General features: G+C 60.6%; 57 protein-coding genes and 3 pseudogenes (2 of these 60 running past the window's edge). 27 read left to right on the top strand and 33 right to left on the bottom strand.

Going from position 1 to position 55,652, the window contains the following annotated elements:
* Positions 1–460: the 3' portion of an ABC transporter permease gene (locus tag QF043_RS17600; RefSeq protein WP_307419547.1), read on the top strand. The gene continues 209 nt to the left of window position 1, outside the view; 460 of the gene's 669 nt are visible here — the last part of the coding sequence; the start codon falls outside the window, past its left edge; its stop codon occupies positions 458–460.
* A gap of 33 nt (positions 461–493) precedes the next feature.
* Positions 494–1,387 carry a glycine betaine ABC transporter substrate-binding protein gene (locus tag QF043_RS17595; protein WP_307419546.1) on the top strand — a complete coding sequence of 298 codons (894 nt, stop codon included), beginning with the start codon at positions 494–496 and terminating at the stop codon, positions 1,385–1,387.
* Here the strand turns inward: QF043_RS17595 and QF043_RS17590 are convergent, their stop codons facing one another.
* The 11 genes and pseudogenes from QF043_RS17590 to QF043_RS30810 form a co-directional block, all read right to left on the bottom strand.
* Positions 1,388–1,693: a hypothetical protein gene (locus QF043_RS17590; RefSeq protein ID WP_307419545.1), complete on the bottom strand. Its 306-nt coding sequence runs from the start codon at positions 1,691–1,693 to the stop codon at positions 1,388–1,390. It abuts the gene before it with no gap.
* A gap of 220 nt (positions 1,694–1,913) precedes the next feature.
* The gene (locus tag QF043_RS17585; protein WP_307419544.1) at positions 1,914–2,975 is read right to left on the bottom strand and encodes an ATP-binding protein; all 1,062 of its coding nucleotides are present in this window, start codon (positions 2,973–2,975) and stop codon (positions 1,914–1,916) included.
* Positions 2,972–3,721, bottom strand: a complete 750-nt coding sequence (locus tag QF043_RS17580; RefSeq protein ID WP_307419543.1) for a response regulator — start codon at positions 3,719–3,721, stop codon at positions 2,972–2,974. The genes QF043_RS17585 and QF043_RS17580 overlap by 4 nt, the downstream gene beginning before the upstream one ends.
* 239 nt (positions 3,722–3,960) lie before the next feature.
* A complete protein-coding gene (locus QF043_RS17575; protein ID WP_307419542.1) occupies positions 3,961–5,196 on the bottom strand; it encodes a TIGR02270 family protein in 1,236 nt (411 codons plus the stop codon).
* Positions 5,197–5,238: 42 nt separating this feature from the next.
* Positions 5,239–5,946, bottom strand: coding sequence for a hypothetical protein (locus tag QF043_RS17570; protein WP_235593098.1), 708 nt, complete (start codon positions 5,944–5,946; stop codon positions 5,239–5,241).
* 242 nt (positions 5,947–6,188) lie between these two features.
* Positions 6,189–7,379 (bottom strand): PAAR-like domain-containing protein, encoded by a 1,191-nt coding sequence (locus QF043_RS17565; protein WP_307419541.1) that lies wholly within the window; start codon positions 7,377–7,379, stop codon positions 6,189–6,191.
* On the bottom strand, positions 7,379–8,416 hold the full coding sequence (locus QF043_RS17560; protein ID WP_307419540.1) for a hypothetical protein: 1,038 nt from the start codon (positions 8,414–8,416) through the stop codon (positions 7,379–7,381). The genes QF043_RS17565 and QF043_RS17560 overlap by 1 nt, the downstream gene beginning before the upstream one ends.
* Positions 8,413–9,528, bottom strand: coding sequence for a DUF2169 domain-containing protein (locus QF043_RS17555; protein WP_307419539.1), 1,116 nt, complete (start codon positions 9,526–9,528; stop codon positions 8,413–8,415). Before QF043_RS17555 ends, QF043_RS17560 begins: the two co-directional genes overlap by 4 nt.
* A gap of 16 nt (positions 9,529–9,544) precedes the next feature.
* On the bottom strand, positions 9,545–9,991 hold the full coding sequence (locus tag QF043_RS17550) for a DUF6484 domain-containing protein (protein ID WP_307419538.1): 447 nt from the start codon (positions 9,989–9,991) through the stop codon (positions 9,545–9,547).
* Between the two features lie 18 nt (positions 9,992–10,009).
* A complete protein-coding gene (locus tag QF043_RS17545; RefSeq protein WP_307419537.1) occupies positions 10,010–12,187 on the bottom strand; it encodes a type VI secretion system Vgr family protein in 2,178 nt (725 codons plus the stop codon).
* Between the two features lie 321 nt (positions 12,188–12,508).
* Positions 12,509–12,787, bottom strand: a pseudogene (locus tag QF043_RS30810) (serine hydrolase); the annotation flags it as partial.
* Positions 12,788–13,096: 309 nt separating this feature from the next.
* Here QF043_RS30810 and QF043_RS17535 point away from each other — a divergent pair.
* Positions 13,097–13,885, top strand: a complete 789-nt coding sequence (locus tag QF043_RS17535; RefSeq protein WP_307419534.1) for an ABC transporter substrate-binding protein — start codon at positions 13,097–13,099, stop codon at positions 13,883–13,885.
* 170 nt (positions 13,886–14,055) lie between these two features.
* Here QF043_RS17535 and QF043_RS17530 read toward each other — a convergent pair whose 3' ends face one another.
* From QF043_RS17530 to QF043_RS17515, 4 genes are all read right to left on the bottom strand, one after another.
* Positions 14,056–14,682, bottom strand: coding sequence for a transcriptional regulator (locus QF043_RS17530; RefSeq protein WP_305459252.1), 627 nt, complete (start codon positions 14,680–14,682; stop codon positions 14,056–14,058).
* Entirely contained in the window at positions 14,682–15,815 is a 1,134-nt protein-coding gene (locus QF043_RS17525; RefSeq protein WP_307419533.1) for an FAD-binding oxidoreductase, read from the bottom strand. The genes QF043_RS17530 and QF043_RS17525 overlap by 1 nt, the downstream gene beginning before the upstream one ends.
* 21 nt (positions 15,816–15,836) lie before the next feature.
* A complete protein-coding gene (locus tag QF043_RS17520) occupies positions 15,837–16,784 on the bottom strand; it encodes an ornithine cyclodeaminase family protein (RefSeq protein ID WP_307419532.1) in 948 nt (315 codons plus the stop codon).
* A gap of 227 nt (positions 16,785–17,011) precedes the next feature.
* The gene (locus QF043_RS17515) at positions 17,012–17,314 is read right to left on the bottom strand and encodes a DUF6124 family protein (RefSeq protein WP_307419531.1); all 303 of its coding nucleotides are present in this window, start codon (positions 17,312–17,314) and stop codon (positions 17,012–17,014) included.
* A gap of 468 nt (positions 17,315–17,782) precedes the next feature.
* Here QF043_RS17515 and QF043_RS17510 point away from each other — a divergent pair, with 468 nt between their 5' ends.
* Together QF043_RS17510 and QF043_RS17505 are read left to right on the top strand one after the other, a co-directional pair.
* Positions 17,783–18,772, top strand: coding sequence for a hypothetical protein (locus tag QF043_RS17510; protein WP_307419530.1), 990 nt, complete (start codon positions 17,783–17,785; stop codon positions 18,770–18,772).
* A 2-nt stretch (positions 18,773–18,774) separates the two neighbouring features.
* Positions 18,775–19,137 (top strand): hypothetical protein, encoded by a 363-nt coding sequence (locus QF043_RS17505; protein ID WP_307419529.1) that lies wholly within the window; start codon positions 18,775–18,777, stop codon positions 19,135–19,137.
* Between the two features lie 230 nt (positions 19,138–19,367).
* Here the strand turns inward: QF043_RS17505 and QF043_RS17500 are convergent, their stop codons facing one another.
* From QF043_RS17500 to QF043_RS17490, 3 genes are read right to left on the bottom strand one after another with little or no spacing between them, the layout of a single operon-like run.
* On the bottom strand, positions 19,368–20,705 hold the full coding sequence (locus QF043_RS17500) for a cytochrome c (protein ID WP_307419528.1): 1,338 nt from the start codon (positions 20,703–20,705) through the stop codon (positions 19,368–19,370).
* Between the two features lie 16 nt (positions 20,706–20,721).
* Positions 20,722–22,959 (bottom strand): molybdopterin cofactor-binding domain-containing protein, encoded by a 2,238-nt coding sequence (locus tag QF043_RS17495; protein WP_056857939.1) that lies wholly within the window; start codon positions 22,957–22,959, stop codon positions 20,722–20,724.
* The gene (locus QF043_RS17490; RefSeq protein ID WP_305459262.1) at positions 22,959–23,417 is read right to left on the bottom strand and encodes a (2Fe-2S)-binding protein; all 459 of its coding nucleotides are present in this window, start codon (positions 23,415–23,417) and stop codon (positions 22,959–22,961) included. Before QF043_RS17490 ends, QF043_RS17495 begins: the two co-directional genes overlap by 1 nt.
* Positions 23,418–23,708: 291 nt before the next feature.
* Here QF043_RS17490 and QF043_RS17485 point away from each other — a divergent pair, with 291 nt between their 5' ends.
* Positions 23,709–24,449, top strand: a complete 741-nt coding sequence (locus QF043_RS17485) for a hypothetical protein (RefSeq protein ID WP_307419527.1) — start codon at positions 23,709–23,711, stop codon at positions 24,447–24,449.
* Here QF043_RS17485 and QF043_RS17480 read toward each other — a convergent pair whose 3' ends face one another.
* On the bottom strand, positions 24,450–25,364 hold the full coding sequence (locus tag QF043_RS17480) for a LysR family transcriptional regulator (protein WP_307419526.1): 915 nt from the start codon (positions 25,362–25,364) through the stop codon (positions 24,450–24,452).
* Between the two features lie 235 nt (positions 25,365–25,599).
* Here QF043_RS17480 and QF043_RS17475 point away from each other — a divergent pair, with 235 nt between their 5' ends.
* The 3 genes from QF043_RS17475 to QF043_RS17465 all read left to right on the top strand — a co-directional run bounded on the left by QF043_RS17475 (position 25,600) and on the right by QF043_RS17465 (position 27,666).
* Positions 25,600–25,971, top strand: a complete 372-nt coding sequence (locus QF043_RS17475) for an OmpA family protein (RefSeq protein ID WP_307419525.1) — start codon at positions 25,600–25,602, stop codon at positions 25,969–25,971.
* A 56-nt stretch (positions 25,972–26,027) separates the two neighbouring features.
* Complete coding sequence (locus tag QF043_RS17470) at positions 26,028–27,236, top strand: serine hydrolase (protein ID WP_307419524.1); 1,209 nt, start codon at positions 26,028–26,030, stop codon at positions 27,234–27,236.
* Between the two features lie 130 nt (positions 27,237–27,366).
* Positions 27,367–27,666: a hypothetical protein gene (locus tag QF043_RS17465; RefSeq protein ID WP_305459266.1), complete on the top strand. Its 300-nt coding sequence runs from the start codon at positions 27,367–27,369 to the stop codon at positions 27,664–27,666.
* A gap of 240 nt (positions 27,667–27,906) precedes the next feature.
* Here the strand turns inward: QF043_RS17465 and QF043_RS17460 are convergent, their stop codons facing one another.
* Genes QF043_RS17460 through QF043_RS17450 form a run of 3 tightly spaced genes read right to left on the bottom strand, consistent with a single transcriptional unit; the run spans position 27,907 to position 29,258 of the window.
* Positions 27,907–28,416 carry a hypothetical protein gene (locus QF043_RS17460; protein WP_307421427.1) on the bottom strand — a complete coding sequence of 170 codons (510 nt, stop codon included), beginning with the start codon at positions 28,414–28,416 and terminating at the stop codon, positions 27,907–27,909.
* A 51-nt stretch (positions 28,417–28,467) separates the two neighbouring features.
* On the bottom strand, positions 28,468–29,094 hold the full coding sequence (locus QF043_RS17455) for a helix-turn-helix domain-containing protein (protein ID WP_307419523.1): 627 nt from the start codon (positions 29,092–29,094) through the stop codon (positions 28,468–28,470).
* Positions 29,095–29,099: 5 nt separating this feature from the next.
* Positions 29,100–29,258 (bottom strand): hypothetical protein, encoded by a 159-nt coding sequence (locus tag QF043_RS17450; protein ID WP_307419522.1) that lies wholly within the window; start codon positions 29,256–29,258, stop codon positions 29,100–29,102.
* Positions 29,259–29,499: 241 nt separating this feature from the next.
* On the opposite strand from QF043_RS17450, the gene QF043_RS17445 reads away from it, so the two are divergent.
* The 3 genes from QF043_RS17445 to QF043_RS17435 all read left to right on the top strand — a co-directional run bounded on the left by QF043_RS17445 (position 29,500) and on the right by QF043_RS17435 (position 33,357).
* On the top strand, positions 29,500–31,614 hold the full coding sequence (locus QF043_RS17445) for a TonB-dependent receptor domain-containing protein (protein WP_307419521.1): 2,115 nt from the start codon (positions 29,500–29,502) through the stop codon (positions 31,612–31,614).
* 271 nt (positions 31,615–31,885) lie between these two features.
* Positions 31,886–32,428: a sigma-70 family RNA polymerase sigma factor gene (locus QF043_RS17440; RefSeq protein ID WP_307419520.1), complete on the top strand. Its 543-nt coding sequence runs from the start codon at positions 31,886–31,888 to the stop codon at positions 32,426–32,428.
* Entirely contained in the window at positions 32,425–33,357 is a 933-nt protein-coding gene (locus QF043_RS17435) for a FecR family protein (RefSeq protein ID WP_307419519.1), read from the top strand. Before QF043_RS17440 ends, QF043_RS17435 begins: the two co-directional genes overlap by 4 nt.
* A gap of 1 nt (position 33,358) precedes the next feature.
* Here the strand turns inward: QF043_RS17435 and QF043_RS17430 are convergent, their stop codons facing one another.
* Complete coding sequence (locus QF043_RS17430) at positions 33,359–35,176, bottom strand: sigma-54-dependent Fis family transcriptional regulator (RefSeq protein ID WP_307419517.1); 1,818 nt, start codon at positions 35,174–35,176, stop codon at positions 33,359–33,361.
* A 351-nt stretch (positions 35,177–35,527) separates the two neighbouring features.
* On the opposite strand from QF043_RS17430, the gene QF043_RS17425 reads away from it, so the two are divergent.
* From QF043_RS17425 to QF043_RS17400, 6 genes and pseudogenes are all read left to right on the top strand, one after another.
* Positions 35,528–36,622, top strand: coding sequence for an ABC transporter ATP-binding protein (locus QF043_RS17425; protein ID WP_138815601.1), 1,095 nt, complete (start codon positions 35,528–35,530; stop codon positions 36,620–36,622).
* On the top strand, positions 36,622–37,719 hold the full coding sequence (locus QF043_RS17420) for an ABC transporter ATP-binding protein (protein WP_099488668.1): 1,098 nt from the start codon (positions 36,622–36,624) through the stop codon (positions 37,717–37,719). Before QF043_RS17425 ends, QF043_RS17420 begins: the two co-directional genes overlap by 1 nt.
* Positions 37,716–38,586 (top strand): annotated as a pseudogene (locus QF043_RS17415) (carbohydrate ABC transporter permease). Before QF043_RS17420 ends, QF043_RS17415 begins: the two are co-directional and overlap by 4 nt.
* A 10-nt stretch (positions 38,587–38,596) precedes the next feature.
* Entirely contained in the window at positions 38,597–39,397 is an 801-nt protein-coding gene (locus QF043_RS17410; protein WP_003174634.1) for a carbohydrate ABC transporter permease, read from the top strand.
* Positions 39,398–39,408: 11 nt separating this feature from the next.
* On the top strand, positions 39,409–39,681 hold the full coding sequence (locus QF043_RS17405; protein WP_305460043.1) for a DUF2160 domain-containing protein: 273 nt from the start codon (positions 39,409–39,411) through the stop codon (positions 39,679–39,681).
* Between the two features lie 48 nt (positions 39,682–39,729).
* Positions 39,730–41,472: an ABC transporter substrate-binding protein gene (locus QF043_RS17400; RefSeq protein WP_065930235.1), complete on the top strand. Its 1,743-nt coding sequence runs from the start codon at positions 39,730–39,732 to the stop codon at positions 41,470–41,472.
* Between the two features lie 196 nt (positions 41,473–41,668).
* Here the strand turns inward: QF043_RS17400 and QF043_RS17395 are convergent, their stop codons facing one another.
* Complete coding sequence (locus tag QF043_RS17395) at positions 41,669–42,556, bottom strand: AraC family transcriptional regulator (protein WP_307421425.1); 888 nt, start codon at positions 42,554–42,556, stop codon at positions 41,669–41,671.
* 138 nt (positions 42,557–42,694) lie between these two features.
* On the opposite strand from QF043_RS17395, the gene QF043_RS17390 reads away from it, so the two are divergent.
* The 3 genes from QF043_RS17390 to QF043_RS17380 are packed head-to-tail and all read left to right on the top strand — an operon-like array spanning position 42,695 to position 44,812.
* Positions 42,695–43,438, top strand: coding sequence for an SDR family NAD(P)-dependent oxidoreductase (locus QF043_RS17390; RefSeq protein WP_307419515.1), 744 nt, complete (start codon positions 42,695–42,697; stop codon positions 43,436–43,438).
* A gap of 16 nt (positions 43,439–43,454) precedes the next feature.
* Positions 43,455–43,856, top strand: a complete 402-nt coding sequence (locus tag QF043_RS17385) for a VOC family protein (RefSeq protein WP_307419514.1) — start codon at positions 43,455–43,457, stop codon at positions 43,854–43,856.
* Positions 43,853–44,812: a trans-acting enoyl reductase family protein gene (locus QF043_RS17380; RefSeq protein ID WP_307419513.1), complete on the top strand. Its 960-nt coding sequence runs from the start codon at positions 43,853–43,855 to the stop codon at positions 44,810–44,812. The genes QF043_RS17385 and QF043_RS17380 overlap by 4 nt, the downstream gene beginning before the upstream one ends.
* 40 nt (positions 44,813–44,852) lie before the next feature.
* Here QF043_RS17380 and QF043_RS17375 read toward each other — a convergent pair whose 3' ends face one another.
* Complete coding sequence (locus tag QF043_RS17375; RefSeq protein WP_373460707.1) at positions 44,853–44,957, bottom strand: AraC family transcriptional regulator N-terminal domain-containing protein; 105 nt, start codon at positions 44,955–44,957, stop codon at positions 44,853–44,855.
* Between the two features lie 56 nt (positions 44,958–45,013).
* A complete protein-coding gene (locus QF043_RS17370; RefSeq protein WP_307419512.1) occupies positions 45,014–45,442 on the bottom strand; it encodes a hypothetical protein in 429 nt (142 codons plus the stop codon).
* A gap of 165 nt (positions 45,443–45,607) precedes the next feature.
* Between QF043_RS17370 and QF043_RS17365 the strand changes: the two genes are divergently transcribed.
* Complete coding sequence (locus QF043_RS17365) at positions 45,608–46,621, top strand: ABC transporter substrate-binding protein (RefSeq protein ID WP_307419511.1); 1,014 nt, start codon at positions 45,608–45,610, stop codon at positions 46,619–46,621.
* Between the two features lie 145 nt (positions 46,622–46,766).
* Here QF043_RS17365 and QF043_RS17360 read toward each other — a convergent pair whose 3' ends face one another.
* Positions 46,767–47,555 carry a helix-turn-helix domain-containing protein gene (locus QF043_RS17360; protein ID WP_236374489.1) on the bottom strand — a complete coding sequence of 263 codons (789 nt, stop codon included), beginning with the start codon at positions 47,553–47,555 and terminating at the stop codon, positions 46,767–46,769.
* Between the two features lie 85 nt (positions 47,556–47,640).
* Here QF043_RS17360 and QF043_RS17355 point away from each other — a divergent pair, with 85 nt between their 5' ends.
* The 5 genes and pseudogenes from QF043_RS17355 to QF043_RS17335 all read left to right on the top strand — a co-directional run.
* Complete coding sequence (locus tag QF043_RS17355) at positions 47,641–48,639, top strand: bile acid:sodium symporter family protein (protein WP_307419509.1); 999 nt, start codon at positions 47,641–47,643, stop codon at positions 48,637–48,639.
* Positions 48,640–48,725: 86 nt separating this feature from the next.
* Positions 48,726–49,088 carry a type 1 fimbrial protein gene (locus tag QF043_RS17350; RefSeq protein WP_307419508.1) on the top strand — a complete coding sequence of 121 codons (363 nt, stop codon included), beginning with the start codon at positions 48,726–48,728 and terminating at the stop codon, positions 49,086–49,088.
* A gap of 111 nt (positions 49,089–49,199) precedes the next feature.
* Positions 49,200–50,384 carry a sugar transporter gene (locus tag QF043_RS17345; RefSeq protein ID WP_307419507.1) on the top strand — a complete coding sequence of 395 codons (1,185 nt, stop codon included), beginning with the start codon at positions 49,200–49,202 and terminating at the stop codon, positions 50,382–50,384.
* Positions 50,385–50,397: 13 nt separating this feature from the next.
* Positions 50,398–50,754, top strand: coding sequence for a lysozyme inhibitor LprI family protein (locus QF043_RS17340; RefSeq protein WP_307419506.1), 357 nt, complete (start codon positions 50,398–50,400; stop codon positions 50,752–50,754).
* A gap of 167 nt (positions 50,755–50,921) precedes the next feature.
* A pseudogene (locus QF043_RS17335) lies at positions 50,922–51,050 on the top strand (sugar transporter); the annotation flags it as partial.
* 144 nt (positions 51,051–51,194) lie between these two features.
* On the opposite strand, the gene QF043_RS17330 reads toward QF043_RS17335, so the two are convergent.
* The 6 genes from QF043_RS17330 to QF043_RS17305 all read right to left on the bottom strand — a co-directional run.
* Entirely contained in the window at positions 51,195–51,413 is a 219-nt protein-coding gene (locus QF043_RS17330; protein WP_307419505.1) for a hypothetical protein, read from the bottom strand.
* A 350-nt stretch (positions 51,414–51,763) separates the two neighbouring features.
* On the bottom strand, positions 51,764–51,982 hold the full coding sequence (locus QF043_RS17325) for a hypothetical protein (protein WP_307419504.1): 219 nt from the start codon (positions 51,980–51,982) through the stop codon (positions 51,764–51,766).
* A gap of 381 nt (positions 51,983–52,363) precedes the next feature.
* Complete coding sequence (tal, locus tag QF043_RS17320; RefSeq protein WP_307419503.1) at positions 52,364–53,287, bottom strand: transaldolase; 924 nt, start codon at positions 53,285–53,287, stop codon at positions 52,364–52,366.
* Between the two features lie 23 nt (positions 53,288–53,310).
* Positions 53,311–54,264 (bottom strand): sugar-binding transcriptional regulator, encoded by a 954-nt coding sequence (locus QF043_RS17315; protein WP_307419502.1) that lies wholly within the window; start codon positions 54,262–54,264, stop codon positions 53,311–53,313.
* 45 nt (positions 54,265–54,309) lie between these two features.
* On the bottom strand, positions 54,310–55,110 hold the full coding sequence (locus QF043_RS17310) for an SDR family oxidoreductase (protein WP_056857917.1): 801 nt from the start codon (positions 55,108–55,110) through the stop codon (positions 54,310–54,312).
* 20 nt (positions 55,111–55,130) lie between these two features.
* On the bottom strand, positions 55,131–55,652 hold the 3' portion of the coding sequence (locus QF043_RS17305; protein WP_307419501.1) for an SDR family oxidoreductase. Its footprint extends 243 nt past the window's final position; the window shows 522 of its 765 coding nt (coding positions 244–765); its start codon lies beyond the right edge, outside the window — the gene reads right to left on this strand; it ends in the stop codon at positions 55,131–55,133.

Raw genomic sequence — 55,652 nt, 5'->3', positions numbered from 1 at the left:
ACCCAAGCTCGCCTTGCTGGCGTTGGCCATGAGTGTGTTCGGGGTCGGCGGTGGGGCGGCAATCTTTGGCTTGTGGGTCGCCACCTTGTTGCCGGTGGTGGTCAACACCTACGAGGGCTTGCGGGCGGTACCGGAGCATCTGCTCGAGGCGGCCGAGGCGATGGGCATGACGCCTGCGCAGCGGTTATGGAAAGTTGAAGTTCCCAACGCGCTGAACGTTATTTTCGCCGGCATACGCACGGCGCTCGCCATCAACGTCGGCACCGCGCCGCTGGCGTTCCTCGTCGGTGGCGGCGGCTTGGGTGAGCTTATTTTTACCGGTATCGACCTTAATGATTTTTCCATGATGTTGGCCGGTGCGGCGGCGACGGCTTTTCTAGCCATTGCGGTTGACCTGGGGTGCGGCGTGATCCAGTACGTCGCGGTGTCTCGGGGCTTGAGGCTGGCAGCACGTGAATGAATGTGAAGGCCAACGACCTACAGGAGGTGCAGGATGATTCATCGAATACTTATCTGTCTGATCGGCGTGCTGGGCCTCGTGCTCGGCAGTATTGGCAGTGTCTCTGCCAACGGCACGGTCGTTGTGGGCGGCAAAAAGTTCACCGAACAGCAACTGGTGGCGGAAATGACGGCGCAACTTTTGCGCGCTAACGGGTACAACGTGGATAAACGCCCGGACCTGGGTTCATCCATATTGCGCGCTGCGCTGGAAAACGGTCAGGTCGACGTGTACTGGGAATACACCGGCACTTCCCTGGTGCTGTACAACAAGGTCACCGACACCCTGAATGCCGACGAGACCTACAACCGGGTCAGTGCCCTTGACGCGCAGAAGGGCATCACCTGGTTAAACCGGTCAAACGCCAACACGACCTACGCATTGGCCATGCGCAATGACGCGGCGCAAAAGCACGGTATCGTCACGCTCAGCGACCTGGCGAAGCACATCGGCGCGGGCGGTACCTACCAGTTCGCCAGCAATGCCGAGTTTTACGCGCGCTCCGATGGCTTGCGACCGCTGCAAGACCTGTACAAGTTCGAATTCGGGCGTAAAAACGTCATCCGCATGGACGGTGGGCTGACCTACCAGGCGCTGCGGGACGGTCAGGTGGATGTGGCGTTGGTGATGTCGACTGATGGGCGGGTCCCGGCCTACGATTTTGTGGTACTCAAAGACGACAAGGGTTTTTTCCCCAGCTACGCGTTGACCCCGGTGATTCGTACCGAGGTCTTCAAGCAACACCCTCGGCTGGGGGAATTGCTTAACGCACTGTCGTCCAGGCTGGACGACGAAACCATTGCCGGTCTCAACGCCCGGGTCGATGTCGGGCGGGAATCCATCGAGAGTGTGGCCAAGGGGTTCTTGCAGCAAAGTAGCTTGCTCTAGTCAGCACAGGTAGCGGTTGCGTGCCTCCCTGAGCAGGTCGCGCACGCGATCGACGCGCAATAACAGCGTCATTTGCCGCTCATCGACGATAATTTCCGCCACGATCAATGCGCAGATCATCGGGGCGGTTACCAGCCAGTGCTCGTAACACTGGCTGGCCAGCGACAGGAAGACGCCGCCAATCCACAGTGCCAGCACCCACTTGGGGGCACGACGTTGCAGGGGCACCCAGAAGCGCTGCAACCTTTTCAAACGGGCCGTGTGCAGCCTTAACGAAGCTTCGAGTCGGGACAGCTCATTGCTCATGATTAAACTCGCTCAACGGTACGGGCGCAGCCTGGGAGCGTGGTTCCCAGCCAGGACAGGTTGACCCGTTCAACTTCTACCCAATGCTCGCCGGCAGGTTTTGTGCGGCAGCTTTTAAACGCAATACACACCTGCCCCACGTCCAATAAAGCAAAGTGCCGGTAATGGGGTGGGCGCTTGAATACCGAAAACAACATACGCATCGCCGCGCCTCGCTCAATCAAACGTGCCAACTGAGTTCAAACAGCGTGCCGCCGTTTTCCATGCGGCGGCAGGTCACGGCGCCGCCATGGGCGAGGGCGATGGCGCGCACCACGGCCAGGCCCAGGCCGCTGCCGCCCTGGGCGCGTGAGCGGGAGTTTTCACCGCGTTGGAAGGCGTCAAACAGGCGCGCGGCAAAACCTTCGTCGATGCCGGGGCCGTCATCGCGCACGCGCAGGTAGTTGAAGCCGTCACGGGTGCTCAGGTGGACGATGACATTGCCCGCTGTCGCGTGCCGCCGAATGTTATCCAGCAGGGCCAGCAAGGCCTGGCGGATGCGCGCCGGGTCGCAGCGCAGGGTGCGGCGTTGCAGGTCCAGTTGCAGCACGAAGCCTGCGGCCACCAGGCTCGGTTCGAACAACCGCACGTCGTCTTCGATGCCTGTCGCCAGGTCGGCTTCTTGCAGGTTGAGTTCCAGGTAGCCACTGTCGGCCAGGCCCACTACGCGCATATCCTCGATCAAGCGCGTCAAGCCTTCGACCTGGCCCAGCAGGCTGTAGAACTGCGCGGTGTCGGGTTCGAATACACCCTCGGCCAACCCTTGCAGGCGCCCGCGCAGAATAGTCAGTGGCGTGCGCAGTTCATGCGCAATGGCGGCATTCCAGAACGCTTGCTCCTGCGCCATGCGCTGCAAGCGCTTGGCCATGCTGTTGAAGTCATTGACCAGGATCGCCGCTTCACCGATCGACTGGTCACCGGCAACGGCCTGCACGTCCAGGTCGCCGTCGGCCAGTTTGCGCAGGTTCTCGGCCACGGAATTGAGCGGCATCAGGATTCGCCGCGACAGTTTCAGCGCCACAATCGAGCCCACCGCCAGGCTCACGCACGTGGTCAGGCCCATCCACACCCATTCAGCCTTGGCCGGCAGCCATGCATCCACTTCGGCGTCGGTGAGCGGCCAGTAGGTCCATAGCAATGCATAAAAAATATACGAGCCGATCACCGCCAAGGCGATCACGCACAGCACCACGGCGCACATCGACAGGATAATCTGGCGGCTCAGGCCATTGAGCCCTTTCACACCACGCTCCCGAACCGGTAGCCGACGCCACGGATACAGGTGGGCACACCCTGCACGCCGAGGTCTTCGAGCTTGCGCCGCAGTTTGCTGATATGGCTGTCGACCGTGCGCTCCAGGCTGTCGCTTTCTGGTGAGCACTGGGCCAACAGCTCGGCACGGCTGAACACCCGTTTCGGTGCCTTGGCCAATTGCGCCAGCAGCCTGAATTCGGTGACGGTCAAGGCCAGCGGCACTCGTCGCCCGGCCAGCGTCACTGTGGCTTCGTAGCTTTCAAGGTCGATTTCAAACGCGTCCACCCGCAGCACCGTGGGGCAGGCGTGGCCGCGATAAGCGATGGAGCGGCGCAGTACCGCCTGGGTACGCGCCACCACTTCGGCCGGGTTGAACGGCTTGACGATATAGTCGTCGGCGCCGATGCGCAGGCCCATCAGCTTGTCCATGTCCTGGTCTTGCGCGGTCAGCATGATCACCGGCGTATGGCCGCGCTGGCGCACTTGCGCGAGCACCTGCCAGCCATCCACGTTGGGCATCAGCACATCCAGCAACATCAGCTCCGGCTTGAGCGCCAGGTGCATGTCCAGCGCCTGTTGGCCGTCACGTGCGTGGGCGGTGCGAAAGCCGCTGCGTTTGAGGTAAGCCACCAGAATGTCGGCGATTTGCGGCTCATCTTCGGCAATCAGTACGAGGGCCTGGGGTTCTCTGACGCAGTCCGGGCGGGGCATTGATGCAACGGGAAAATCAGTCATGGTCTGCTCGGTGAAGAGGTCGCGCGCCGTCGCATCCCTGTGCTCGCGGTTATCTGCCGTGTCGTGGCTGCCGTCCGTGGCCACGTGTTCAAGCGTTGATCATAGCCTCTGGGTGATGCCATTCGACCGTGGTCGGTGCATTGTGCGCAACAAACGTGCGCTTTTATGGGAGGTTTTGTGGAGAGACGATGGAGACAGCCAATAATTGTTGCAATTAAGGTTTTATCGGCGGGTTAGCCTCACAACAGTCTCTTTTGCCGCCATGCCGGTGCGCTGGTGGGGAACAGCACGTCGGTCGGCCGAAAGCGGGCGAGGCCACAGGCGGCGGCAATACGCTGGCGTTGTTGGCCTCGGGCAAGTGCTTGGTGAAAGCTGATTTCGCTGTGCGCCAGCCCCAGTATATGGCCGACACCCGGCGCAAAATTACGGCCATGGGCCTGCCACCAGGCAGTGATTGCCTGCGGATCGGGCCAGGGCAGGTTCTCATCGGGGTCCATGCGCACATTGGCGTCCTCGGGGTCGTCGTTCGGGCCGGCATCGAAATCCGGCGGGTCTTGCAGTTCCAGGTCGAGCAGCGCCAAGTCAGCGCCGGTGATCAGGCTGAAGGCTTCACCGGCGACGCGGGCATACGGCAGCTCGCTCATCTGCTCGATCAGCCATGGCACGCTGACCGGATCGCCCAGCAGCCCCAAGGCCTGGATGCCGATGCGGCGCTGCTCGGGGTGCTGCACCCAATGGCGGACCCCTGCGAAGCTGAACTCGCGCTTTTGCCAGGCCAGCAGCACACACAGCGCACGGTACTGAAACTCACCCGGCTGCTCGGCGAACTGTCGCAGGGGCTCCAGGGCGTGCTCATCGCCCAGCTGTGCGCTGGCCCAATTGGCCCAGAAGCGCGTGGCTGGATCCTGATGCAGGCAGTGGGCACGAAGGCTCGGCAGCAGGTCGTGCCGGCGCAGTTCGCCGGCAGTCCGGGCAGCCCGTGCCAGCACGCCGGGGTCGGCATGCGCCAGCGCGTTCAGCAAGGCGGGGCCGGGGTCGTGGCGATGCATGCCGCAGGCGGCCAAGCCGAGGCGGCGGAACAGCGGCTCAGGGGTGGCGAGCATACGGTCGATCCAGGGCGCTATGTGCGCCCAGTCGAGCCACCCCAGGGCCATCAGAAAACCTCGCTGCGTTTCCACAGCGCTTCTCACGTGCGCGCCGAGCTGCGATAGCACGGTCGCATTGGCCGCTTCGAACGCCAGCACCGTACTGGCGAACAGCTCGCCAATCGCCTTTGGGTCGAGCTGGGCCACTAATGTGTACAAGCCGGTGGGTCCGGCGATACGCAAGCCGTCCAGGTGTGCGTCGATGCGGTCGTCGAGTTTGCGCAGGTCGTCCAGGTCGTAATGCGGCGCGTGTAAAGCGTAGCCACGCAGGACCGCGAGAAAACTCGCTTCTTCGACGTGAAGGTCAAGCACCACGGGCAGTGTGTTCATCTGTCGCCGGTCCTTGTGCAGGGGCAGGCCGCTGGCGTCGGGTTAGTCAATGCGCAGGCACCGCGTCCAGCTTGAACCGTCGAACTGCATCACATCCTTGGGCCCGATGGACCACATGATCCCGTCGGCGGCGCTCAGGTGATAGCAGGTCTGTGGAATGTCATCGCCGAAATCCACCGGCGTGAGCTTGCCGTCCTCAAGCCGGTAGACGAAATGGGTGGAAGACACGTACACCTGCCCATCGAAAACTTCCATGCCCCAGAGGTCTTCGCGGGTGCTTTCATGTTCGATTATTTCCCACTGATCGTCGCGGCCCCGAAGCAAGGTGCCGAGCTGGCCGCAGGCGTAGACAAAACCGTCCGGCGCGCAGCGAACTTTGTAAAGTGCCAGGTTGGTCGGGCTGTTGCGCTGGGTGAAGAGGGCGCCGTCGTACTGCCAGATTTCGCCTTCCCAGCCGACGGTATAGATTTCCTGTTCGCTGAAGCCATCGATGGATTCAAAGCTGGTGTCGGTGATCGGCGTGTCACCGACCTGGGCGCTCTGGTCAATGCAACGCCACTGATCTTCGCCTTCGCGAAGGTAGGCTTGCCGGCAGGTGCCTACGGCGTAGGCTCGGCCTTTGGCGATGCCACGGATTTCGCGCAGAGGGCCGCGTTTTTTTGGGTCTACGCCGCAGGTGGCGATGGGGGCCTCTTCCTGTACGGTGCCGCCGCCACTGGATCGTACCGATCCACCAGTGCCCAGCAGCATGTAACGTTCGGCCGGTACATGACAGACCGTTCCCGAGCAAGCAAGCCATGGCACTGTGCTGGTATACCAACTTCCACGATCCAGGCTGAACAGTATCGAGCCCGTGTAACCTTCGCTGATAGAGAGATCATTTGTGGTAATCAAATAGCTGAGGTCTGAGTAGCGAACGACTCCAGTACCAATGCTGAGTCCGCTGAATATTGGGTCTCGAGGGTCCATGGTGGTTTCCTGATATGAGTAAATTAACGGTTAAGATCACCAGGGCGCATCTCATTCCAAGCCTTGTCGCGCTCATGCTGATCACTGGTCATAGACGCGCAGGCGTTGATCGGCCGCTCCTTGCCCGGGTCCTTCGCTTTGTCGTGATACGTGTTCAACTGAGCTTCCAAACACTCCTGTGAACAATCAGAGTCCGGAAAGGTTTTCTTGGCAGCCAGCGCCCCTGTCTCCGTTGCCTTGGCTCTTGGCCATTCACCGTTGGCATCCGCCTCCTGCAACGCCACCACCCCGCGCCGGGTATGCAACTGGCCATGGGTGGCCGTGGTTTGGTTAGGCCCCTCTGCACACATCACCGGGGCTTTGTCGGTCTTGTAATTGCTCCACCCGGCTTTTGTCGGGTGCTTGTTTCTGGGTTGGCCCGCAGAGGCCGGCCCGTCTGTAAAGGACGCCGCGTCGATAAGGTGGTCACCGGTTTGTCCCGGGCAACATTTACGGGGCTTGTAGGGGGCGAGAAAACAGCGCATTGCCCGCTGGCAAGGGTCATCGTTGATGGCTTTTGCCAAGGACCCATACTCGCTTTGGACGGCGGCGTGTTTGCGTTGGTAGTCAGGGTCGCCTTTAAACCCGTCGCCTGCTGCACGCTTGGCGGCTTGCCTGGCTTTGCTCGCCGTGCGCAGCGGGCCGATATCCGGGCAGAACTTGTCCTGTGGGGTGTCCTTGCAAGCCGTTTGCGCCTGCTTTTTCTCGCTTTCGCATTGGGCTGTCTCGTTGGCGAGTGCCATCCGGTCCATATAGGGCCAGGGCGCGGTATTACCCGGTTGGGAGGCGTGGTTATGGGTGGTCAGGTCCATGTGGCGCACGACGTTCTTGCCTTCGTACTTCACATCCATCGACCACGAGGTGAAATACACTTTGCCCTTGATCTTGCTGGTGACGATGCCTTTTTTGGGCGTATTGGCGGCTTCATCCCCATAGCTGGTCTTGAAATAGCTCTGGTCCTTGAGCATCACTTCCTTACCACTGATCTTTACCGTCCGGCTGCCCTTGGTCGTGTCCTTGGCCAGGCCGGTGTTGGGGTAGGGGATGGGCACGCCCAGCGGCGTGGGCGGGGCCAAGGGTGGGGTAAAGCACACATCCGGAAAGCACGCGATCGACTTGCCGTCGGCCGCCTTGCAGGACACTTCCATATTGTTGGCAAAGACTTGGTTAGCCATCAGGCAGCCCCCACGGTGCGGTAGCTGAGCAGCGCGGCGGCGCGTTGGCCGGCGTCGTTGCCCAGGTGGCAGAAGATGTTCGGCCCTTCGCCGTAGCCCTTGCGGCTGGCGGCCAGTGCCACAGCAAGCATCGCCGGGCCGATGGCGGCGCCGACTTCGCCGATGCAGTCGGCCGGGTGCCAGAGGTGGAAGAATTCCTTGCGTACCCGCAGGCTCCGGCTCAGGGCCAGGGAGGCTTCCTTGAAGTAATACTGTTCGCCGGAAATATCCGTCAGCCGATAATCCATCTGCTCCAACCCGCAGCCGGCTTCGCGCAGGGCGGCGCGGACCGCCTGGGTCAGGCCGTCGGCGCGTAGCGGAATGTCGTCGGCCTCAACTGTGGCGTGCTCCAGGCCGAAACCCAGGCCGATGCAGACCAATTGCGGTGTTTCGCTGGCAACGGGGGCGGCCAGCACCACGGCGGCGGCACCTTCGCCGGGGATAAAACCGTTGGAGTTTTTACCGGTGAGCAGGCGTTCGCGTGCTTCGAAGGCGGTCAGGGTGGCACCGTTCAGGAAAGAATCGACGCCGGCAATCAGCACATGGCGATGGCGGCCCTGGTAGATCAGCGCACGCGCGTTCAGCAGGGCCACGGCGGCGCTGACCCGACCCTGGGCGATGATCTCGGAGGCAGGATGAAAGCGCAGGCCCAGCTCGGCTTCGATGGCCTGCAGCAGCCCCTGGTCCAGCCCGGGCAGGCGACCGGGGCGCTCGGCCTCCGCTACCCCCAGCAGCAGCGGAGTTGCTTGCGGATCGACGTCGGGGCGGCTCTGCAGTGCTTCGGCGATGGCGCGGGCGGCCATCTTGATCAACTTGGTGCGGCCCCGCCAGGGTTGTTCCAACGGTACGCTGGCTGCAATCAGCCATTCGCCGCCACGGGCAATGAAGCGGGTTTCCTGAAAATTGTCGATGGCGCAGCGGATCGCCGCGCAGCTCGCCGGTGCACTGAGGCCAACTGCGCTGACCATGCCGGAGCCGATAATGCACAGCGCGCTCATCCGTGGGCCCCCTCGGGGGAACGTTTGGCTTTTACCAACGCGCCAAGCGAGGGGTAATAGTCCTTGCCCAGTGCTCGGGCGCGCCACCAACCGGTGGGCATGGTGCCGACCAGCACCTGGGCAATCTCGAACACGTTACGCCGTAGCACACGGGACACCCGCCAGGTCAATTGCACCTGGCCGGCGTCCGTGTCGATCAGCAACGTGTCGATCACCGCCGACACCGTCTGATGGCCGCCTTTTTTCAGGAAGAAGGTCACCGGCACCTCCATTTCAGGGATACGAAAGCCTGCGTGCTCTTGGGCAGTGAGGTTTAGCAGCAGCACATCTTCGCCGCCGCGCAGGTGATCAATCTGCTGGTCCTCAGGGGCCGCCTGAAAGTAGCGCGGGTCGAAATCCCCGGGTAGAAACGGAAAGCAGTCGGCCAGCCAGGCATCGTCGTAAGTACCGGCGAAGCGGGCGCGTTGCGGCCAGCTACGGCCGATGGGCCCCAAGGCCATAGGGCGGAAGGTGCCGCTGTGACTGTCGATCGGCTTGCCCACTTCCTCGGTGTTGGGCATTGGCCTACCGACGATATGCGCGCTGTCCATGCCACGCGGGTACCAGCCGCAACCGCTGGGGTTGTCCAGGTAGCAATCACGCAGGTGGGGGGCATTCACCGTTGGATGGGAACCACCGTAGGCCTGGTCGTAGGTGATGCGCTGTTCGGTAAAAGGCTGCGGTGAGCTTGGCGAAACACCCAATAAACTCGGTTGCCAGTGCCTCGGGCCCAGGACCGAAAAGGCCTTGCTCATTCGCCCCACCCGAATGCCCGCCGTCAACTGTGTCACTGGCCGCCCGCCGGGTGCATAGGCCTTGCCACACACCAGCACATCGCAGAAGCGCTTGGCCGGGGCGAAGTCCATTTCCTGGCGCGGCGCGCTGAGCCCGGGTTCGCCGAGGAAGGTGTCGGCCATCAGTAGCGGTTGCTGGGTGTCCGCCAGGGTCGCGGCGCGGCCGTCCATGGGCAGGTTGAACGTGCCCTTGGCCACCACGACCAGGGATTCGCGGCCGTCGCGCTCCATCCCCAGGGTATAGGCCGCAATCAGTTGGCTGGCGTTGAGCAGTTCCATAGGGCCGAATACCTGTCTAGTTGATCTGCACCGAGCCGCCCTTGATGCGGTTGACCCCGCTGGAACGGCTGGAAAGGTAGGCGCCTTGGATAATCACTTTGCCCGCGCGTGTCAGGGTGATGCTGGCTTTGCCGCAACGCAGCACGATCTCGCGTTCGGCGCTTAATGCAAGGCACTGGTCATCCAGCCGTACGCTGGCGACGGGCGCCGGTGAGGCCTGCGCGCTGAGCAGATGACCGATCACCAGCGGGTAAGCCGGGTCGCCGCCTTCGAACATCAGCGCCACTTGGCTGCCGATATCCGCCGGGCTCAGCCGTGCGGTGCAACGCGCAACGATGCCGCTGCGGCTCGGGCAACCCGGATAGGTGACCAAGGGCGCACCGGCGTGCGGAAGATCGAGCAGGGTGCCGATCACCACAGCGTCGATACGGGCCTGGGTGGGTAGCGGGTGCTGAACGGTCATATACATACCTCCACTGTCCTAGTTCTGCAGGATCTTCTGCCCTTTGATCACCACGTTCTTGATGGCCTTGAGGCTGATGGCACCGGAACCGTTAAGGGTGATGTTCTTGCCGCGAATCATGATGGTCCCGTCCTTCTTCAGGGTGATGCTGGCCGCGCCCGTGGTCAGGCTGATGGAATCGCCGGCGGTGAGTACGAAGTGCTTGCCAACGTTCAGGCTGTCGTTCTGCTTGATGCCAGTGGTGCGGTTCTGGGCGACGTCGCGGAATTCGTTCTGGCCGATCAGGGTGCCTTGGTTGCCGTTGATGCCGATACCCTCGTTGCCGATGACCGTTTCGCCACGGTTGCCCGTGACGTGCAGGATCTCGTTGCCGCCCACGTCTTCGGTGCGGTTGCCGACGATGCTGATTTTTTCGTTGGCGCCGACCGTTTCCGTGCGGTCCGCGCCGATGGTGATGGTCTCGTTGCTACCCACCTGCTCGGTGCGATTGACGCCAATGGTGATGGTCTCGTTGCTGCCCACTTCTTCGGTACGGTTCACCCCGATGGTAATGGTTTCGTTGTTGCCCACGGTTTCAGTACGGTCGTGTTTGACGTGCACGGTCTCGTCGTTGTCGACGGTCTTGCTGCGGTCATGGCCGACCCAGTGGGTTTCGTCGTTCTCGACCTCGATGTCCTGATTCTTCTCGGCGTGAATGAACAGTTGCTCCGCGCCTTTCTTGTCTTCCATGCGGATTTCATTGAAGTTGGCCGGTGAGCCATCCTTGCTTGAACGGCTTTTCACCCCGCTTTGGGTGGCATTGGCCGGCAGCGCGTAGGGCACTGTCTGTTCGGCGTTGTAGACACGCCCGGTAATGATCGGGCGATCCGGATCACCTTCGAGAAAGCTGACGATCACTTCCTGTCCGATACGCGGGATGTGCATGGCCCCCCAGTTTTTGCCGGCCCACGCCTGGGACACGCGAATCCAGCAGGAGCTGTTTTCGTTGGAATGGTCGTGGCGATCCCAGTGGAAATGCACTTTGACCCGGCCGTATTGGTCGGTCCAGATCTCCTCGCCACCGGGGCCGACCACCACGGCGGTCTGCGGCCCGCGCACGATGGGTTTGGGGGTGAGCGGGAGAGGGCGAAAGACTTGGCTGGCGTCCATGCAGTCCAGCTCACTGATGAACTGTTCGGCCAAGGTTGTCTGCCCGCTTTCATAGGGGTCCTGGCGGATTTGATAACGTGCGAGCACCGCCAGGTATTCGCGGTTCTGGTCTGTACGGTCGTAGCCGGTCAGGTTGAACAGATGGCCGCAGCCCAGGCCGCGGGCACAGCCGCGTAACTGCACACGCTCGAACTGGCTGTGTATGGCTTCAATACGCGTTCGTGCATATTGCTCACCGTCGTTGCACTGGACGTATTCGCCCGGGTAGTCGTAGAGCGCATGATCGGCGTTGCTGTGGCTGCGCGGCACAATGGAGCGCACTTCCAGGCTGGCGCGCGGGCGTTGAAAGTCATAGTCGTTCAGCGCCAGCGAACCGGGTTGTACTTCTTGCGCCATTTGCCAATCGTAGAAGTGATCGCGCTCGCGCATTTGCTGGTCGGCAGGGTAGAAGGGCACCGAGGCGTAGTCCGGCGCCGTGGAGTGGGCACCATAAGCGTCGGCTAACACCAGTACATGGCGGGTCTTTTCATGGCGAAAGTAATAATAGATGCCTTCCTGCTCCATCAGCCGGCTGACGAAGTCGAAGCTGGTTTCGCGGTACTGCACGCAATACTCCCACTCGCGGTAGGTGCCGCTCAGGCCGTCTTCAAAATCGGAGAACCCTAGGTCGCGAAAGACCTCCTTGATGATGTCCGGCACCGTTTTGTTCTGGAAAATCCGGCAGTCCGAGGTGCGCGTGAGTAGCCAGAACCAAGGCCGCAGGCTGACGCGGTAACCCGCAAACTGGCCGTGACCGGTTTTTTGCCGGCAACTGCTGGCAATGCCGTGGAAGTAGCGTTGGGCGCCGCCGTACAGTTCCAGGGTCAGGCCGATGGGCTTGCCCAGTATCTGATCGAACTGGATAGCTCGGTCTTCGCAGGTCAGTTCCAACTCATAGTGGAATAGGCGCCCCAGCTCTTCGCTGCCTGTCATGCTCTGCAGCAGCAGGACATCGTTGCCCAGAGGGCTGTCGACCTGTGCCAGCCGGGTGTTTTGCGTGATTGCCATGAACGCCTTCCTTTGGCTCGTGTTCGGGCTTTAAAAATTGCAGCGCCTTGTCCCGCTGGCGGGAATGCATGCCGGGCAGCGACTCACCTTGGGCATGCAGAAGATCCTGTTCATCCAGTAAAGGTGGAGTATTAGAAACAGCCGATTCATGTTTGTCATGTCCGACGCTGCCGACGCGTTGCGTAGGACTTTAGCTGAAAAAAACGGTGTTGCTGGGGGTTCTTTCTCTGTGCCGTCCATGGCCACATTTCAAGGGGCGATCAAAGCTTCTGCGTGAGGGCGCCCAGCATCTGGTTGGCCGTGGAAATCACTTTTGAGTTCGTTGACCGCCAGGTCCAGGGGTTGCCCGGTGGTCTGCAAGCTGCCAGCACTGAAGTTTTGCTGGGTGCCGACGATGTGCATCACCGCCGTTGCGGTGAAGGACTTACCCACCGAGCCGGACTGCAGCACGCTGTCTGCGCTCATCGGCACATTGAGCTCGACGTTCGCCAGGCCATAGCCCTTGGCGAGCACGACGCGGCCGTTTCGATAAATCCCCAAGGCCAGCCCCGGCAAGCCCTGCCGGGTCATTTCGGCGGCGACATAGCGGTCAACGGCCATGCTTTGTTCGCGGCTGAGGGCTGCTGCATCCACCGCCGCAGCCAATGAAGAGGACATCATCAGGATGCTCGCCGTTAGGGTTCGAAACATACAAACCTCAAGCCTTTATCGCCGTCTCTGGACGCTCAGTGTACCCAATGGGTATGGAGCTTCATGGGAGATTTCATGGAGCCGGCGTGGATGAAACAGGCGGATTGACGATCAATACACAAAAGTCCAATATGGAATTATAAGTACAGAAAATGTTCTGCCGGCCACCTTCGTTCTTCACTTCTTGCCAAACCAACAACAACTTGCGAGACAACGATCATGAAGAAACGCACGCTTATCACCGCATTGCCCCTGACACTGGCCCTGAGCCTGATTGCGTCCAGCCACGTGCTGGCGGCCGACAACCCCCTGCGCATCGGCATCGAGGCGGCGTACCCGCCGTTCGCGTCCAAGACGCAAGAGGGTAAGATCACGGGGTTCGACTACGATATCGGTAACGCCTTGTGCGCGCAGATGAAGGTCAAGTGCGTGTGGGTGGAAGGTGAGTTCGACGGCCTGATTCCTTCGCTTAAAGTGAAGAAAATCGACATGGCCCTGTCGTCCATGACCATCAACGAAGACCGCAAGAAGTCGGTGGATTTCACCCACAAGTATTACTTCACCTCTTCGCGCCTGGTGATGAAGGACGGCGCGGTGGTGGATGACCAGTACGCCAGCCTCAAGGGCAAAACCATTGGCGTGCAGCGTGCCACCACCACCGACCGCTATGCCACCGAGGTGTTCGAGCCCAAGGGCATCAACGTCAAGCGCTACAGCAATAACGAAGAGATCTACATGGATTTGGCGTCGGGGCGCCTGGATGCGATTTTTGCCGACACCATCCCGTTGCGTGACTTCCTGTCGATGCCGCGCGGCAAGGGCTACGCCTTCGTCGGCCCGGAACTCAAAGACCCTAAATACGTGGGCGAGGGCGCCGGGATCGCGGTGCGCAAGGGCAATACCGAGCTGGTCAGCGCGTTGAATACGGCCATCGACGGCATCCGCGCAAATGGCGAGTATCAGAAGATTTCACAGCAGTATTTCAAGTCCGATATCTACGGCGACTGAGCGTGAAACAGCAACAGTAGAGCCATACTCGGTCAACTGTGGGAGCTGGCTTGCCTGCGATAGCATCACCTCGGTGCGATAGATGGACCGAGTTGTCTGCATCGCAGGCAAGCCAGCTCCCACACAAACCAGCTTCCACAGTTGATCAGCGGTGTTCCAAGACGGCTCGCTCAGCCCTTCAATTCCTTGAGGTGCTTGTACACCGTCGCCCGCCCCATCCCCAGCACATTCGCCACATAGTTCGACGCGCTCTTGCCCTTGAACGCGCCCTCGGCATGCAACGCCAGCACCAGTTCACGCTTATGGTCGCGGGTCAGCAGGTTCAGGCTCAGCTGACGCTCACGCATCCAGGCATGCAAAAAGGTATTAATGCGCTCCTGCCAGTCATCACGAAACAGTGAATCCGGCTGCGGGATCAGCTTGCTCGGTGACAGGAACAGGTCCAGCGCCGCCTTGGCGTTTTCGAACAGCGAGATATTCAGGTTGATGCACAGCACCGCCAGCCGACGACCTGTGTGGTCATGCAACACCGTGCTCAGGCTGCGGATTTTCTGGCCGTCCCAGTTGAGCTTTTCGTACGGGCCGATATTCACTTCGCGGATATCATCGCTGAGCATGTCCTCCAGCGACGAGTCGTCACCAATGGCCCGTTTCGACAGGTTGTTGGCGATGTAATCGACCTTTTGCGTGCGCAAGTCATGCAGCACCACTTCGGCGTGGGGAAAGAACAGCGTGGCGATCGCATCGGCGATCGCCCGGAAGTTCTGCACAACGTTTTCTTGTTCAGCAATGCTCATCAATGCGGCTCCAGGCGGACGGGCGAGAGCATACCAGCGTCCAGGCCAAACCGTGTCAGTGGCTCCGGCAAAGGCGCGCCACGCACCAGCGCCGCGCTGGCCTGGCCCATGGCCGGTGAGGTCTGGATGCCATAACCGCCTTGCGCCGCCACCCAGAACAGCCCCGGCACCTGCGGGTCAAAGCCCGCGAGCAAATCACCATCAGGCACAAAACTGCGCAGCCCGGCCCAGGTGCGGGTCGGGCGGCGGATGGTCAACGTGGTGGCTTCTTCGATCTGGTAGATGCCCATGGCAATGTCCAGCTCTTCGGGCTGTACATCCTGGGGTTCAACCGGGTCGGCGTTGGCGGGCGAGCCGAGGAACATGCCTGCATCGGGCTTCATGTAGAAGGCTTCGTCGAGCGCCACCAGCATCGGCCACGCATGCGTGTCGACGCCCTCTGGCCCGGCGAAGATAAACGCCGAACGCCGCTTGGGCTGCAGGCCGATGGACGCCGCGCCGGCGAGCCCGCCGATATGATCGGCCCAGGCGCCGGCGGCGTTGATAATGATCGGCGCGGTGTAGGTCGCGTCCTGGGTGCGCACCTGCCACAGGCCGTCGGCGTCACGGCTCAGGCCCAGCACATGGCTGTCGGTACGCACTTCGCCGTGATGGCGGCGGATACCGCGCAAATAGCCCTGGTGCAGGGCATCGGTGTCGATGTCGCTGGCCGTCGGGTCGAAGATGGCGCCGTGGACTTTTTCACGACGCAAAATCGGCAGCCGTGCACAGGCCTCATCGACACTCAGCCGTTCCACCTGCGCCACAGTGGCCTTGGCGCTTTGGTATTGGCGCTCCAGTTCCGCCGGGTCGCCACTGAAGTCCACGGTGATCTCCCCGCGTGGCGTCAGCAAAGGGTGTTCACAGAAGCCTGCCGGCGGGTTATCAAAAAATGCACGGCTGGCCAGGGTCAACGCGCGCACCTGCGGCGTGCCATAGGCCGCGGTGTAGAGCGCCGCCGAGCGCCCGGTGGAGTGATAGGCCGGGTGGTTTTCGCGCTCCAGCACCAACACTTTGCCATGCTGCGACAACCAGAACCCAGTGGATGCACCGGCAATGCCGCCGCCGATGATGATGAAGTCTGCATGGCTCATAAACATCTCCTTAAACAATGATTAGCGCTGGGTTAGGTACAGGGCATTGGCCAGTGCGACATCTTCCAGGCCCAGGCCGATCGAGCGGAAAAACACGTGGCGGTCATACTCCGGGCGCTGTGCCATGTCACAGAGCAACTCCGGCAGGTCTCCGACCATGGCGCGCTTGTCCCAACCGTGTTGCTCGGCGGCGATCAGCATTTCCCCGGCCGCGCCCGGCGTGGTCTGGCGATAGTCGCAGAACACGTGCATACCGTGCAGGCTGGCGGGTGGCACTTCATGGGCGCGTGGCGCATTGGTGCTGATGGAGGTGATCAGCGCGGGTTTGCGCAAACGCGCCGGGTCGAGCACCGGGCCGGCCGATGAGGTACACAGCAGGATCACATCGGCATCTTCCACGGCGCTGTCACAGCTGTCGGCCAGGGTCAGGCGTGGGTCCAGGCCTTTGAGGAGGGTGAGGGTGTCGGCGTTGGCACGGCCCAGGCTCGGTGAATACAGGCGGATGTGCTGCCAGTCGCGCAGATTACGCACGTAGTGCAGGTGCGCCTGGGCCACCTTGCCACTGCCGATAATCGCCAGGCGCCGCGCGGCAGCAGGCGCCAGCACGTCCACCGCCAATGCGGTGGTGGCAGCGGTGCGCGCGGTGGTCAGCTCGGCCGCATCGCACAGCAACAGCGGCTGGCCGGTGTGCATCGACATCAACAGGGTCCAGGCCGTCACCAGCGGGCCTTGCTCGCGCACGATATAGGGCGACGTCTTGACCCCATACACGCCCTCGTCGGCCAGCACGCCCAGGTAGTTGATAAAGTCGCCGGCCCCGTGCGGGAACTCCACCAGCTGCTGCGCCGGCTGCACGGCCAGCCCGGCTGCCAGGACGCGGAACAGCTTGTGCAGGATGTGGGGCACATCGACCTGGGCAAGCAATTCACGGGCCTGGGCCTGATTTATGACAAGAGGCGTGCTGGACATGGCAATCTCCGCAGATAAACTAATTTGTCCATTATGGACTTTTAGTTCTGTATAGCAATATCCAAGCACAGATTTAGGATGCACCGGCAAGCGCAGATGTCCAACTGACAGAACCGAGCAAATGTGGGAGCGGGCTTGCTCGCGAATGCGGTGGTTCAGTCAGCATCTATGTGTCTGACCCACCGCATTCGCGAGCAAGCCCGCTCCCACAGTTTGACCGTGTTGATTCAGGCTGGAGCTTTTGTGGGCTTAAGGCACTCGATCGAGCGATCCACCGTGGTCTTGGCCATCTCCAGCAAATGCCACACCGCCAGAATCTTCGCGCGCTGGGGGCTGGCCAGCAAATCACCGCAATTGAGCGCGGTCGCTGAAGCACTGTCGAGCAAGCTGGCGGTGTAGAGCAGGGCGTCTTCGAAGCTCAGGTCTTCGATTTGAACACCGTTGGAGGGCAGGTAATGGTCGATGGCGCGGTTGAAGGCGGCGCGGTCTTTGGTGGCGTTGCGGGGTGGGTCGGGGACGACTTTTTTCATTTAGCTACCTTTTGGATTCAGGGAGCCGAACCGTTCGCGACTAAACGTAGGGTGGCGGCTGTACGCAGGTTAGTCGACCGGACCAAAAGGTAAAAACCGGCGCACCCGAGGGCGCCCTGCGCACAGCCACCATAAAACCTCATGGAGGGCCATGCACCTTTTGGAATACCGAGCGACTAAACCCGATCACTGATAAGCAGTGACGGATCGCAGACTAGCCATCGATTCCAACAGGCACAAGGCGGCAAGGATTGTCTAGGAAACGTCCTGCAATTTAAAGAGACGCGCCCTGCTGGCCCTTTAAAAACCATGAGCAAATGCCACTAGTCTCGCCATTTTTGTAGGTGTCTATTCCTGGCGATGTAGGCAACTTCCCAAATATCACTCAGCCATCCCGACCTTGTGTCCGAGCCCTGTTCGCTTGCTTATATTCCGACGCCATCTTCATTGCATTCAGGGATACGAAGCATGGCGCAGGGCTATATCAACGACCGCCTCACGGACTACCTCAGTTTAAAAACCCAGTTGATGGGTCATGCCCCGGGCCGGCAGCGTGCCGATCATTTCGATGTGCTCAATCGGCACCTGCGTCATGGGCTGGTGAAGCCGGGGCAGTTGGTGATTATTCCCGATCCCTACAGCGTGACCTGCTCGCTGGAAGAGGCCTGGCTTGTGCGCCATGCCGAGGCAATCAGCCGGGAGCTGGACGCGCGCGTTGCAACCCAAGTGGTCAATAATTATGACTTGCTGCAAAGTCTTCTGGGGTACGGCTCGTTGGGAGTGGGCAGCGCAACATCGGCGTGGGCGCGGCATCTGGACGAAGTGGCGCAGACGCTGGAAGAGATTGAGCGGCTGCACCAGCGCCTGAAAACCGCAGGCTTGGAGCGTGAGGCTTTTTTGCGCCAGCGCCAGGCGTTGTTTGGGCTGCTGGACACCCAGTTGCAAGGCGCGGCGCGATTTGGCACGGGGTTGCGCGGTAATCAGGCGCTGAAAAAGATATTGGGGATTTCAACCAAAAGCTATCTGCATAAGGGTGAGATTGCCGGGTATGCGCAGCGGATGCGGAGCATTGCGCAGACCTCGAAGTGGTTGGGGAAGGGCACCTATATGGGCTTGGCACTGGACGTGGGCGTGGCAGGGTTGGAGATTAAGGAGGCATGTGTGGACGGGCGCGAGGCGCAGTGTCGGCGGGCGAAGTATGTGGAGACGGGGAAGTTGGTGGGTGGCGTAGGGGGCGCCTATGGCGGGGGGAGGGCGGGCGCGAAAATAGCCCGTCTCGGCTGCAAAGTTTTTTTGGGCGTCGTGGCTAAAGGAAACGGTGACCTGGCTTGCGCAGTGATCGGCGGTGCTGCGGGTGGGTATGCAGTGGGCAATGTAGTTGGCGATTTCGGTGCGTTTCTGGGCGGACAAATCGAAGAGATTGACGGTGATTTGATCTTTCAACCAGAGGGCGCATAAGCATGGATTTTCAATTCATCCTTGCAATGATTCTATTTATATCGACGTTCGTTTTTTCGGGACTTACTTTATACGCCGAGTGTACAAAGCTCGAAGCCTTGGAAAGCTACTTCAGCGAAAACGAGGTGGTCTGCGCCAACAAACGGTTTTGGGGCAGAAACAAGCACATCGACAGGTTTCATCGCATGCTCGTGATCAGTGACCTGTTGGGCATGCCTAAATTTCACATCAAAAGAGGCGAGGTGACCGAGGCAGAAGTGGCGGCCGTCCCCCTGTCTCTCAAGCGTTGGGCGGTGTGGCCGTATCATTTTGGGATGGTATGGTTTGCTGGCTGTATCCTCTGGTCCATCTTGTATGGCTGGTAGCCTGCGGTTATCAGATCGTTCCCACGCGGGTGGGAACGATCTAACTGACAGAGCCGACCAAATGTGGGAGCGGGCTTGCTCGCGAAGGCGGTGGGTCAGTCAGCATCTATGTGTCTGGCCCTCCGCATTCGCGAGCAAGCCCGCTCCCACAGTTTTTATTGTGTTCAGGCAGGCGGGGTTGCGGATTTAAGGCATTCAATCAGATCGTTCCCATGCGGGTGAACGATCTGTCAGCGCATGTGCAGGATAATCGGGCTGCTGCTCGCCGGGTCCGTATGCCCGCGCAGCTTATTCACCGCCGCAGCGTCCACCGCGCCGCCATTGTTGCCCCATGTACCGCGCACGTAGCTCAACACCTGGGCGATTTCCTGGTCGGACAGTTGCTCGCGGAACGCTGGCATGCGGTACGCATCCGGCACACCGGCGGTCACGATGCGTTGCGAGCCATTGAGGGTGATGTTGATCGCCGAGGCGCTTTCCTTGGCCAGGGCTGAGGTGGCACCGGCCAAAGGCGGCATCCACTCCGGCTGGCCTTTGCCGTCCAGGCCGTGGCAGGAGGCGCAGCGGGTCGCGTAGGTGTGGGCGCCTGGGGCGCTGGCGTCGGCGGCAACCGCTTGGTATTGCCACGGCGAACCGTCACGCTGCGGGTCGCCCGGCAGCGACTTGAGGTAACGCGCAATGGCGGCCAGGTCGTCGTCCTGCATGAACTGCGTGGAGTTGTTGAATGCCTCGGTCATCGAGCCATACACCACCGCGTGTTTATTACGGCCGGTCTTGAGGAACTGCACAATCTCCGGCTCGCTCCAACGGCCCAGGCCAGTGTTGTGGTCCTGGCGCAGGCTCGGTGCATACCAGCCGTCGAGCAGGGCACCGGCGAGGAACGGCGCGCCAGACTCGTCCAATGCCTTCTCGTTAAACGCCAGCCCACGCGGCGTGTGGCAACTGCCGCAGTGGCCAGGGCCTTGGACAATATAGGCGCCACGGTTCCACAACGCGTCCTGCTCGGGTTTGGCGGCATAGGTTTTAGTCGGCGCGAATACGCCGTTCCACAGTGCGATAGGCCAGCGCATATTCAGCGGCCACGGAATGCTGCTGGGGATGTTCGGCTCGCTGGCCGGTTGCACGCCTTGCATGAAAAACGCATACAGCGCACGCACATCGTCGTCGCTGAGTTTTACGTAGGACGGGTAGGGCATGGCCGGGTAGAGCCGTCGCCCACCCGGCGCCACGCCGTGGCGCACGGCGCGGTCGAAGTCAGCCAGGCTGTAGGTGCCGATGCCCACGTTCTTGTCTGGCGTGATGTTGGTGGCATGAATGGCGCCCAGCGGCGTGGCCATTTCCAGGCCGCCGGCAAAGGGGGCTTTCCCAGGCAGGCTGTGGCAGGCCACGCAATCACTGACGCGGGCGACGTATTCGCCACGGCTGACCAGTGTCGGGTCGGCGGTGGCATTGGCCTGTTCAAACGGCGAAGCCGGTTGACGGGTGACGTACCAGGCCAGCAGGCCGGCGGCGACTGCGCCGGCCAGCACCAGCCAGCCAGCGGTTCTAGCCAATCGTTGGTTGTTCATAGGCGTTCCTTGTCGGTCAGGCGAAGGTGTAGCGGCTCAAGGGCAGGCTGCGGATGCGCTGGCCGGTCAAGTGCGCCACCGCATTGGCCACGGCAGGCGCCACTGCGGGCAGCGGCGGCTCGCCGATACCGCCCATCTTTTCGCCGCTCTCGACGATCTTTACGTGCACCTTGGCCATCCGCGAGGGTGGCAGGATCGGGTAAAGGTCGTAGTTGCGCGCCCGTGGTTTACCGTCCACGTACACCGCTTCTTCCACCAACGTTTGTGACAAGCCCAACGCTACGGCGCCATTGACCTGGGCCTCGATGATCGCCGGGTTGACGATGCTGCCAGGGTCAATCGCTTCCCAGATGTGATGCACCTTGACCTGGCCATTTTCGATCGACACTTCGGCAACCACCGCCGCGTGCGAGCCAAAGGGCGAGGCCATGGCCACGCCACGGGCGCGGCGGCTGCCGTCTTCGGCGGTATACGGGCCACGCTTCCAGCCACCGGACAATTCGCCCACCGCTTGCAGCAAGGTGGTCAGGCGTTTGTTGTCGCGCAGCAGGTGCAGGCGCAACTCGTACGGGTCATGGCCACCTTTGTCGGCCAGCTCATCGAGGAAGGCTTCGTAGAAAAAGTCATTCAGCGAGTTGCCCACCGAACGCCAGTAGCCAAGCATGGTCGGGCCTTTGACGTAGATCTGGGCGATGCGTTTGTTGGGAATCGCGTAGGACTTGCCCGACAACCCTTCAAGGGCTGTCGGGTCGATTTTGTCGCCCTGTTTGCCGGCGATGGCCTCGGATGGGCCTTCGGTGGCGCTCACGGCTTCGATGGCCACCGGCAAGCCTTTGTCATCCAGCGCCGCGCGGAACTTGACCACCGCGACCGGGCGCAATACATCGCGCAGGAACTCTTCTTCACGGCTCCAGATCAGCTTGACCGGGCGGCCAACGGCCTTGGCCAGCGCGACGGCCTGCGGGTACGGGTTGGCCGAGTCGTACAGGAAATGCCGACCGAAAAAGCCGCCCAGCAACGGCGAATGCAAGGTGATCTTCGACACGTCCAGCCCGGTGCGCTTGGCGATGTCGGCGCGGAACATGTCGGGTGCCTGGTTGGGCAGCCAGACTTCCAGCGTGCCGTCCGGGTTATAGCGCGCCAGGGCCGATGGTGGCTCCAGTTGGGCATGGTTGACGTACTGGTTGTGGTAGGTGGCTTCGACCTTGGTCTTGGCGTTTGCCAGTGTGGCGTTGACGTCGCCTTCGTTTTCTTCGTCGCGGGCCGGGCCTTGCTGGGCGGCGAGGAAGTCACGGTATTTGTCGCTGGAAAAGTCTGCCGGCATGGCGCGCACAGTAGAGTCGGCGGCGGCTTCCAGCCATTCGACCTGAATAGCTTCTACTGCACGCTTGGCGTGCCACCAGCGCTCGGCCACCACGGCTACGGCGCCAGGCAATTGATGCACCGAGTGCACGCCTTTCATGGCTTCGACTTGGGACTGATTGCGCAGGCTGCCCACGGTCATGCCCAGGCGCGGCGCATGTTGCACGGCGGCGTGGAGCATGCCGTCGACCTTGAGGTCGATGCTGTATTGCGCCTTGCCGGTGGATTTGTCGTAGGCATCCAGGCGTTTGACCGGCTTGCCGATCCAGCGGAACTGGCTTGGGTCGCGCAGGGTGATAGTGGACGGGTCAGGCACCGGCATGTCGAGGGCGCGGCTGGCCAGTTCGCCGTAGCCCAGCGAACGGCCCGAGGCGGCGTGTACCACGCGGCCGGGGGTGGTGGTCAGTTGCGCGACCGGCACGCCCAGTTGCTCGGCGCCGGCCTGCAACAGCATGGCGCGGGCGAGGGCGCCCAGGCGGCGCATGGTCGGGTAACTCATGCGCACCGACATGCTGCCGCCGGTGATGCGCATGCCGTTTTCCATCACCACATAGGCATCGCCCGGTGGCGCGGCTTCGACGACAAAGGTGGCAGGGTCGGCGTCCAATTCTTCACCGACAATTTGCGCCATGGCGGTGTGGGTGCCTTGGCCGCCTTCCATAAAGGGGCTGAGCAGGCGCACCGTGCCGTCCGGGCGAATCTCGAGAAACGCCGGCACCTGCGTGCCGCGTTCCGTAGGGTTGGCGGTGGCCGCGAAGGCGCGGCCGCCACCCAGCGGCAGGCCGAAACCAATCACCAGTGCGCCCACGGCGGTGCTGGCCAGAAAACGTCGGCGCGACAGGTTGACCGGGTCGCCCAGGGCCACATCAAGCAGTTCGTTGCGCGTATTCATCAGGCGCGCTCCTTCTGCTTGGCCAAGTCATACATGGCGGTGTGGATGGCGTTATAGGTGCCGCAGCGGCACAGGTTGACCATCGCGGCATCAATTTGCGCGACCGTCGGCGCGGCGGTGTGCTTGAGCAGCGCCGTGGCCGCCATCACTTGCCCGGACTGGCAATAACCGCATTGCGCCACCTGATGTTCGACCCAGGCGGCGACCACCTGCTTGCCCACCGCATCGTCCTCAATGGCCTCGATGGTCGTGACCTCGCGGCCGACCACACCCGCCACCGGGGTAACGCAGGAGCGCACCACATTGCCGTCCACCAGTACCGAACACGCACCGCACTGGGCCAGGCCACAGCCGTACTTGGTGCCGGTCATGCCGAGGTCGTCGCGGATCACCCACAGCAGCGGCGTGTCGGCGTCGGCATCGACCTGGTAGGTCTTTTGGTTGATACGTAATTCCATGGCGGGTTTACCTGCTGATCATCGGTTGGTGGTGCTGAGCTCTTTTGAGCTCTTATAAGAAGAGTGGGACGTGTGGCCCATCGTTGCACTCTAGACCAAGGCGCAAAGGCTATCTATCCACCAGTCGATAAGTCGGAGGATCAGGCAAGTATTTCGCAGGAATGCGCTATCTGGCGCGTAGGCAACCTCTGATCCGACCCGGCTCGCCGCACTTTTTTTGATTCTCCTGATCTACCCCTGTCATGACCCCACTCATTCAGAGTGTGGGCAGCACAATCAGACCCGGTGCCGATGGATCGAACGTCACATACTTGTATCTCCCGCTGGCCGTTGTTTTTGGCGGTTCTTTTGGCACTGTTTGCCAGCGGTTGCAGCCAGCAGCAGGGCCGCGATATCGCCAGCCAGTTCAGCAATGGCAGGCCCGATGAGTTCTTTCAGACCAGCGTCGACCGCATGGCAACCTTGAGCATGCGCGACAACCTGCAAAGCCTGTATCTGCTGATGAGCAAGCTTTACCTGCGCAACCCCAGCCAGTGGCGCCAATCCGGTTACCCGGATGCGGTGAGCGCCGCGCGCGAAATCCGCCAAGCCATCGAGCAGCAGCAACCGCTGCCGGCCCTGGGCGAGCGGCGCGATCTCGCGGCCTTGAGTTACTCGTTAAGCCCGGATTTCAAGGGCGACCGGGTCGGCGCGTTTATCTACGCGATCGGCAGCATGCTGGTGACCGCCCATGGCGGCCGCACCCAGTTTTATATGACCGACTCGATCAACCCGCAGTTTGTCAGCAACGCCGCACGTAATATCGAGAAAGCCACCTGGCTGCTCAGCCAGCGCCAGGACGCCAACGGGGTGTTGCTGCTGTTTTCCAACGAGATATCGGAGGAAGGCAGCAACCTCAGCTTTGCCGTCGAGTTCGGCAAAGTGGTTGCGCGCCTGGACCTGCTCGCCCAGATGCTCGATGAACGCTACCGACGTGTGGCGCTCAACTATGCGCAGAGTTTGCTGCTGATGAATTTCTTGCCGGTGCAGTGATTACGGGTTCAAGTAAAAGCAGTGTTGACTGGCCTCCACGATCAGGTCTTTCACCACCTTGAGCGCGTTGTCATGCTTTGAGCCCACCCGCGTGCCTATCGCCAGTTCATAGGAGGGCATCGGCACCGGGCAGGCGAATGTCTTGAGCGGGCTGATTTTTTCCATCGCCCGGGCCGCGTGCGTCGGCACGGTGGTCAGCAGGTCAGAGCCGCAGAGCAAAAAGGGCACGGCGGCGAAGTGCGAGGTGGAGACTTTGAACGTTCGAGTCAGGCCCACGGCTGCCAGGCCTTCATCGACAATCCCCACAAAGCCGCCGGATGACACCAACAGGTGCGGGCTGCGGGCGTAAGCTTCAGGGGTAGCGGGCGGGGTGTTGGCCTGGGCGGTGATGCACAGGTAATTGCCTTCACCCAGGCGTTGCCGGGTGATCAGCGGCGAAGACAGGCCGCCCGCGGAAATGGCGATATCCACTTGCTGGCCCATCAGCATGTCCTGGACTAACCCACTGTGAGTCTGCCGAAACACCAGGCGCAAGCCGGGCAGGCGCTCGTTGGCCATCGACAACAGGGATTGCCCCAGGGCGATCTCCACGTCATCGGACACGCCGATGGCGATAGTCCGGCCTTCGATATGCGGGCTGCCAATGGACAACGAAAGCGCCTGTCGACAACGGCTCAACGCATCATTCACCAACGGCGTCAGTTCGCGGGCCTTCACCGTTGGTCGCAGCCCGCGACCGGTGCGTTCAAACAGCGCATCAGCGTAAACATGCCGCAAACGGGCGAGTGCCGAGCTGACGGCCGGCTGTGTCACGCCCAGCCGGATGGCCGCCCGGCTGGCGCCGCCTTCTTCGATCAGGGCTTCAAAGACTTTTAACAGGTTCAGGTCAATTTCATTGATATCAATTGAGTTCATATCAGATAGCTCATAAGGCGCGTTGATCTATATCTTACAGGTGTTCACTATTTCCTCTCAATTGAACGGTTCAGTCTCTTGTGGCTGTGTTTAGTGTTGGGAGGCAGGTGTGTTTAAGTGGATGTATGCGGCCGTAGCGGCTGGCATGTTGTGTGGTTGTGCTGATTCAACACACGAGGCGCAACGTGCGCAGTTGCTCTCAATCAGTGAGGCTAATGACGTTGCGGACAGTAAGTTGCAGCAATATTCCGATGAGGAGGAAGCGTCGAAAACCTATGTTGTTTATTTTGACTCGGGCAGTAGCACGGTAAGCGAAGAGACCGCAGTCGACCTCAAGTACATCGCTCAGGTGTTGATTGATAACCCGTCGGTCGAGTTGATTGTCGAAGGCCATACCGACAGCCAGGGCGGTTTCCAGGACAACATTGTGCTGGGGCAGGCCAGGGCCACGGCGATTCGCAATTGCCTGGTTGAACAAGGTGTATTGCTGGGGCAGGTGCAAGTGGTGTCTTACGCGGATCTTTACCCTGCGCAGTTGGGGGAAGACGAGATAGCGGATAAACGGAACCGGCGTGCTGTTATCGAGTTTCAAGGGTTGCGCGGCTGAAGTATTCAAGTCGCCAGGCTTGAGTTGAAGGATGGAAGAACAGGTTGTCGGAGTTTATGAAGATCGTTAAGTGTGTTCGCAAGTTCAAAGGCGTCGTGAGTACGTTGTTCCTGTTGTTTTATTCATTAGTGGCCCACTCGCAAATCCAAGTTGCCGCGCCGCAGGTTGCCGCCACCTCCTGGTTATTGATGGACTACGAAAGTGGCAACGTGCTCGCGGCATCCAATTCCGATGAGCGCATGGACCCGGCCAGCCTGGTCAAGATCATGACCAGTTATGTGGTCGGCCAGGCCCTGCACTCGCAGTCAATCACTGCACAGGATCCAGTCACTATCAATCCTGACGCCTGGGCAGCCGGTAACCCGCAACTGCGCGGTTCCTCGTTGATGTTTCTAGAGCCGGGCAGCCAGGTACGGGTCGATGATCTGAATAAAGGCATGGTGGTGCAATCGGGCAACGACGCGTGCATTGCCCTTGCAGACTTTATTGCCGGCGGGCAGGCGGGGTTTGTGCAGATGATGAACGACTATGCCAGCAAGCTCGGGCTTGCGGATACTCAATTCAAGACCGTGCATGGTCTGGAGGCGCCAGGGCAGTTCAGTACCGCCAGGGACTTGGCCAGCTTGAGCCGGGCGTTGATTCATGATGTGCCCGATGAATATGCTCTCTACAAACAGCGTGAATTTACCTACAAAGGTATCCGCCAATACAACCGCAATCGGTTGTTATGGAATACAGGGCTTGAGGTGGATGGCCTTAAGACGGGCAACGCAAAAGCGTCGGGTTTTGGTCTGGTGTCTTCGGCAGTGGTGGAGGGCAGGCGCCTGATCGCGGTGGTATTGGGCGCCACCAATGACCGTACACGCTTTCAGGCCTCCGAAAAGCTGCTGAAATGGGGGGCGCGCACGTTTGAACGGCGCGTCGTGATTACGCCCGATCAGGTGTTTGCGCGCAAACGCGTGTGGTCGGGTAACGTTGCTACGGTCAGTTTGAATGCCGGCGATCAAGGCGCCGTGGTGGTCCCGTCCGGACTGGGTGACGCACTGCAAGCCACAGCCATTTTGAACCAGCCGGTGCTGAGGGCGCCGCTGGCGAAGGGGCAGGTGGTGGGTGTGATCGACTTTCAACGGGGCGGTGAGTCCATTGCTCAAGCCCCGCTGGTCGTTATGGAGTCGGTAGAAGAGGGTGGCTTGTTGCGCCGGGCATGGGACTTTTTAGTGTTGAAACTTTTACAACTGTGCGGTCTTTGCGTGTCCTGCGCGTGACCCTGAAGCGTTCCGTAAGTACGGCTTTTCCCTAAGCTATGTAGGAAATGGCCTATCTTGAGTCCCCACGCTTGAAACACCCTTCGGTGGGCAATAGCCTCGGGCTTTTCTCAACGGATGAGTGCCTACCTTGGGTAAGCGAAAAACGGTTTGGCCTACGGATCGCGAAGTTCGCCTGCGATTTATTCTCTTTGCGGTAATCGATGTGGCAAGCGCCCAAGGCGTTCCTGCCGAGGTGTTATTGACCGCACATAAACTGCTGCGTGACTCGCCGGCGGAGTCTCAGTTACGCAAAGCCTTGGCCGAGATCCTGGCATGCGATGAAATGGCGGGGTTCAGTTTCCCCAGGGGGTCTGAGGCGGATGATTTCATGCGCACGATCGAACCGCTGACGGACGAGACCGATTACCGGGTTTTGCCCTCGGGTTAGATCGTTTATTTCCTTAAGTGAGGTCGAAAGGCTTTAATCGCATATCCATGCTGACGTTTATGCGGTGTCAGTAGCAGCTTTAAACGTCTTTGCAGCGATTCGTCTGTTATCACGTAAAGCGTCGCTGTCTTGGTCACCCAAGCAAGCTCCCGAACAGCCGTTTGTGCTGCTCTGCCGTCGTCTTGCGCCGTCGCTCGGCGTCTCTAGAATCGGCGCCAGAACTTAGCCATTTCCTGTCGATTACGGAGTTTCGAACATGATGAATGCAATGCAGATGCCGATGAACACGTCCATGCCAATGATGCCGATGATGGGCATGCCGATGATGATGGCGACCATGAAGTGCGAAATGGCCGGCGATGCCATGATGTGCACCATGAAGCCGGCGGCCGGTATGGACATGGCGCAGTTCAAGACCAGCGCCGAGATGATGGCGATGATGATGAACTGCGGCATGCCGATGATGATGCAGTGCGCAAACATGTCGATGCTGTGCATGTCGGCCGATGCCATGAAGATGATGGCTGACATGAACATGCCGATGATGACCATGGGCATGTCAATGCCGATGATCAAGTGCATGATGGAATGCACCCTGATGGGCGACAGCATGATGTGCAAAATGATGCCGATGCCAGGCATGAGCATGGCCATGATGGAAAACTGCTGCATGCTCATGAACACGCTGATGAACGACTGCGCCATGCCAATGATGATGAGCTGCAACGGCATGCCGATGATGTGCTGCACCTGCTGACCGCTCGCCAATAAAAAGCCCCGACTTGTCGGGGCTTTTTGCATTCAGTCCAGGCGTTCCGGGTAGGTGATCACCAAAAATGCCACCGCCTCGCTGTCCGCCGGGTTGCGGTAGCGGTGGGGCTGGTCGGCGTAGAACAGGATCGAGTCGCCGGTGGAGAGCAAGTAGCGCTCATCGTTGACGCTGACTTCCAGTACGCCCTGGGCCACCACCAGGTTTTCCTGAATGCCGGGGCCGTGACCGGCTGAAACTTCCTCGCCGAGCGCACGCAGGCGGATTTCGTAAAATTCCGATTGGCGTGCGGTATCAAAGGGAAACAACGCACGGCTGACGAATGCCCCGTCGGCACTCACCAGGCGTTTGCTCTGTTGCGCCGGCAACACCTCGACGCCTTCAAACGCACGGTCTTCCAGAAAGGCCGCGACCGACACCTTCAAGCCTTTGGCGATTTTGCACAGCACCTTGATCGACGGCACGCTGCGCCCGGACTCGATCTGCGCCAGCATCGCACGGCTCACGCCGCACGCGCGTGCCAGCCCGTCCAGCGAGAGGTGGCGTTTACTGCGTAAACGTTGCAGGTTCTGCGCCACGCACAGGCTGGTGTCGTCATCCTCAATCGCAGGTTTTGGCAGTGTTTCGGCTGATTCGGGCAGTACCTGTAAAAAATTCATCGGCGTTACGCCCGGCGCGTATCACTGGTCGCAGCGGTGTGAGCGGTGAACACCGCAAGCCCCGCGCGTGCCGCGTACATGGCCCACATCAGCTCGGCCGCGGCACGTGCCTGGCGGCGTTTGCGGTGGAGGGTGAAGTCAATAACGCTGGCGGATGTGTGCATGGCGGGATCTCGTGAGCGACTCAATGACCCCACAGTAATGCGTGCTGGTTATTTCTTTAAATACTGAGTTTGCATGTGTTAATGCAATTTTGGACTTAGAAAATAATCCCGGTCCGAGGCTGTTGTGGGAGGGGTCTGGTCCGTTAATTAAGCGTGACCTGGTGAGCCTGCCTGGCTTCCCATCACTGTTCGCGTGATGGCCCAGGCTTTGTCACGCCCCCGAATGCCAAGGATTTAACCCATGTTGTTGCGCCAACCCCCACTGCTGTTTGCCGCCCTGACCCTCAGTTCACTGGCGCACGCCGACACCCTGCAACTGGCCCCGGTCGAGGTCTCCAGCAGCGAAGCCAGCGCCGCCGAAGTGGCCCAGGCGCAGCTCAAGAGCGTGCCCGGCGGCACCAACTTCATCGATATGAGCAGCGTGCAGCAGGGGCGCGTCAGCACCAACGAAGACGTGTTCAAGTACCAGGCCGGCGTCTACGCCAAGGCGGCGAATAATGAAGGGGTGAAGCTGTCGATCCGCGGTTCGGGCCTGAACCGCAGCCCCGGCTCCCACGCCTCGGGCCTGTATGAAATGCTCGACGGTTTGCCGCTCACCGGCCCCGGCGGCACGCCCTATGAACTCAAGGACCCGCTGTGGCAAAGCCGCGTCGAGGTGCTGCGCGGCGCCAACGGTTTTGACCAGGGCGCCCTGGCCCTGGGTGGCTCGGTCAACTATGTCACGCACACCGGCTATGACGCGCCGAAGTTGCAGGTACGCTACGAAGTGGGCAGTCGCGGTTATGCCCAGCGCGAAATCAGCTCCGGCCAGGTGCTGGGCGACGCCGACTACTACATCAGCCTCACCGACTCTGAATCCGACGGCTACCAGCACCAGAGCGCCGGCACCGGCAAGGGCATCGCGGCCAACTTTGGCTACCGCTTCAACCCGGACCTGGAGACACGCTTCTATTTTCGCTACCGCGAGACCACCAACGACAGCCCCGGCAAGTTGACGCGCTACCAGATCAGCCACGACCCAACCGCCGCCAACCGCCTCAACGCCGCCCGTGACTCGAAACGTCTGCAGCCGGGCTCGACCTGGATCGCCAACAAGACCACCTTGCAGCTCGATGACACTTCCCGTGTCGAAGTGGGGCTGGCCTACCACGACTACCCGATGGATTTGCGCGAGGGGCTCAACCGCCTGAAAGTCGCCTACACGGATGTCAGCGGCACCCTGAACTACATCCGCCAGGACAGTTGGTTCGGCCACGCAAGTAAAACCACCGTTGGCCTGCGCACCACCCAGGCGATGCCCAACAACGGCGCCTCGGAGTATGTGCGCGTGCCTTCCGGCAACCCCGCCACCTATTACGCCCCGGGCACCAAAACCCGCGACTACAGCTACCTGGGGTCCGACACGGTGCTGCATATCGGCAACGAACTGGAACTGGCGCAAGACCTGTGGCTGACCACCGGCCTGGCGGCGATCTACACCCGCCGCGAAACCCAGGTCAGCTACCCCGAAGGGCAGGCACCGCTCAGTCAGCATGATTGGGACTACGCGCCGCGCATTGGCCTGCGCTATGACATCACCCCGCAGTTGCAGGTGTACGGCAACCTCAGCCGTTCGGTCGAGCCGCCGCACGCGTGGTCGATGATCTGGGGTTCCAACAAGTACTTTTCGGGCGGCCCCGCTAACGGACTGGCCCGCGAAGGCGTGAGCTTGCGCAATCAGACCGCCACCACCCTGGAGATAGGCGGGCGCGGTGAGCAATGGTTCGGCCAGTGGGACCTGGCGCTGTACCGCTCCGAAGTGCGTCACGAACTGCTCACGGTGGAAACCCAGGCGCAGACACAGACCAGCAGCGCCGTTGTCGCCGAAGCCAACGCCAGCCCCACCGTGCACCAAGGCGTGGAACTGAGCCTGCTCAGCCCGTTGTGGGACGGCGGTCGCAATGGCCAGGTGGCCTTGCGCCAGGCCTACACCTACAGCGATTTCCACTACCGCGACGACGACCGCTTCGGCGCCAACACCTTGCCGGGCATCCCCAAGCATTACTACCAGGCGCAAGTGCGCTACAGCCACCCGACCGGTTTCTACACCAGCCTCAACACCGAGCACGCTTCACGGGTGGCGGTGGATTACGCCAACTCTTACTACGCCGCGGCGTACACAACGCTGGGCGCCACTTTCGGCTATGACGCGCCGAAACAGGACTGGCAAGCCTGGGTTGATCTGCGCAACCTCACCAATCGGCGTTATGCCAATACCGTCACACCGGGGTATGACGACAAGGGGGTGGATGTGGCGCGGTCTACGCCGGCCGATGGGCGCGGAATCTATACCGGCGTGTCCTGGAGCTGGCGTTAAGCTGATTTAACTGTCACCGAGGTCGAACTGTGGGAGCTGGCTTGTGTGGGAGCTGGCTTGCCTGCGATGGCATCACCTCAGTTCACTGAATGACCGAGGCGCCTGCATCGCAGGCAAGCCAGCTCCCACACAAGCCAGCATCCATACAGACCAGCTCCCACACAAGCCCGCCCACGGCATCCGGGCCACCCGAGTGGCCCTTGCCCCGTCGCCGTTTTACTGGCATTGTTTGCGCAATTGGTAATATTTCCCATTTGAGAAGTTTTTGCGCATGCATGACATTCCGGCCGCGCCGGGCGATTGCGCCCGTCAGCAGACCCTTACGGCGATGTACCGCGAGCACCATGCCTGGTTGCACGGCTGGCTGCGCAAAAAACTCGGCTGTTCCCACTACGCCGCCGACCTGGCCCACGATGCGTTTATCCGCGTGTTGATGCTGGCCGATCCGCAGGCCATCAAGGAACCTCGCGCCTTTCTCGCCACCACTGCCGGGCGCCTGTTGATCGATGGCGCGCGCCGCCGCCGGATCGAAAAGGCCTACCTGCAAGCCTTGGTGGTGCAGTGTGAAGACGCCGGCATGCCCGACCCGGCCGCCATCCACGTGGCGCTGCAAGCCCTGGAGCGCATCGCCGAGATGCTCGCCGGCCTGCCGGCGAAAACCCGTGAAGCCTTCCTGTTAAGCCGCCTGGACGGGCTCACCTACAGTGAGATCGCCACGCGCCTTGAGGTGTCATCCAGCACGGTCAAAAACTACCTGTCCACCGCGCTGGTGCATTGCTACCACAGCCTGTACGGGGCGGAGCCGTTGCCGTGAACTCCGAACACATCATTCAACAAGCGGCGAATTGGCTGACGCGGCTGCACGACGAAGACGTCAGCGATGCCGAGCGCCACGCCTTCAATACCTGGTGCCAGGCCGACCCGCGCCATGCCGTGGCCATCGAGCGTATGCGCTCGCTCTGGGGTGACTTCGATACGTTGCCCGCGCAACCGGCACGCATCGCTCTGAATCGCGCCTTTGCGCCCCAACGTTCGCGCAGGGTGCAGGCCTTGGGTGTGCTCGGCGTAGTGCTGTGCGGCTGGTTCGGTGTGCAGCACATGCCGGTGTGGATGGCCGACCAGCGCACCGGCATCGGCGAGCGCCGCCAGGTCGCCCTTGAAGACGGCAGCCAGTTGCAGCTCAACAGCAACTCGGCGGTGGACGTGAAATTCGACGGCCACCAGCGCGTGATCGAACTGCTGCAAGGCGAGCTGTGGGTTGACGTGGCCAAGGACGCGCAACGGCCGTTCGTGGTACGCACCGATCAAGGCACGGCCACGGCCTTGGGCACGCGTTATCTGGTCAAGCGTGCGGCGGACGGCAGCACCGTGGTCACGGTGATCGAGTCCACTGTGGCGGTCCAAGGCGACACGGGCGAGGGCGTCAAAGTCACGGCCGGGCAGCGCGCGATTGTTGATCATGGCCACGCGGGGCCTGCACAGGCGAGCGCCAGCGCCGACCCGGATGCCTGGACCCGTGGCCTGCTCAAGGTCAACGACCAACCGCTGAGTGAGGTGCTGCAAACCCTGGCCAGCTACCGCCACGGCTTGGTGCGCTTCGATGCCCAGGCGTTGAAAAACCTGCGGGTGTCCGGGGTGTTCAAACTCGACGACACGGCGGCGGCGCTCTCGGCGCTGGCCGACAATCTGCCGATCCGGGTGGAGTACTTCACCGACCTGATGGTGGTGGTCAAACCGCTCTAGATCAACCGTCGTGCTGGCGCAGGCGCTTGTACAGGGTGTTGCGGCTTACGCCCAGTTCCCGCGCCAGATGGGAGATGTTGCCGCCCGCCGCTTTCAGGCGCTGGTTCAGGTCGCTGCTGTCCTCCAGGCTTTGGCGGGTGGGCAAGGGCGCCGCCACATTCAAATCGACGAAGAAATCATCCGGCAAATGCTCTGGTCGCACCGGCTGCTCCTCGGCCATTGCCAGCGCCACCTGCAACACGCTGCTGACCTGGCGCAGGTTGCCCGGCCACGGGTGCTGCTCGAACAAGGCCAGCACCTCGGCACTCAGCCCGGCCCATTGGGTCGGCTCACGGTGCTGCTGCCACAACTGCTGGAACAGCGCCTGTTTGTCGGTACGCTCGCGCAAGGGCGGCAGTTCCAGGGTCAGGCCGCCGATGCGGTAGTACAAATCTTCACGAAAACGCCCGGCCTGCACCCAGTCGCGCAGGGCACGGTTGGTGGCCGAGATAATGCGCAAGTCCACCGGGAACAGCTCGCTGCTGCCCACCGGCTGCACGCAGCGTTCCTGCAGCACCCGCAACAAGCGGGCCTGGGTCGGCAGGGGCATATCGCCAATTTCATCCAGAAACAGCGTGCCCTTGTCCGCCTTGCGGATCAGGCCGATGCTGCCTTTCTGGTTGGCACCGGTGAAGGCGCCTTTTTCATAGCCAAACAGCTCGGACTCAACCAGTTCGGCGGGGATCGCTGCACAATTAACTGCAATGAACGCCTGTTTGCTGCGCGAGCTGGCCTGGTGCAGGGCTTTGACGAATACCTCTTTGCCGACGCCCGTCTCGCCGTGAATCAACAACGGAATGTCCTTTTCCAACAGTCGCTCGGCCTGGCGCACGGCCTTTTCCACGCGCACATCGCCAAAATGCAGGGTCTGGATGCTCGTCGGCGCAGGTTTGCTGGGTTTGGGCTCAGCAAAGACCCGCGCCTGCACCGGCATTTTCTGCGGCCGCTTCAATAAACACTGGAACCGATTGCGGCCCGCCGCCTGCAACGAAAACGGCAAGCCCTCGGGTTGATTCAACAACTCCAGCAGCGAGACCTTGAACAAACTGTCGATCAACACCCGCGACAAACTGATGCCCAGCAAGTTATCGGCGCGGCGGTTGGCCGACAGCACCTGGCCGCTGTCATCAAAAATGATCAGGCCCGCCCACTGGCTGTCGAGGTTGTTCAGGCCGGTGTTGAAGGTCAGTTGAAAATGCTCGCCGCGAAACAGGTTGAGGATCAGCCGGTTCTCGACGGTCTGGCTCATCATCTTGACCATGCCCAAGGTGTGGGAGGGCGGCAGGTAGCTGTCGCTGGACACATCCAGCACTGCGATGATTTCGCGCTGGGCATCGAAGATCGGCGCCGCGGAGCCGGTCATGAAGCGGTTGGCCTTGAGGAAGTGTTCATCGTGCTCGATATGCACCGCCTGGGCACAGGCCAGCGCGGTGCCGATGGCATTGGTGCCGCTGGCGCGCTCCATCCAACTGGCGCCGGCACTGAAACCGCGCGCCAGCTTCGGCTCGATAAAACGCTGGGTGCCCCACGAGGTCAGCACCTGGCCCTGATTGTCGGCCAGCATGATCAGGCAGTTGGAATTGCTGAGGATGTTTTCGTAGTAGGGCAGCACTTCCTGATGGGTGGTCTGCACCAGCGAATGCTGGCTTTCGAGTAACTGGCTGATGCCTTCGGCGGGCAGTTGATCGAAGCTGGGCGTGCTGTGGTGGTCCAGGCCGAAGGCGCGGCAACGGCGCCAGGATTCCTGGATAAGGGTGTCGTGTGCGAGGGGTTCGGCCATGGGGGCGACCTTCTTTTATTTTTATTGTTATCAAGCCTTACGCCGTCCAACTGTGGGAGCTGGCTTGCCTGCGATGGCGGTTTGTCAGCCACCGAATTGGCAAGCTGGACCATCGCTATCGCAGGCAAGCCAGCTACCACATTAAATCTGTGGCGCCCATCGATTGTTGTTCAGAACTGTTCAATGTCAACCCGCCCGCTGTTCAGATGTTCAGCGCTGGCTGTTCATTTGTGTTCATGCCTGAACATCCTGTTCGGCGCATTTCCTTACAGATCAAGCACCTGCCACTTCTGGCACGAAACTCGCTGCTACGAATGGCCAGAATCATTCCAATAATAAAAAGGGCGTGTCATGTCATTGACCCTGGAACATGTCTCCCGCGTCGTCGAAGGCCAAACCTGGATCGACGACGCCAACCTGCGTTTCGAAGCCGGTTCCTTCAACGTATTGCTCGGCCGCACGCTGTCCGGCAAGACCAGCCTGATGCGCCTGATGGCCGGGCTGGACAAGCCCGACAGCGGCCGCATCCTGATGAACGGCGTGGATGTCACCCACAAGCCGGTGCGCCTGCGCAACGTGTCGATGGTCTACCAGCAGTTCATCAATTACCCGACCATGACCGTGTTCGAAAACATCGCCTCGCCGTTGCGTCAGGCCGGTGTGTCCAACGACCTGATCCACAGCAAGGTGCTGGAAACCGCGCAAATGCTGCGCATCGAGAAATTCCTGCAACGCCACCCGCTGGAGCTTTCCGGCGGCCAGCAGCAACGCACGGCGATGGCCCGCGCCTTGGTCAAAGACGCCGAGCTGATCCTGTTCGATGAGCCGCTGGTGAACCTGGACTACAAACTGCGCGAAGAGCTGCGTCAGGAAATGCGCGAACTGTTCAAGGCGCGCCACACCATTGCCATCTACGCCACCACCGAACCCAATGAAGCCCTGGCCCTCGGTGGCACCACCACCATCCTGCACGAAGGCCGGGTGATCCAGAGCGGCAAGGCTGCCGAGGTGTATCACCAGCCCCAGACGGTGCTGGCCGCCGAGCTGTTCTCCGAGCCGCCGATCAACCTGATGCCGGGGCGTATCAGTGGCAATGAAGTGAGTTTTGCCAATGTCGTGCACTTCCCGTTGAACGTGGATCTGCGCCCGATTGGCGAAGGCGAGTTCCGCTTTGGCGTGCGCCCCAGCCATATCAGCCTGGTGCCGAGCAACGACGATGACCTGGAACTGGCGGTGACCGTGGAAGTGGCCGAAATCAGCGGCTCGGAAACCTTCCTGCATGTGCGCAGCGAGCACTTTTTGTTGGTGCTGCACTTACCGGGCGTCCATGAGTACGACGTTGACGCGCCCATTCGTGTGTATATCCCCACCCATAAACTCTTTGTGTTCGATGGTCAGGGCCGTTTGGTCCAGGCTCCTGGGCGCCGCGTTGCGAGGGTTGCCTGATGGCCGAGATCCATTTGCAGAACCTTGCGCACAGCTACAGCCCTACGCCCAATGGCCCTGAGGACTACGCCATTCGGGCCATGAACCATGTGTGGGAGCAGGGCGGTGCCTACGCCTTGCTCGGGCCGTCAGGCTGCGGCAAGTCGACATTGCTCAATATCATCTCCGGCTTGCTCAGCCCGTCCGAAGGCCAGGTGTTGTTTGACGCTAAAGTGGTCAACGACCTCACTCCCGAGAAACGCAATATTGCCCAGGTGTTCCAGTTCCCGGTGGTGTACGACACCATGACGGTGTTCGACAACCTGGCGTTCCCCCTGCGAAACCAGGGCATGGCCGAAGCGAAAATTCACAGCAAGGTGCAGGAAATTGCCGAAGTCCTCGACCTGCAAGCCCTGCTGAGCAAAAAAGCCCGCAACCTCACCGCCGATGAAAAACAAAAAGTTTCCATGGGCCGTGGCCTGGTGCGCGATGACGTGTCGGCGATCCTGTTCGACGAACCGCTGACGGTGATCGACCCGCACCTCAAATGGAAACTGCGCCGCAAGCTCAAGCAGATTCATGAGCAGTTCAATATCACCATGGTCTACGTCACCCACGACCAGCTTGAGGCGTCGACCTTTGCTGACAAAATCGCGGTGATGTATGGCGGGCAGATTGTGCAGTTCGGCACGCCGCGTGAGCTGTTCGAGCGGCCCAGCCACACCTTTGTCGGCTATTTCATCGGCAGCCCCGGGATGAATCTGATCGAGGTGCAGGCCGAAGCCGGTGGCGTGCGCTTTGCCAGCACGTTGCTGCCGTTATCCGAGGCCTTGCAACAGCGCCTGCGCGAGGCGGACTACAAAAAGCTGCAGGTGGGTATCCGCCCGGAATTTATCCACGTGTGGGACGAGTACAACCCTGACGCGCTGCAGGCTGATGTCGTGCATGTGGAAGACCTCGGCACCTACAAGATCATGACCCTCAACCTCGACGGCGCGCCGTTGAAAGTGCGCCTGGCCGAAGACAAACCGGTGCCCGAAGGCCAAGCCTCCATCAGTTTTCCCGCGCAATGGTTGATGGTGTACGCCGATGACTACCTGCTGGAGGTGCAGCCATGAACAAGGTGCAGAACAACAAGGCCTGGTGGCTGGTGTTGCCGGTGTTCCTGCTGGTGGCGTTCAGCGCGGTGATCCCGATGATGACCGTGGTCAACTATTCGGTGCAGGACATTTTCGACCAGTCCAGCCGCTACTTTGTCGGCGCCGACTGGTACAAACAGGTGCTGCTCGACCCACGCCTGCATGACTCCTTGCTGCGCCAGTTCATCTACTCGGCCTGCGTGCTGCTGATCGAAATCCCGCTGGGCATCGCCATCGCCCTGACCATGCCGACCAAGGGCCGCTGGTCGTCACTGGTGTTGATCATCCTGGCGATTCCGCTGCTGATCCCGTGGAACGTGGTCGGCACCATCTGGCAGATTTTTGGCCGCGCCGACATTGGCCTGTTGGGCTCGACGCTTAACGCCATGGGCATCAACTACAACTATGCGGCCAACACCATGGACGCCTGGGTGACGGTGCTGGTGATGGACGTGTGGCACTGGACGTCACTGGTGGCGCTGCTGTGCTACTCGGGTCTGCGTGCGATTCCGGACGTGTACTACCAGGCGGCGCGGATTGATCGCGCATCCGCTTGGGCGGTGTTCCGACATATCCAGTTGCCAAAGATGAAAAGCGTGCTGCTGATCGCGGTGATGTTGCGCTTTATGGACAGCTTCATGATCTACACCGAGCCCTTCGTGCTGACGGGCGGCGGGCCGGGTAACGCCACCACCTTCCTCAGTCAGACTGACCTTGACCCAAATGGCCGTAGGCCAATTCGACCTGGGCCCGGCGGCAGCGTTTTCCCTGGTGTACTTCCTGATCATCCTGTTGGTGTCCTGGCTGTTCTACACCGCCATGACCCATTCCGACGCCAACCGCTGAGGCCGCCAACATGAGCAAGCGCAAGGTTATCCCGCTGCTGATCTACATCCTGTTTTTGCTGGTGCCGATCTACTGGCTGCTGAACATGTCCTTCAAGAGCAACACCGAAATCCTCGGCGGGCTGACCCTGTTTCCGCAGGACTTTACCCTGGCCAACTACAAGGTGATCTTCACCGACCCGAGCTGGTACACCGGTTACCTCAACTCGCTGTACTACGTGAGCCTGAACACGGTGATCTCCCTGAGCGTGGCGCTGCCGGCGGCCTATGCGTTTTCGCGTTATCGCTTCTTGGGCGACAAGCACCTGTTCTTCTGGCTGCTGACCAACCGCATGGCGCCGCCGGCGGTGTTTTTGCTGCCGTTTTTCCAGCTGTATTCGTCCATCGGGCTGTTCGATACGCACATCGCCGTGGCGCTCGCGCATTGCCTGTTCAACGTGCCGTTGGCGGTGTGGATCCTAGAAGGCTTCATGTCCGGCGTGCCCAAGGAAATCGACGAAACCGCCTACATCGACGGCTACAGTTTTCCCAAGTTTTTCGTGAAGATTTTTATCCCGTTGATTGGCTCCGGTATCGGCGTGACCGCGTTTTTCTGCTTCATGTTTTCCTGGGTCGAACTGCTGCTGGCGCGCACCTTGACCTCGGTTAACGCCAAGCCGATTGCGGCGGTGATGACACGCACCGTCTCGGCCTCCGGCATTGATTGGGGCGTGCTGGCAGCGGCGGGGGTGTTGACCATCTTGCCGGGCATGCTGGTGATCTGGTTTGTTCGCAACCACGTGGCCAAGGGCTTTGCCCTGGGCCGGGTCTAGAGGGTTCGATGATGGAATGGATGGCCTGGACCACCCCCACCGCACTGTTCTTTGTGGCGATTGGCCTGCTGCTGGCAGGCATGACCACCTGGGAACTGCGTTCGCCGAGTATTCCTCGGCGCGGTTTTTTGCCGATCAGCACCACCCGTGGTGATCGTTTGTTTATCGGTCTTCTCGGCAGCGCCTACCTGCATTTGCTGGTGATCGGCGTTACCGACTGGAGCATCTGGGTGGCGTCTGCGCTATCCCTGGTATGGCTGTTGAGTGTGATGCGTTGGGGCTAGTGCCCTTATGAACTAGTGCCCTTATGAATAAACCACCAGGAGGTCTCTATGTTGAATAAAAACAATAAGCTGCGACATAGCATTTCATTGGCCGCCGTACTGGCCTTAAGCGGTTTGAGCGCCACGGCCTGGGCCGATGCGTATGAAGATGCCGCAAAAAAATGGATCGGCAGCGAATTCAAACCGTCCACCCTCACCGAAGCCCAGCAACTCGAAGAGTTGAAGTGGTTTATCAAAGCGTCGGAACCGTTTCGTGGGATGAAGATCAACGTGGTGTCGGAAACCCTCACCACCCACGAGTACGAATCCAAGGTACTGGCCAAGGCCTTCAGCGAAATCACCGGCATCAAGCTGACCCACGACTTGCTGCAAGAAGGCGACGTGGTGGAGAAGCTGCAAACCCAGATGCAGTCCGACAAGAATATCTATGACGGCTGGGTGAACGATTCTGACTTGATCGGTACGCACTTTCGCTATGGCAAGACCGAATCCATCACCGACCTGATGGCCAACGAAGGCAAGGACTTCACCTCGCCGACTCTGGATATCAAGGATTTTATCGGCATCTCGTTCACCACCGCGCCGGACGGCAAGATCTACCAGTTGCCCGACCAGCAGTTCGCCAACCTCTACTGGTTCCGCGCCGATTGGTTTGAACGTGCGGACCTCAAAGCCAAGTTCAAGGAAAAATACGGCTACGAGCTGGGTGTGCCGGTGAACTGGTCGGCCTATGAAGACATTGCCAAATTCTTCAGCGAAGACGTCAAGGAAATCGACGGCAAACGCATCTATGGGCACATGGACTACGGCAAAAAAGACCCGTCCCTGGGCTGGCGCTTCACCGATGCCTGGTTCTCCATGGCTGGCGGCGGCGACAAGGGCCTGCCCAACGGCTTGCCGGTGGACGAGTGGGGCATTCGCGTCGAGGACTGCCACCCGGTGGGTTCCAGCGTCACCCGTGGCGGCGACACCAACGGCCCGGCCGCGGTGTTTGCCACGCAAAAGTACGTGGACTGGATGAAAGCCTACGCGCCACCGGAAGCGGCGGGCATGACCTTCTCCGAATCCGGCCCGGTGCCGTCCCAGGGCAATATCGCCCAGCAGATCTTCTGGTACACCGCGTTTACGGCCGACATGACCAAGCCGGGCCTGCCGGTGGTGAATGCCGACGGCACGCCGAAATGGCGCATGGCGCCGTCGCCGGTCGGGCCGTATTGGGAAAAGGGCATGAAGAAAGGCTATCAGGACGTGGGTTCCTGGACCTTCCTCAAGTCCACGCCCGAGAAGCAAAAGCTTGCGGCCTGGCTGTACGCGCAGTTTGTGACTTCAAAAACCGTGTCGCTGAAGAAAACCATCGTTGGCCTGACGCCGATTCGTGAGTCCGACATCAACTCCCAGGCCATGACCGACATGGCGCCGAAACTCGGCGGGCTGGTGGAGTTCTACCGCAGCCCGGCGCGGGTGGAGTGGACGCCGACCGGCACCAACGTGCCGGACTATCCACGCCTGGCGCAGTTGTGGTGGAGCAACATCGCCGCAGCGGCCAGCGGCGAGAAAACCCCGCAACAGGCGCTGGACAACCTGGCCAAGGAACAGGACGCGATCATGACGCGCCTGGAGCGCTCCAAGGTGCAGCCGGTGTGCGGCCCGAAAATGAACCCGGAGCGGGATGCGCAATACTGGTTTGACCAGCCGGGTGCGCCCAAGCCCAAGCTGGCGAATGAGAAACCTAAAGGTGAGACCGTGGCTTATGGTGACCTGTTGAAGCAGTGGGAGGCAGCGCGCAAGTAAGCGCATTGGGTTGGACAAAACGGCACTCAGGTGCCGTTTTTTTGCTTGGAGTACACACCTCAAAACCGATTCGATCACCTGTGGGAGCTGGCTTGTCGAATCGTCGCACCGCTGCGATGCAGACACCTCGGTACATCAGGTATACCGAGTTGATGCTATCGCAGCGGTGCGACGATTCGACAAGCCAGCTCCCACATTAACGGCCTGTGTTTTCGCGCAGAATCCTTGCCGTATCCCGTGCCGGCGGCAACCCGAACACCCGCGCATAGTCCCGGCTGAACTGGGTCGCACTTTCATACCCCACCTCAAACGCTGCATGGGTCACGCTGCTGGCACTGGCCACCATCAACGTGCGCGCCTGCAACAGGCGCACGCGCTTCTGATACTGCAATGGGCTCAGATTGGTGACCGCCTTGAAGTGCCGATGAAACGCCGAAACACTCATCGCCGCCTCTTGCGCCAGCGCTTGCACGCCAATCGTGGTGGCAAAATCGCGGCGGATCCACTGGATGGCCCGGCTGACCCGCGCCATGGCGGTGTCCGGCGCGGCAATCTCGCGCAGCATCCAGCCATGGGGGCCTTGCAGCACGTGGTAGAGAATTTCTCGCTCGTAGGCTGGGGCCAGCGCGGCAATCGCCAATGGGTCGCCCATCAGGCGCAGCATGCGCACCCACGCATCCATCAAGGCCGGGGTCACGGCTGCCACTGAAAAGCCGGCTGCCTGTTCGCAGCGCTCAGTGGGTGCCGGCAAGTCATTGAGCAGCGTGGCGAGCACCGTCGGGTCCAGCGTCAGGCTGACCGCCAGGTAAGGCTCACCGCTGCTCGCCGGGTTGACCACACCCACGGCGGGCAGCTCGATGGACATTACAAAATACGTCGCCGGGTCGTAATGCAGGGTGCGGTCGCCGACGGTCATGCACTTACTGCCCTGCAGGATCAGGTTGATCATCGGGTCATACACCGCCGCGAGCATATGCTCCGGTATGGCGCCCTGGACCATCGCCACGCGCGGGATACCGGTCTCGGTGCGGCGGTTTTCGGCCTTGGCAGCCAAGGCGCGCAGTTCGATCAATTGAGTATTCATGGAGAGCATGCTGTGCCTTCCTGCAGACCCTGCGCAAGCAAAAAGCAGAAACAGGCAGGATTGCAGTAGGAACGGCTGCGTCCACGTGCACGGCGATGGCTATTGTGGTCGCTCAACTTTTCAGCAGTGGAGCAGGCTATGAGTGTCATTGTGATTACCGGAGGCAGCCGCGGGATCGGTGCCAGCACCGCCGAGCTGTGCGCTCGCCAGGGGCATGGTGTGATCCTCACTTACAACCGTAACCCGGACGCAGCGCAGACGGTGGTGCAGCGGATTGAATCGGCGGGTGGCAAGGCTGTAGCGCTGAAACTCGACGTTGCTGATGTAAGCACCTTTGCTGCGTTCCGTGATGCCGTAATGCAGTCGCTTCACATCACTTGGGGCGTAGGGACCTTGAGCGGGCTGGTCAACAACGCCGGTTACGGGCTGTTCAACCCTCTTGAATCGGTGAGCGAAGCGCAATTCGACGGTCTGTTCAACGTTCACCTCAAAGGCCCGTTTTTCCTTACCCAGACGCTGCTGCCGCTGATGCAAGAGCACGCCAGTATCGTCAACCTGACCAGCGCCACGACGCGTATTGCAACGGCGGGCGTTGCGCCTTATGCCGCGTTCAAAGGTGGCCTGGATGTACTCACCCGCTACATGGCCAAGGAGTTCGGCGAACGGCGAATCCGCGCCAACGCAGTGTCCCCCGGCGCCATCCGCACCGAACTGGGCGGCGGCTTGAACGATGAGTTCGAAGCGTTGCTGGCTGGGCAGACTGCCTTGGGCCGCGTAGGTGAACCGGAAGATGTGGCACGGGTAATTGCCCTGCTGCTGTCGGAAGAAGGTGCCTGGATCAATGCCCAGACTATCGAAGTCGCGGGCGGCTATATCATCTGAATGGCGGGGCCATACCATGCTGGATCATCTGTTTATCTCTGTCAGCGACATCGAGCGCTCGATCCGATTCTACCAAGCCACCCTGGCGCCTCTGGGCATCACCGCGCGTTTTGACTACGACGGCAAGGACGGCCCACCTGGGCATCCCGACCTCAAGGGTTTTGGCGCGAAGGGGCGCATGTTTTTCTGGCTGCGTAAAGGCGTGGTCGAGGGGCGAGCGGTGCACGTGGGCTTTATCGCCAACAACCGTACCGAGGTGGAAATAGCCTACGCCGCCGCGTTGGAACATGGCGCCACCGACAACGGCGCGCCGGGTGCGCGCCTGCACTACGACCCTGACTATTACGCGGCGAACGTGTTTGACCCGGATGGCTATAGCCTTGAATTCGTCTATAAGAACTGGCAGCACAGCGCATGAAAACTCTGATGATTTACGGTGCTACCGGCTACACCGGGCGCATGGCGGCCGAGCACGCCAAAGCCCTGGGCCTGGACCTGGTGATTGCCGGGCGCAATGAAGCCCGGCTGGCACTGCTTGCCGCAACGCTGGATGTGCCTTACCGGGTATTTGCTGCCGATGCCAGCCAGTTGGACGGGATCGACGTGTTACTCAACTTCGCCGGGCCTTTCGCTCACACCGCCGAACCGCTGATGCGCGCGTGTATTGCAAGTGGCACTGACTATTTGGACATCACCGCGGAAATCAATGTGTACCGTCTGGCCGAGAGGCTTGGCAGTGGGGCGCAGGTGATGCTGTTGCCCGGCGTTGGCTGGGACGTGGTCCCCAGCGACTGCCTGGCGATGCACGTCGCCCGCCGCGTACAACAGCCGCACACCCTCAAACTCGCGTTGCAGGTCCCTGGCGCCATGTCGCGTGGTTCGGCGATGAGTGTCAGCGAGATTCTCGGCGCAGGCGTCATGGCGCGCATCAATGGCGAACTGGTCGCTACCCCCGATGCTGCGCTCCAGTCCCTGGATTTCGGCGCCGGCCCTGTGTTGTGTGCGCCGTTATCCTTCGGCGACCTGGTCACCGCCTGGCATTCCAGCGCCGTGCCGAACATCGCCATGTTTGTGCATATCACCGGCGAGGCCTTCCCCGAAGGCGACTTGTCGCTGCTGCCCGATGGGCCGACGCAAGCCCAGCGCGATGCCCATCGTGCCCGCGCCGTCGCTGAGGTGACGGGCGCTGACGGCAGCGTTGCGCGCTCAGTGATTGAAACCGTCAACGGCTACAGCTACACCCCGCTGGCTGCCGTGGAAGCGGCGCGCAGAGTACTGGCTGGCGAACGCCGGCCGGGTTTTGAAACCCCGGCGAAACTCTTCGGTGTGGGCTTTGCGCAGTCCATTGCCGGCACGCGGATCATCGATTATTAACCCCACTGGAATGCCCGCATGACCGCCATGGACCTCGCGGTTATCGACACCCTTTATCGCTTCGCGGCGAGCCTTGTAACACCCGAAACAGGATTTCTCGCTTGATCATCGGCACCAGTACCGCTGCTTCGCCTGGACGGTCCATCAGCCGCCATCGCAGGCAAGCCAGCTCCCACAGTTTGTACTGTGGTGCTGCTGGAACTATGCGGCCTGGGGCTGAATCTGTAGCTCGCCTTCAACATCCTTGACCAACCCACTGGCCAGAAACAGCGGCGCCAAGCGCTTGTGAAGTTGCGGCTCGACAAACTCCTTCACCGTCTCCAATACCAATACGCTGTTGAGCGGCAGCTCGGCCTTGGTGTAGGACAACCACGCTTTCTTCAACACCATCAACACATCACTGCCCGCCGTTGAGGCGAAGCGGCGGTGCGTGGGTTTGCCGTCAAAGCTGAAGGTGTGCTGGAACGCGTAGCCGGTTTCGTCGCCGTTGGCGGCGGTGCAGCGCACGCAGGTGCACGGGCCATCGCCGAACGCGCTGCGCAGGTAAGCGTTGAAGTCCACCACGGGCTTGAGTGACAGGCGCTTATCGACCTCGAACAGATCCCCAGTCATTTTATCGTCAGTGTTCAACGTCTATTTCCTCGCAGGTTGGCAGGTGTATTTCAAAGCGCGGCACAATAACAGCCATACGGCATTTTGGGGATGATTAGCATAACAATAGATCCCGATATTCTTTTCCAGTCTTAAAATTCGTCGCTAGGCTCTATCACCTTCTCGAAAACGCGGCAGATTCCCATGACTTTCAAGCGTTCCTCCCTGACCCTGTTGGCCGCGTCCCTGGCGGCCGCGAGCGCCTTGCTCAGCCCCGGCGCCCAGGCCGAAGGCAAGATCAGCATTGCCCAGCAATTCGGTATCGGCTACCTGATCCTCGACGTGGTGCGCGACCAGCACCTGATCGAAAAACATGGCAAGGAGCAGGGCCTGGATATCAAAGTGGAATGGAACAGCATTTCCGGCGCGACCGCCATGAATGAATCGCTGCTGGCCGGCGCCCTGGATGTGGTCTCGGCCGGTGTGCCGCCGATGCTCACCCTGTGGGACCGCACCAAGGGCAAGCAGAACGTCAAGGCCATCGCCTCGCTGGGGTCGATGCCCAATTACCTGCTCACCAACAACCCCAACGTGAAGACGCTCAAGGACTTCACCGAGAAAGACCGCATCGCTGTGCCGGCCGCCGGCGTGGGTTTCCAGTCACGGACCTTGCAGATCGAGACCGCCAAGCTGTTCGGCGATGCCAATTTCAAGAAGTTCGACGACATCTCCATCAGCCTGGCCCATCCGGATGCCACGGCGGCATTGATTGCCGGTGGTTCGGAGATCAATTCACACTTCTCCAGCCCGCCGTTTCAGTATCAGGAGTTGTTGAACCCCAACGTGCATAAGGTGCTCAGTTCCTACGACATTCTTGGCGGGCAGGCGTCGTTCAACGTGCTCTATACCACGCAGAAATTTCACGATGACAACCCCAAGACCTACAAGGCGTTTTATGACGCGCTGGCGGAGGCCGAGAAGATCATCAAGGCTGACAAGCCTGCGGCCGCCAAGACGTATATTCGCGTAGAGGAATCCAAGCTGCCGTTGGATCTGGTGGAGAAAATCGTCCAGGACCCGGAAATCGACTTCACCATCGTGCCGCAGCGTACGTTTATCTATGCGCAGAAGTTGCAGGAATTGGGTGTGTTGAAGAACAAGGCGGCGAGCTGGAAGGATTACTTCTTTGAAGAGGCCCATGGTGGAGATGGCAGCTAAGCGCCTTTTTTGAATTGAAATACAGTCAAAGTGTGGGAGCGGGCTTGCTCGCGAATGCGGTGTTTCAGTCGACAGATTCATTGGCTGGTTCACCGTATTCGCGAGCAAGCCCGCTCCCACCATTGGATCTCCTACACCTGTTATGTCAGCGGAAGAATTCGCCCGGTGTAGACTCAAACTGCTGCCGAAACGCATTGATAAACGCCGACGTCGACTCATACCCACACCCCAGCGCCACATCCGTCACCCGTTCGCCTTGCTCCAGCGCGGGCAGGGCGCTCAGCAAGCGCAGGCGCTGACGCCAGGCGCGAAAGGTCAGCCCGGTATCCCTCAAAAACAACCGGCTCAGGGTCTTTTCACTGACCCCAAGCTTGTGGCTCCAGTCACCCAGGGTGGTCTGCTGCTCCGGGTGCAGGTTCAGGCTGCGGTAAATCTGCCGCAGCCGTGGGTCATGGGGCAACGGCAGCATCAAATCCACTTGGGGCGCGGCCGCAAGCTGGTCGAGCACCACCTGGGCCAGCCGCCCGTCCGGCCCGTCTACGGCATATTCCACCGGCAACTCGCTGAAACTGCGGATCAACTCGCGCAACAAACTGCTCACCTCCAGCACCTGGCAACGCTCTGCCGCCCAGGCGGTGACGCTGCAATCGAGGTACAGGCTGCGCATTTCCGTGTGCGGTGAGCTGAACACCCGGTGCGGCACGCCCGCCGGAATCCACACGGCACGCTGGGGCGGGGCGACGAAACGGCCGACACTGGTCTGGATCTCCAGCACACCCGAAATCGCATACGACAGCTGCACCCACGGGTGGCTGTGCCTACGGGTCAGGGCGCGGTTGGGCAGCGATTCGGTGCGCCCATACACCGGACGTGGCAGGCTGGAAAGCCCGGGCACACTGCGTCGAACCGTCTTGTCATGTCCTTTAGGCGGCATTTACTGGCTCATTGGCGTTAGTCGGTAACAAGCGGTTAAGTTAGAGTCGCAGCGATGCTCTTGGCAACCCCTGGAAGATTTGCTTATGACCCGCCCGCGTTTTCTACCTGACAACTTCACCCTGACCCTGATCGCCACGGTGATCCTTGCGTCATTGCTGCCCGCCAGCGGCCAGACCGCCGTGGCCTTCGGCTGGGTGACTAACCTGGCCATCGCGCTGCTGTTTTTCCTGCACGGCGCCAAGCTGTCACGCCAGGCCATCGTCGCCGGTGCCGGGCACTGGCGCCTGCATTTGCTGGTGTTCAGCCTGACCTTTGTGCTGTTCCCGTTGCTGGGCCTGGCGCTCAAGCCGCTGCTGTCGCCGCTGATCGGCAATGACCTGTACATGGGCATGCTGTATCTGTGTGCGCTGCCGGCCACGGTGCAATCGGCGATTGCCTTCACCTCGCTGGCGCGCGGCAACATCCCGGCAGCCATCTGCAGCGCGGCGGCTTCCAGCCTGTTCGGCATCTTCCTCACGCCGTTGCTGGTGACCTTGCTGCTTAACGTGCACGGCGATGGCGGTTCCACCGTGGATGCGATCCTGAAAATCAGCGTGCAACTGTTGCTGCCTTTTGTGGCGGGCCAAATCGCCCGGCGCTGGATTGGCGAGTGGGTGGGGCGTAACAAGTCCTGGCTGAAGTTCGTCGACCAGGGCTCGATTCTGCTGGTGGTGTATGGCGCGTTCAGCGAAGCGGTCAACGAAGGCATCTGGCACCAGATCCCGCTGTGGGAGCTGGGCGGTCTGGTCGTCGCCTGCTGCGTGTTGCTGGCCTTGGTGCTGGTGGCGTCCACCGTGCTGGGCAAGGCGTTAGGCTTCAGCCAGGAAGACCGCATTACCATCCTGTTTTGTGGCTCGAAGAAAAGCCTGGCCACCGGCGTACCGATGGCCCAGGTGCTGTTCGCCGGGGCGACCATGGGCGTGCTGATTTTGCCGTTGATGCTGTTTCACCAGATCCAGTTGATGGTCTGCGCGGCGCTGGCGCAGCGCTATGCCAGGCGCCCGGAAAGCATCCCCGAGATGATGGGGCAGGTCGATCCGTGATCCAGCGCACACCTTGGCGCGATTGACCTCAAGTTAACGCCCGAGCGGACGACTTCCTTATTGAGAGCCCAATAAGGAGTGTCGGCATGAACGTTAAAGGTATTTCGCTGTTTACCGGCCTGCTTTGCCTATGGGCGGGCGCCTGTGGTGCCGCGCAGACCATAGGGCAGGGCACCATTCAATTTCGCGGCGCCATCGTCGAACCTGGCTGTGCGACAAATGCGCGCAGTGGCGCGGTGATGGAGCTGACCGGGTGTGCCCGTTCCAATCGCGGCAGTCGCTTCGAGGTGCGCAATATGGCGCCAGTGGCCAGCGTCAACGCCGCCCATGTAACGCTGGTGGCAGACAGCGGCGACGGGCGTTATTACAACCAGCGTTACCTGCTGGTGGACGCCTTTGGGAAGCCGATCCAGTCGGGCAACTACGTGATTACCATGACCTCGCCCTAAGCCGTCGGGCGACGATCCGCGTCAACAGCGGGCCAAGAAACCTATAGAATGCTCGGCGGCGGCGCTGTTCTGCGCGGCCGTTGGATCATCGCCAGAGTATCTCGCCCGCCAATGAGCATTTCAGCCGCCACCCCCCAAGCCAATTGGCAACCGGTCATCGCCTTGGCGTTGGCCGCCTTCGTGTTCAATACCACCGAATTCGTGCCCGTGGGGCTGCTCAGCGCCATCGGTGCCAGCTTCGACATGCCCATCGCCAGCGTCGGCCTGATGCTCACCATCTATGCCTGGATCGTCTCGTTGACCTCGCTGCCGGTGATGCTGCTGACGCGTAACGTCGAGCGGCGCAAGTTGCTGATCGTGCTGTTCGGCCTGTTTATCGCCAGCCATATCCTCTCCAGCGTCGCCAACAGTTTCGGCCTGCTGATGGTCAGTCGCATCGGCATTGCGTTGTCCCATGCGCTGTTCTGGTCGATTACCGCGTCCCTGGCCGTGCGCCTGGCGCCGGAAGGCAAGCAGGTGCAAGCCCTAGGGTTACTGGCCACCGGCACATCCCTTGCGATGGTGTTGGGCATTCCCCTGGGCCGCCTGCTCGGCGAAGCCATGGGCTGGCGTACCACCTTCCTGGTGATCGCCGCGTTTGCCGCCGCCCTGGTGTTCTGGCTGGCGCGCACCCTGCCGCCGCTGCCGAGCCAGAACTCCGGCTCGCTGCGCAGCTTGCCGTTGCTGTTCAAACGCCCGGCACTGGTGGCGCTTTACGTGCTCACTGCCATGACCGTCACCGCGCAATTCACCGCCTACAGCTACATCGAACCCTTCGTCGAAGGCGTGGCCGGTTTGGGCGGTAGCGCCGTCACCCTGATTTTGCTGGTGTTCGGCGGTGCGGGCATCATCGGCTCGCTGCTGTTTAGCCTGGTGCACCGTTTCAACCCGCATGTCTTCGTGGTCAGCGCGGTGTTCCTGCTCGCGGCCTGCCTGACCCTGATGCTGCCCTTGAGCGGCGCCGAGTCATACCTGGTGGTACTGAGCATTTTCTGGGGCATGGCCATCATGGGCTTCGGCCTCGCCATGCAATCGAAGGTGCTGGTGCTGGCACCGGACGCCACCGACGTGGCCATGGCAATGTTCTCCGGCATCTACAACATCGGCATCGGCGGCGGCGCCCTGATGGGCAGCTGGGTCGGCAGCCACTTCGGCTTCGCCTGGGTCGGCGTGGCGGGCGGGGCGTTGGCGGCGGTGGCGTTGATCGGGTATTGCCTGGCGATTCGCAGGTTTGGGACGGGTGTGGTGCGTAACTGAGGAGTAACGATTGATGATCAAACCTGCTGTTTTCGCGATGCTTGCCAGTGTGTCTGCGCTGTTGCTCAGCCCTTCGAGCGTTGCCGCCAGTTTCGACTGCGCCAAGGCTCGGGCACCTGACGAAATCACCATCTGCAAAAACGTCAGCCTCAACGACCAGGACGTCACCATGGCGTTGCTCTACGACCTGAACAAGCACTTCATGGCCATGGGCGGGCGCGGTTCGTTGATGGACGGGCAAGCCGAGTGGCTCAAGCAGCGGCATGCCTGCGGGGCGAAAGTCAGTTGCCTGAGCACTGCTTATACGCAGCGGATCGGCCTGTTGCGCGGCTTTATTGATGAGCGAGTGATGACGAAAGGGCCGTTTTGAGCCCGCAATCCAGCAGGCACAAAGCAACCTGTGGCTTGCTGGCTTGTTGTGGAGAGCAGGCTTTTCTGTGGGAGCAGGCAAGCCAGCTCCCACATTTGACCGTGTGCGGCTTCACATTCCTATAGCGCAGCCAGCACCGCCTCGAGTTTTTCCTGATCCCGCGCAAACTCGTCACCGCACAATTCCCCGCCTACAGCTACATCGAACCCTTCGTCGAAGGCGTGGCTGGCATGGGCGGTAGCGCCGTAACCCTGATTTTGCTGGTGTGCGGCGCGGGCATCGTTGATCGGGTTTTGCCTGGCGATTCGGCGGTTTGGGACGGGTGTAGCATCCCGACAATGCGGTTGCTGGTCCTGTTTGTTAAAAGATAGCGAATCGATACGGTGAAAGGAGTAGGGTATTTCGCAATATTTTAAATACCCTACGACTATCCTCATGTCTCAATGTATTCTGCCGGTGTTTTTGGGCGGCGATAGTTCATCGTCAATAGCCTTTCTGGCTTCATTCAGCGAACTTTTAGTAGAATTTAAAGTAGAGCCGTCTGGCCGGGTGCAAGTATAAGCTATTACTTGATCAACCAAATTATTATTAGCGTCGTAACGCCCTCCGGTCGGGCCGTCGTGAATTTCATAGCCTTTGTAGTTCTCGATAAGTGCCATATCATTCTTCCTCTTTAAGTTGTTTTGTTAGCGGGCAGGTTATGGATGTGGTCTGTGAGGAATATTCTATTTTATAGATTGAATATAGACCTGTTTAGAATGGGTTGGTACTGTCAGGTCTCACAGGTTTATATACTTTTTAGCGATATAATTGGGTGTTGGGTTACGTCAGAGCTGGCCGTTATCTTTAGCGGGTTTTGGCAGAACAGCCTCATACCTGCGGCTCTTAGAGTGGGTTGTCTGAGCAATTCCTATAAGCAGCGGATTGGTATGTTGCGCAGGTGACAGTGTCCGTATTTGAATGACAAATACAGCCGGGTTTTGATCTGCACATCAGCAAATGCGCTCGCTTAGTCGTGATGGGTTTGCTGGGGGGGAGGAGGCGAGATCCTCAGATCAACATAGCGTTTTGCCTGGGCTAACGTCGATTGGGTCAGGCTTCTTTCTCCTTTTGGGCTGATGACCGTGTAGGCCGTGGATTGATCGACCAGGTTGTTATTGCTGTCGTAACGACCGCCCGTTAGTCCCTCTTCAATTTGATAACCCCTGTAAGTTTCGACGATTGGCATGATAATGCTCCTTTAAGGTGGTTTGCCACCACAGACTAAAAAGCATCATCGGCGCTGTATACTGTGATAATTCACAGGTTTTTATAATGTTTTGCGATAAGTTTACGTTGATCGTTCCCAAACGAGGCATACATACATCCTGCGACGCTTAGTGTCACTAACCCAAGAGCGGACGCAGAGCGTGGGAACATTGGCAATTTGCTTTTCTGTGGGAGCGGGCTTGTTGTGGCGAGCAGGCTTGTCCTGCGTTGGGTGGCGAAGCCGCCCCATTCAGTCGACGCGGTGGCTAGAAAAAGCCGGGGCCGCTTCGCAGCCCAACGCAGGACAAGCCTGCTCGCCACAAGCCAGCTCCCACAGTTGATCGTGTGCGGCTTCACATTCCTATAGCGCAGCCAGCACAGCCTCAAGCTTCTCCTGATCCCGCGCAAACTGGCGAATCCCCTCAGCCAGTTTTTCAGTCGCCATCGCATCTTCATTCGACGCCCAACGGAACTGCGCTTCGGTCAATGGCTGACGCACTTCGCCTTCTGCACCCGGCGCCAATTTGCGTTGCAGCACGCCGTTATCGTCAGCCAGTTTTTGCAGCAGGTCAGGGCTGATGGTCAGGCGGTCGCAGCCGGCCAGTTCTTCGATCTGGCTCAAAGTGCGAAAGCTTGCGCCCATCACCACGGTGTCGATTTTATTGGCCTTGTAGTAGTTGTAGATGCGCGTCACCGACTGCACGCCTGGGTCTTCGGCACCGGTGTAGTCCAGGCCAGTGTTTTTGCGATACCAGTCGTAGATGCGGCCCACGAACGGCGAGATCAAAAACACCCCGGCATCGGCGCAGGCCTGGGCCTGGGCGAAGGAAAACAACAGCGTGAGGTTGGTCTGGATGCCGGCTTTTTCCAGGCGTTCGGCGGTGCGGATGCCTTCCCAGGTGGAGGCCAGTTTGATCAGCACACGGTCGCGGCCGACACCGGCCTGGTCATACAGGGCGATCAGCTGGTTGGCCTTGGCCCACAACGCGTCTTCGTCGAACGACAAGCGTGCGTCGACTTCAGTGGAAATACGCCCCGGAATCACCTTGAGAATGCCCGCACCCACCGACACCGCAAAGTGATCGCAGGCCAGGTCCACATCGCCTTTGGACAGGCTCACGGCATTGCGCAGCAGCTCGGCGTATTCCGGGATGGCGGCGGCCTTGAGCAGCAGCGACGGGTTGGTGGTGGCATCCACCGGGCGCAGGCGGCTGATGGCTTCCAGGTCGCCGGTGTCGCAGACCACGGTGGTGAATTGCTTGAGTTGTTCGAGCTTGGACGTCATGAGCGGCGGTCTCCAGAATAGGGTTAGTGGTTGAGGGCCTGGGCAGTGTCGAGGTCGGTGATCAGTACATCGAGGTAGCCGCCCTTGAGCGCGCCGCGAATGGCCTGCACTTTGTTCAACCCGCCGGCCAGGCCGAGCACGCGTTGGATCGAGCGCAACTTGGGCAGCGCCACCGACACTACAAATTCTTCGTCTTCTTCCAGCACCGGGTTGCCCTGGGCATCGAAGTAGCGCAGGCAGATATCACCCACCGCGCCGCGCTCGGCCAGCAGGCGCAGCATGTCTTCGGTGTAGTAGTTGCCGCTGTTGCGCAGCAGTTGCGAGGGCTCCAGGTCGCCAATGCCGACAATCGCCAGGGTGATGCTGTCAAAGCGCTGCAGCACCTCCTTGACCTCTTCCATCTCGACAATACGCTGCTTGCTTTCCACCGATTGCTCGATGCTCTGCGACGGCAGCAAAAACGCCGGGCAGTTGAGCAGGGTGGCCAGGCGCTGGGTCAGCAAGGTGGCTTCAAACGCGCCTTTGTTGCCGACGCCACCGAGCAGTTGCACCACTTCCTGGGCGCCTTGCTTGCCCGGTTGCGCATGCAGATGGCCGACCATGGCGCGGATGGTGCTGCTCCAGGATGAAATGCCGATATGGTCCTGGGGCGACAGGCTGGTTTCCAGGTAATGCGCGGCGGCCGAGCCGATAGCCTGCTTGATGCTTTCGTCGTTGCCCGGCTCGGTGGCTTCTACCACGATCACCTGGCGCACGCCGTAGCGGCGCTGCAACTGGGTTTCCAGCTCCAGGTGCAGGCCTTGCAGGCGCATCACGCTGATCTTCACTATGCCTTCCTGCAGCGCCCGGCGCAGGGCGCGGCTGATAAAAGACTGCGAAAGGTCCAGCTGCGCGGAGATTTCGGACTGCTTGAGCCCTTCTTCGTAATAGAGGCTCGCGATCTTGGTGATCAGGCGCTGTTCTTCGATCTGGCTCATGAAGGCCTCAGTTGATGTTTCAATGCCGGTGAGGATACCAAACCCTTACGACATGATCAGGCCGCCGTCGATATTGATTGCCTGGCCCGTCAGGTATGCCGCGTCATCGGAGGCCAGAAACGCCACCAGCCCGGCCACATCCGAGGGTTTGCCGGCGCGGCGCAGGGGGATGTTCTTGACCCATTCGGCCATCAACTCACCTTTGCCATAACGTTTTTCCTCGGTGCTGAGGATCTCGCCCCACACCCGGTCGTTGTAGTCCCACATCTCGCTTTCGATGATGCCGGGGCAGAACGCGTTCACCGTGATGTTATGCCGCGCCAGTTCCAGCGCCAGGCTCTGGGTGATACCGATCACGCCCATTTTGCTCGCGGCGTAGTGCGGCGTGTAGATAAAGCCCTGGCGGCCCTGGCCGGACGAAGTATTGATCAGCCGCCCGCTGCCTTGCTTGACCATGTATTTGGCGGCTTCACGGCAACCGAGCCACACGCCGGTGGTGTTGACTTGCAGCACCTTGTCGAAGTCGGCGCGGGGCATTTTGTCGTAGTGGTCGATGGTGATGATGCCGGCGTTCTGCACCGATACGTCAATGCTGCCAAAGCGTGCGTGGCCTTCGCGGTAAAGCTTTTCGATGTCACTTTCGCAGGTTACATCGATGCCCAGTGCGAGGGTGTCGACCTGGTATTCCTTGGCCAGTTGCTCAGCGGTGAAGGTCACGCGCTCGAGGTCGTTGGAGGCGAGCACCAGGTGGGCGCCTTCCTGGGCGAAACGCTCGGCAATGCCGGCGCCGATGCCACGGCAGGCACCGGTGATGACTACAGTTTTACCGCTGAATCGTTGCGACATGACAGGCTCCAAAAAGAGGTTTACCAGCAGACAAAACCGCCATCGACCAACAAGTCGACGCCGGTGCAGAACGACGATGCCTGGCTGACCAGAAAAATCGCCGGGCCGACCATTTCGTCTACGCTGGCCATGCGGCCCATGGGCGTGGTCTGTTCAAAGATCTTCACCTGGTCGGCGACTTCCGGCCGCGAGTTCATCGGTGTGGCGGTGTAGCCGGGGCTGATGCAGTTGACTCGCAGGCCCTTGTCGGCCCATTCCATCGCCAGGCTTTTGCTCAGGTGGATCACGCCGGCCTTGGAGGTGTTGTAGTGCGCCTGTAGCAGGCCGCGATTGACGATACTGCCGGACATCGAGGCGATATTGACGATGGCGCCTTTGCCACGCGGCAGCATCACGGCGGCCTGGGCCTGGCAGCTCAGGAAGATGCCCGTGAGGTTGATGTCCAGCGTGGCTTGCCAGCGTTGCAGTTCCAGGTCTTCGGCGGCCTGGGCATTGGCGATGCCGGCGCAATTGACCGCCACGCTCAGTTCGCCCAGTTCGCT

Source organism: Pseudomonas sp. W3I7 (assembly GCF_030816095.1).
In the GTDB taxonomy this organism is placed as follows: domain Bacteria; phylum Pseudomonadota; class Gammaproteobacteria; order Pseudomonadales; family Pseudomonadaceae; genus Aquipseudomonas; species Aquipseudomonas salomonii.
This window is presented reverse-complemented; position numbering and strand designations above follow the sequence as displayed.

Bases quoted from the DNA above. Each gene is read 5' to 3' on its own strand.
- QF043_RS17485 (WP_307419527.1), top strand. From the start codon at position 23,709: ATGGATCGAACGTCACATACTTGTATCTCCCGCTGGCCGTTGTTTTTG.
- QF043_RS17440 (WP_307419520.1), top strand. From the start codon at position 31,886: ATGCATGACATTCCGGCCGCGCCGGGCGATTGCGCCCGTCAGCAGACC.
- QF043_RS17315 (WP_307419502.1), bottom strand. From the start codon at position 54,264: ATGAGCCAGATCGAAGAACAGCGCCTGATCACCAAGATCGCGAGCCTC.
- QF043_RS17325 (WP_307419504.1), bottom strand. From the start codon at position 51,982: ATGCCAATCGTCGAAACTTACAGGGGTTATCAAATTGAAGAGGGACTA.
- QF043_RS17590 (WP_307419545.1), bottom strand. From the start codon at position 1,693: ATGAGCAATGAGCTGTCCCGACTCGAAGCTTCGTTAAGGCTGCACACG.
- QF043_RS17595 (WP_307419546.1), top strand. From the start codon at position 494: ATGATTCATCGAATACTTATCTGTCTGATCGGCGTGCTGGGCCTCGTG.
- QF043_RS17495 (WP_056857939.1), bottom strand. From the start codon at position 22,959: ATGAATACGCGCAACGAACTGCTTGATGTGGCCCTGGGCGACCCGGTC.
- QF043_RS17445 (WP_307419521.1), top strand. From the start codon at position 29,500: ATGTTGTTGCGCCAACCCCCACTGCTGTTTGCCGCCCTGACCCTCAGT.
- QF043_RS17405 (WP_305460043.1), top strand. From the start codon at position 39,409: ATGGAATGGATGGCCTGGACCACCCCCACCGCACTGTTCTTTGTGGCG.
- QF043_RS17530 (WP_305459252.1), bottom strand. From the start codon at position 14,682: ATGAGCATTGCTGAACAAGAAAACGTTGTGCAGAACTTCCGGGCGATC.
- QF043_RS17570 (WP_235593098.1), bottom strand. From the start codon at position 5,946: ATGCTGCTGGGCACTGGTGGATCGGTACGATCCAGTGGCGGCGGCACC.
- QF043_RS17470 (WP_307419524.1), top strand. From the start codon at position 26,028: ATGAAGATCGTTAAGTGTGTTCGCAAGTTCAAAGGCGTCGTGAGTACG.
- QF043_RS17565 (WP_307419541.1), bottom strand. From the start codon at position 7,379: ATGGCTAACCAAGTCTTTGCCAACAATATGGAAGTGTCCTGCAAGGCG.
- QF043_RS17545 (WP_307419537.1), bottom strand. From the start codon at position 12,187: ATGGCAATCACGCAAAACACCCGGCTGGCACAGGTCGACAGCCCTCTG.
- QF043_RS17555 (WP_307419539.1), bottom strand. From the start codon at position 9,528: ATGGAACTGCTCAACGCCAGCCAACTGATTGCGGCCTATACCCTGGGG.
- QF043_RS17425 (WP_138815601.1), top strand. From the start codon at position 35,528: ATGTCATTGACCCTGGAACATGTCTCCCGCGTCGTCGAAGGCCAAACC.
- QF043_RS17520 (WP_307419532.1), bottom strand. From the start codon at position 16,784: ATGTCCAGCACGCCTCTTGTCATAAATCAGGCCCAGGCCCGTGAATTG.
- QF043_RS17340 (WP_307419506.1), top strand. From the start codon at position 50,398: ATGATCAAACCTGCTGTTTTCGCGATGCTTGCCAGTGTGTCTGCGCTG.
- QF043_RS17390 (WP_307419515.1), top strand. From the start codon at position 42,695: ATGAGTGTCATTGTGATTACCGGAGGCAGCCGCGGGATCGGTGCCAGC.
- QF043_RS17535 (WP_307419534.1), top strand. From the start codon at position 13,097: ATGAAGAAACGCACGCTTATCACCGCATTGCCCCTGACACTGGCCCTG.
- QF043_RS17525 (WP_307419533.1), bottom strand. From the start codon at position 15,815: ATGAGCCATGCAGACTTCATCATCATCGGCGGCGGCATTGCCGGTGCA.
- QF043_RS17345 (WP_307419507.1), top strand. From the start codon at position 49,200: ATGAGCATTTCAGCCGCCACCCCCCAAGCCAATTGGCAACCGGTCATC.
- QF043_RS17330 (WP_307419505.1), bottom strand. From the start codon at position 51,413: ATGGCACTTATCGAGAACTACAAAGGCTATGAAATTCACGACGGCCCG.
- QF043_RS17355 (WP_307419509.1), top strand. From the start codon at position 47,641: ATGACCCGCCCGCGTTTTCTACCTGACAACTTCACCCTGACCCTGATC.
- QF043_RS17580 (WP_307419543.1), bottom strand. From the start codon at position 3,721: ATGACTGATTTTCCCGTTGCATCAATGCCCCGCCCGGACTGCGTCAGA.
- QF043_RS17510 (WP_307419530.1), top strand. From the start codon at position 17,783: ATGGCGCAGGGCTATATCAACGACCGCCTCACGGACTACCTCAGTTTA.
- QF043_RS17395 (WP_307421425.1), bottom strand. From the start codon at position 42,556: ATGAATACTCAATTGATCGAACTGCGCGCCTTGGCTGCCAAGGCCGAA.
- QF043_RS17310 (WP_056857917.1), bottom strand. From the start codon at position 55,110: ATGTCGCAACGATTCAGCGGTAAAACTGTAGTCATCACCGGTGCCTGC.
- QF043_RS17385 (WP_307419514.1), top strand. From the start codon at position 43,455: ATGCTGGATCATCTGTTTATCTCTGTCAGCGACATCGAGCGCTCGATC.
- tal (WP_307419503.1), bottom strand. From the start codon at position 53,287: ATGACGTCCAAGCTCGAACAACTCAAGCAATTCACCACCGTGGTCTGC.
- QF043_RS17375 (WP_373460707.1), bottom strand. From the start codon at position 44,957: ATGGACCGTCCAGGCGAAGCAGCGGTACTGGTGCCGATGATCAAGCGA.
- QF043_RS17455 (WP_307419523.1), bottom strand. From the start codon at position 29,094: ATGAATTTTTTACAGGTACTGCCCGAATCAGCCGAAACACTGCCAAAA.
- QF043_RS17365 (WP_307419511.1), top strand. From the start codon at position 45,608: ATGACTTTCAAGCGTTCCTCCCTGACCCTGTTGGCCGCGTCCCTGGCG.
- QF043_RS17410 (WP_003174634.1), top strand. From the start codon at position 38,597: ATGAGCAAGCGCAAGGTTATCCCGCTGCTGATCTACATCCTGTTTTTG.
- QF043_RS17430 (WP_307419517.1), bottom strand. From the start codon at position 35,176: ATGGCCGAACCCCTCGCACACGACACCCTTATCCAGGAATCCTGGCGC.
- QF043_RS17420 (WP_099488668.1), top strand. From the start codon at position 36,622: ATGGCCGAGATCCATTTGCAGAACCTTGCGCACAGCTACAGCCCTACG.
- QF043_RS17575 (WP_307419542.1), bottom strand. From the start codon at position 5,196: ATGAACACACTGCCCGTGGTGCTTGACCTTCACGTCGAAGAAGCGAGT.
- QF043_RS17360 (WP_236374489.1), bottom strand. From the start codon at position 47,555: ATGCCGCCTAAAGGACATGACAAGACGGTTCGACGCAGTGTGCCCGGG.
- QF043_RS17505 (WP_307419529.1), top strand. From the start codon at position 18,775: ATGGATTTTCAATTCATCCTTGCAATGATTCTATTTATATCGACGTTC.
- QF043_RS17515 (WP_307419531.1), bottom strand. From the start codon at position 17,314: ATGAAAAAAGTCGTCCCCGACCCACCCCGCAACGCCACCAAAGACCGC.
- QF043_RS17500 (WP_307419528.1), bottom strand. From the start codon at position 20,705: ATGAACAACCAACGATTGGCTAGAACCGCTGGCTGGCTGGTGCTGGCC.
- QF043_RS17550 (WP_307419538.1), bottom strand. From the start codon at position 9,991: ATGACCGTTCAGCACCCGCTACCCACCCAGGCCCGTATCGACGCTGTG.
- QF043_RS17400 (WP_065930235.1), top strand. From the start codon at position 39,730: ATGTTGAATAAAAACAATAAGCTGCGACATAGCATTTCATTGGCCGCC.
- QF043_RS17480 (WP_307419526.1), bottom strand. From the start codon at position 25,364: ATGAACTCAATTGATATCAATGAAATTGACCTGAACCTGTTAAAAGTC.
- QF043_RS17350 (WP_307419508.1), top strand. From the start codon at position 48,726: ATGAACGTTAAAGGTATTTCGCTGTTTACCGGCCTGCTTTGCCTATGG.
- QF043_RS17450 (WP_307419522.1), bottom strand. From the start codon at position 29,258: ATGCACACATCCGCCAGCGTTATTGACTTCACCCTCCACCGCAAACGC.
- QF043_RS17490 (WP_305459262.1), bottom strand. From the start codon at position 23,417: ATGGAATTACGTATCAACCAAAAGACCTACCAGGTCGATGCCGACGCC.
- QF043_RS17560 (WP_307419540.1), bottom strand. From the start codon at position 8,416: ATGAGCGCGCTGTGCATTATCGGCTCCGGCATGGTCAGCGCAGTTGGC.
- QF043_RS17380 (WP_307419513.1), top strand. From the start codon at position 43,853: ATGAAAACTCTGATGATTTACGGTGCTACCGGCTACACCGGGCGCATG.